Origin of the sequence: Actinobacillus capsulatus DSM 19761 (assembly GCF_000374285.1) — a bacterium.
Lineage (GTDB): Bacteria > Pseudomonadota > Gammaproteobacteria > Enterobacterales > Pasteurellaceae > Actinobacillus > Actinobacillus capsulatus.
On record NZ_KB893945.1, the window covers coordinates 1 to 56,707 of the forward strand.

58 protein-coding genes, 3 tRNA genes, 1 rRNA gene, 2 pseudogenes and 1 other annotated feature are annotated in these 56,707 nt (G+C 40.9%); of the genes and pseudogenes, 41 read left to right on the plus strand and 23 right to left on the minus strand.

The features are described 5' to 3' along the window. Nucleotides 1-105: 105 nt before the first annotated feature. The 14 genes from rrf (at nt 106) to C228_RS14365 (ending at nt 10,132) form a co-directional block, all read left to right on the plus strand. A 5S ribosomal RNA gene (gene rrf / locus C228_RS0110405) occupies nt 106-221 on the plus strand. A 259-nt stretch (nt 222-480) separates the two neighbouring features. Beyond that, nucleotides 481-1,191 carry a DnaA regulatory inactivator Hda gene (gene hda / locus C228_RS0110410; RefSeq protein ID WP_018652561.1) on the plus strand — a complete coding sequence of 237 codons (711 nt, stop codon included), beginning with the start codon at nt 481-483 and terminating at the stop codon, nt 1,189-1,191. 138 nt (nt 1,192-1,329) lie between these two features. Further along, the gene (gene ccmA, locus C228_RS0110415; RefSeq protein ID WP_018652562.1) at nt 1,330-1,965 is read left to right on the plus strand and encodes a cytochrome c biogenesis heme-transporting ATPase CcmA; all 636 of its coding nucleotides are present in this window, start codon (nt 1,330-1,332) and stop codon (nt 1,963-1,965) included. A 9-nt stretch (nt 1,966-1,974) separates the two neighbouring features. After that, on the plus strand, nt 1,975-2,637 hold the full coding sequence (gene ccmB, locus C228_RS0110420; protein ID WP_018652563.1) for a heme exporter protein CcmB: 663 nt from the start codon (nt 1,975-1,977) through the stop codon (nt 2,635-2,637). Nucleotides 2,638-2,709: 72 nt separating this feature from the next. Further along, nucleotides 2,710-3,444, plus strand: a complete 735-nt coding sequence (locus C228_RS0110425; RefSeq protein WP_018652564.1) for a heme ABC transporter permease — start codon at nt 2,710-2,712, stop codon at nt 3,442-3,444. Between the two features lie 22 nt (nt 3,445-3,466). Further along, nucleotides 3,467-3,658: a heme exporter protein CcmD gene (gene ccmD, locus C228_RS0110430; protein WP_018652565.1), complete on the plus strand. Its 192-nt coding sequence runs from the start codon at nt 3,467-3,469 to the stop codon at nt 3,656-3,658. Between the two features lie 221 nt (nt 3,659-3,879). Further along, nucleotides 3,880-4,425, plus strand: coding sequence for a cytochrome c maturation protein CcmE (ccmE, locus tag C228_RS0110435; RefSeq protein ID WP_018652566.1), 546 nt, complete (start codon nt 3,880-3,882; stop codon nt 4,423-4,425). Further along, nucleotides 4,425-6,365, plus strand: coding sequence for a heme lyase CcmF/NrfE family subunit (locus tag C228_RS0110440; RefSeq protein ID WP_018652567.1), 1,941 nt, complete (start codon nt 4,425-4,427; stop codon nt 6,363-6,365). The genes ccmE and C228_RS0110440 overlap by 1 nt, the downstream gene beginning before the upstream one ends. Before the next feature lie 249 nt (nt 6,366-6,614). After that, nucleotides 6,615-6,709, plus strand: a tRNA-Ser gene (locus C228_RS0110445). A gap of 13 nt (nt 6,710-6,722) precedes the next feature. Further along, a tRNA-Arg gene (locus tag C228_RS0110450) sits at nt 6,723-6,799 on the plus strand. 71 nt (nt 6,800-6,870) lie between these two features. Further along, a tRNA-Arg gene (locus tag C228_RS0110455) sits at nt 6,871-6,947 on the plus strand. A gap of 95 nt (nt 6,948-7,042) precedes the next feature. Next, a complete protein-coding gene (locus C228_RS0110460; protein WP_026313283.1) occupies nt 7,043-8,341 on the plus strand; it encodes an NAD(P)/FAD-dependent oxidoreductase in 1,299 nt (432 codons plus the stop codon). A gap of 140 nt (nt 8,342-8,481) precedes the next feature. Then, nucleotides 8,482-9,885, plus strand: a complete 1,404-nt coding sequence (mltF, locus tag C228_RS0110465; protein WP_018652569.1) for a membrane-bound lytic murein transglycosylase MltF — start codon at nt 8,482-8,484, stop codon at nt 9,883-9,885. 106 nt (nt 9,886-9,991) lie between these two features. Further along, a complete protein-coding gene (locus C228_RS14365) occupies nt 9,992-10,132 on the plus strand; it encodes a hypothetical protein (RefSeq protein ID WP_018652570.1) in 141 nt (46 codons plus the stop codon). A 47-nt stretch (nt 10,133-10,179) separates the two neighbouring features. Here the strand turns inward: C228_RS14365 and dolP are convergent, their stop codons facing one another. The 4 genes from dolP to C228_RS0110490 are packed head-to-tail and all read right to left on the minus strand — an operon-like array spanning nt 10,180 to nt 13,471. Beyond that, nucleotides 10,180-10,770, minus strand: a complete 591-nt coding sequence (gene dolP, locus C228_RS0110475; RefSeq protein ID WP_018652571.1) for a division/outer membrane stress-associated lipid-binding lipoprotein — start codon at nt 10,768-10,770, stop codon at nt 10,180-10,182. A 19-nt stretch (nt 10,771-10,789) separates the two neighbouring features. Then, nucleotides 10,790-11,368 (minus strand): D-sedoheptulose-7-phosphate isomerase, encoded by a 579-nt coding sequence (locus C228_RS0110480; RefSeq protein WP_018652572.1) that lies wholly within the window; start codon nt 11,366-11,368, stop codon nt 10,790-10,792. Between the two features lie 8 nt (nt 11,369-11,376). Further along, nucleotides 11,377-11,748 carry a YraN family protein gene (locus C228_RS0110485; RefSeq protein WP_018652573.1) on the minus strand — a complete coding sequence of 124 codons (372 nt, stop codon included), beginning with the start codon at nt 11,746-11,748 and terminating at the stop codon, nt 11,377-11,379. Next, nucleotides 11,723-13,471, minus strand: coding sequence for a penicillin-binding protein activator (locus tag C228_RS0110490; protein WP_018652574.1), 1,749 nt, complete (start codon nt 13,469-13,471; stop codon nt 11,723-11,725). The genes C228_RS0110485 and C228_RS0110490 overlap by 26 nt, the downstream gene beginning before the upstream one ends. Nucleotides 13,472-13,543: 72 nt before the next feature. Between C228_RS0110490 and rsmI the strand changes: the two genes are divergently transcribed. Beyond that, nucleotides 13,544-14,398 carry a 16S rRNA (cytidine(1402)-2'-O)-methyltransferase gene (gene rsmI / locus C228_RS0110495; protein WP_018652575.1) on the plus strand — a complete coding sequence of 285 codons (855 nt, stop codon included), beginning with the start codon at nt 13,544-13,546 and terminating at the stop codon, nt 14,396-14,398. 43 nt (nt 14,399-14,441) lie between these two features. Here the strand turns inward: rsmI and C228_RS13655 are convergent. Both C228_RS13655 and C228_RS0110505 read right to left on the minus strand, forming a co-directional pair. Further along, nucleotides 14,442-15,019: pseudogene (locus tag C228_RS13655) on the minus strand (elongation factor P hydroxylase). Between the two features lie 58 nt (nt 15,020-15,077). Then, the gene (locus C228_RS0110505) at nt 15,078-16,826 is read right to left on the minus strand and encodes a protein-disulfide reductase DsbD (protein ID WP_018652576.1); all 1,749 of its coding nucleotides are present in this window, start codon (nt 16,824-16,826) and stop codon (nt 15,078-15,080) included. A gap of 217 nt (nt 16,827-17,043) precedes the next feature. On the opposite strand from C228_RS0110505, the gene C228_RS0110510 reads away from it, so the two are divergent. Then, the gene (locus tag C228_RS0110510) at nt 17,044-17,415 is read left to right on the plus strand and encodes a type II toxin-antitoxin system RelE/ParE family toxin (RefSeq protein WP_018652577.1); all 372 of its coding nucleotides are present in this window, start codon (nt 17,044-17,046) and stop codon (nt 17,413-17,415) included. Next, nucleotides 17,396-17,686 carry a helix-turn-helix domain-containing protein gene (locus tag C228_RS0110515; RefSeq protein WP_018652578.1) on the plus strand — a complete coding sequence of 97 codons (291 nt, stop codon included), beginning with the start codon at nt 17,396-17,398 and terminating at the stop codon, nt 17,684-17,686. The genes C228_RS0110510 and C228_RS0110515 overlap by 20 nt, the downstream gene beginning before the upstream one ends. 67 nt (nt 17,687-17,753) lie before the next feature. On the opposite strand, the gene C228_RS0110520 is transcribed toward C228_RS0110515, so the two are convergent. Next, complete coding sequence (locus tag C228_RS0110520; RefSeq protein ID WP_018652579.1) at nt 17,754-18,716, minus strand: calcium/sodium antiporter; 963 nt, start codon at nt 18,714-18,716, stop codon at nt 17,754-17,756. A 72-nt stretch (nt 18,717-18,788) separates the two neighbouring features. On the opposite strand from C228_RS0110520, the gene C228_RS0110525 reads away from it, so the two are divergent. From C228_RS0110525 to artM, 5 genes are all read left to right on the plus strand, one after another. After that, a complete protein-coding gene (locus C228_RS0110525) occupies nt 18,789-19,286 on the plus strand; it encodes a YbhB/YbcL family Raf kinase inhibitor-like protein (protein ID WP_018652580.1) in 498 nt (165 codons plus the stop codon). Between the two features lie 200 nt (nt 19,287-19,486). Further along, the gene (artP, locus tag C228_RS0110530; protein WP_018652581.1) at nt 19,487-20,221 is read left to right on the plus strand and encodes an arginine ABC transporter ATP-binding protein ArtP; all 735 of its coding nucleotides are present in this window, start codon (nt 19,487-19,489) and stop codon (nt 20,219-20,221) included. A 20-nt stretch (nt 20,222-20,241) separates the two neighbouring features. Next, nucleotides 20,242-20,961, plus strand: coding sequence for a transporter substrate-binding domain-containing protein (locus C228_RS0110535; protein WP_018652582.1), 720 nt, complete (start codon nt 20,242-20,244; stop codon nt 20,959-20,961). A gap of 5 nt (nt 20,962-20,966) precedes the next feature. Continuing rightward, nucleotides 20,967-21,638 carry an arginine ABC transporter permease ArtQ gene (gene artQ, locus C228_RS0110540; RefSeq protein WP_018652583.1) on the plus strand — a complete coding sequence of 224 codons (672 nt, stop codon included), beginning with the start codon at nt 20,967-20,969 and terminating at the stop codon, nt 21,636-21,638. Next, nucleotides 21,638-22,321, plus strand: coding sequence for an arginine ABC transporter permease ArtM (gene artM / locus C228_RS0110545; protein ID WP_018652584.1), 684 nt, complete (start codon nt 21,638-21,640; stop codon nt 22,319-22,321). The genes artQ and artM overlap by 1 nt, the downstream gene beginning before the upstream one ends. Nucleotides 22,322-22,457: 136 nt before the next feature. On the opposite strand, the gene tehB is transcribed toward artM, so the two are convergent. From tehB to rsmD, 4 genes are all read right to left on the minus strand, one after another. Further along, the gene (gene tehB / locus C228_RS0110550; RefSeq protein ID WP_018652585.1) at nt 22,458-23,330 is read right to left on the minus strand and encodes an SAM-dependent methyltransferase TehB; all 873 of its coding nucleotides are present in this window, start codon (nt 23,328-23,330) and stop codon (nt 22,458-22,460) included. Nucleotides 23,331-23,443: 113 nt separating this feature from the next. Beyond that, nucleotides 23,444-23,956: a 4-hydroxyphenylacetate 3-monooxygenase, reductase component gene (gene hpaC, locus C228_RS0110555; protein ID WP_018652586.1), complete on the minus strand. Its 513-nt coding sequence runs from the start codon at nt 23,954-23,956 to the stop codon at nt 23,444-23,446. A 15-nt stretch (nt 23,957-23,971) separates the two neighbouring features. Beyond that, complete coding sequence (locus tag C228_RS0110560; protein ID WP_005598462.1) at nt 23,972-24,283, minus strand: HI1450 family dsDNA-mimic protein; 312 nt, start codon at nt 24,281-24,283, stop codon at nt 23,972-23,974. 64 nt (nt 24,284-24,347) lie between these two features. After that, nucleotides 24,348-24,941, minus strand: coding sequence for a 16S rRNA (guanine(966)-N(2))-methyltransferase RsmD (gene rsmD, locus C228_RS0110565; protein ID WP_018652587.1), 594 nt, complete (start codon nt 24,939-24,941; stop codon nt 24,348-24,350). A 77-nt stretch (nt 24,942-25,018) separates the two neighbouring features. On the opposite strand from rsmD, the gene ftsY reads away from it, so the two are divergent. The 3 genes from ftsY (at nt 25,019) to ftsX (ending at nt 28,422) form a co-directional block, all read left to right on the plus strand. Next, on the plus strand, nt 25,019-26,719 hold the full coding sequence (gene ftsY, locus C228_RS0110570) for a signal recognition particle-docking protein FtsY (protein WP_018652588.1): 1,701 nt from the start codon (nt 25,019-25,021) through the stop codon (nt 26,717-26,719). 101 nt (nt 26,720-26,820) lie between these two features. Then, complete coding sequence (gene ftsE / locus C228_RS0110575) at nt 26,821-27,474, plus strand: cell division ATP-binding protein FtsE (RefSeq protein WP_018652589.1); 654 nt, start codon at nt 26,821-26,823, stop codon at nt 27,472-27,474. 9 nt (nt 27,475-27,483) lie between these two features. Further along, entirely contained in the window at nt 27,484-28,422 is a 939-nt protein-coding gene (gene ftsX, locus C228_RS0110580) for a permease-like cell division protein FtsX (RefSeq protein ID WP_018652590.1), read from the plus strand. Nucleotides 28,423-28,479: 57 nt separating this feature from the next. Here the strand turns inward: ftsX and C228_RS0110585 are convergent, their stop codons facing one another. The 5 genes from C228_RS0110585 to C228_RS0110605 form a co-directional block, all read right to left on the minus strand. Then, nucleotides 28,480-29,076, minus strand: coding sequence for an autotransporter domain-containing protein (locus C228_RS0110585; RefSeq protein WP_018652591.1), 597 nt, complete (start codon nt 29,074-29,076; stop codon nt 28,480-28,482). 179 nt (nt 29,077-29,255) lie between these two features. Beyond that, the gene (locus tag C228_RS0110590; protein ID WP_018652592.1) at nt 29,256-29,477 is read right to left on the minus strand and encodes a hypothetical protein; all 222 of its coding nucleotides are present in this window, start codon (nt 29,475-29,477) and stop codon (nt 29,256-29,258) included. An 83-nt stretch (nt 29,478-29,560) separates the two neighbouring features. Then, entirely contained in the window at nt 29,561-29,803 is a 243-nt protein-coding gene (locus tag C228_RS0110595; protein WP_018652593.1) for a hypothetical protein, read from the minus strand. Nucleotides 29,804-30,007: 204 nt separating this feature from the next. Beyond that, nucleotides 30,008-31,471, minus strand: coding sequence for a porin family protein (locus C228_RS0110600; RefSeq protein ID WP_018652594.1), 1,464 nt, complete (start codon nt 31,469-31,471; stop codon nt 30,008-30,010). A 107-nt stretch (nt 31,472-31,578) separates the two neighbouring features. After that, complete coding sequence (locus C228_RS0110605; protein WP_018652595.1) at nt 31,579-32,388, minus strand: Cof-type HAD-IIB family hydrolase; 810 nt, start codon at nt 32,386-32,388, stop codon at nt 31,579-31,581. Between the two features lie 129 nt (nt 32,389-32,517). Between C228_RS0110605 and C228_RS0110610 the strand changes: the two genes are divergently transcribed. Further along, on the plus strand, nt 32,518-33,195 hold the full coding sequence (locus C228_RS0110610) for a DNA utilization protein GntX (RefSeq protein WP_018652596.1): 678 nt from the start codon (nt 32,518-32,520) through the stop codon (nt 33,193-33,195). A 76-nt stretch (nt 33,196-33,271) separates the two neighbouring features. On the opposite strand, the gene C228_RS0110615 is transcribed toward C228_RS0110610, so the two are convergent. Then, nucleotides 33,272-34,162 carry a LysR family transcriptional regulator gene (locus C228_RS0110615; protein ID WP_018652597.1) on the minus strand — a complete coding sequence of 297 codons (891 nt, stop codon included), beginning with the start codon at nt 34,160-34,162 and terminating at the stop codon, nt 33,272-33,274. Between the two features lie 447 nt (nt 34,163-34,609). After that, nucleotides 34,610-35,599: a 16S rRNA (guanine(1207)-N(2))-methyltransferase RsmC gene (gene rsmC / locus C228_RS0110620; protein WP_018652598.1), complete on the minus strand. Its 990-nt coding sequence runs from the start codon at nt 35,597-35,599 to the stop codon at nt 34,610-34,612. Nucleotides 35,600-35,703: 104 nt separating this feature from the next. On the opposite strand from rsmC, the gene C228_RS0110625 reads away from it, so the two are divergent. The 4 genes from C228_RS0110625 to pdxH all read left to right on the plus strand — a co-directional run bounded on the left by C228_RS0110625 (nt 35,704) and on the right by pdxH (nt 38,621). Beyond that, entirely contained in the window at nt 35,704-36,126 is a 423-nt protein-coding gene (locus C228_RS0110625; protein ID WP_018652599.1) for a DNA polymerase III subunit psi, read from the plus strand. Then, complete coding sequence (gene rimI, locus C228_RS0110630) at nt 36,119-36,556, plus strand: ribosomal protein S18-alanine N-acetyltransferase (protein WP_018652600.1); 438 nt, start codon at nt 36,119-36,121, stop codon at nt 36,554-36,556. Before C228_RS0110625 ends, rimI begins: the two co-directional genes overlap by 8 nt. A gap of 22 nt (nt 36,557-36,578) precedes the next feature. Continuing rightward, entirely contained in the window at nt 36,579-37,916 is a 1,338-nt protein-coding gene (gene srmB, locus C228_RS0110635; RefSeq protein ID WP_018652601.1) for an ATP-dependent RNA helicase SrmB, read from the plus strand. 75 nt (nt 37,917-37,991) lie between these two features. Next, a complete protein-coding gene (gene pdxH / locus C228_RS0110640) occupies nt 37,992-38,621 on the plus strand; it encodes a pyridoxamine 5'-phosphate oxidase (RefSeq protein ID WP_018652602.1) in 630 nt (209 codons plus the stop codon). 72 nt (nt 38,622-38,693) lie between these two features. On the opposite strand, the gene C228_RS0110645 is transcribed toward pdxH, so the two are convergent. The 4 genes from C228_RS0110645 to C228_RS0110660 form a co-directional block, all read right to left on the minus strand. Continuing rightward, the gene (locus C228_RS0110645; protein ID WP_018652603.1) at nt 38,694-40,331 is read right to left on the minus strand and encodes an ABC transporter substrate-binding protein; all 1,638 of its coding nucleotides are present in this window, start codon (nt 40,329-40,331) and stop codon (nt 38,694-38,696) included. Between the two features lie 196 nt (nt 40,332-40,527). Next, entirely contained in the window at nt 40,528-42,009 is a 1,482-nt protein-coding gene (locus C228_RS0110650) for an aldehyde dehydrogenase family protein (RefSeq protein ID WP_018652604.1), read from the minus strand. A 189-nt stretch (nt 42,010-42,198) separates the two neighbouring features. Continuing rightward, nucleotides 42,199-42,768: an acetate uptake transporter gene (locus tag C228_RS0110655; protein WP_018652605.1), complete on the minus strand. Its 570-nt coding sequence runs from the start codon at nt 42,766-42,768 to the stop codon at nt 42,199-42,201. Between the two features lie 113 nt (nt 42,769-42,881). Further along, the gene (locus C228_RS0110660; RefSeq protein ID WP_018652606.1) at nt 42,882-43,931 is read right to left on the minus strand and encodes an extracellular solute-binding protein; all 1,050 of its coding nucleotides are present in this window, start codon (nt 43,929-43,931) and stop codon (nt 42,882-42,884) included. 240 nt (nt 43,932-44,171) lie between these two features. On the opposite strand from C228_RS0110660, the gene C228_RS0110665 reads away from it, so the two are divergent. The 5 genes from C228_RS0110665 (at nt 44,172) to C228_RS0110685 (ending at nt 50,350) form a co-directional block, all read left to right on the plus strand. Then, on the plus strand, nt 44,172-44,936 hold the full coding sequence (locus tag C228_RS0110665; RefSeq protein WP_018652607.1) for an ABC transporter ATP-binding protein: 765 nt from the start codon (nt 44,172-44,174) through the stop codon (nt 44,934-44,936). Beyond that, complete coding sequence (locus C228_RS0110670) at nt 44,936-45,892, plus strand: iron-siderophore ABC transporter substrate-binding protein (protein WP_018652608.1); 957 nt, start codon at nt 44,936-44,938, stop codon at nt 45,890-45,892. The genes C228_RS0110665 and C228_RS0110670 overlap by 1 nt, the downstream gene beginning before the upstream one ends. Continuing rightward, nucleotides 45,886-47,838, plus strand: coding sequence for a Fe(3+)-hydroxamate ABC transporter permease FhuB (gene fhuB, locus C228_RS0110675; protein ID WP_018652609.1), 1,953 nt, complete (start codon nt 45,886-45,888; stop codon nt 47,836-47,838). The genes C228_RS0110670 and fhuB overlap by 7 nt, the downstream gene beginning before the upstream one ends. Before the next feature lie 40 nt (nt 47,839-47,878). Beyond that, a complete protein-coding gene (locus C228_RS0110680; RefSeq protein ID WP_018652610.1) occupies nt 47,879-49,966 on the plus strand; it encodes a TonB-dependent siderophore receptor in 2,088 nt (695 codons plus the stop codon). 66 nt (nt 49,967-50,032) lie between these two features. After that, entirely contained in the window at nt 50,033-50,350 is a 318-nt protein-coding gene (locus tag C228_RS0110685) for a DUF2322 family protein (RefSeq protein ID WP_018652611.1), read from the plus strand. Nucleotides 50,351-50,440: 90 nt separating this feature from the next. Here the strand turns inward: C228_RS0110685 and C228_RS0110690 are convergent, their stop codons facing one another. Then, nucleotides 50,441-51,298, minus strand: a complete 858-nt coding sequence (locus C228_RS0110690) for a phosphoribosylaminoimidazolesuccinocarboxamide synthase (RefSeq protein ID WP_018652612.1) — start codon at nt 51,296-51,298, stop codon at nt 50,441-50,443. A gap of 189 nt (nt 51,299-51,487) precedes the next feature. Next, nucleotides 51,488-51,632: a sequence feature (His leader region), on the plus strand. A 35-nt stretch (nt 51,633-51,667) separates the two neighbouring features. Between C228_RS0110690 and hisG the strand changes: the two genes are divergently transcribed. From hisG to hisB, 6 genes and pseudogenes are all read left to right on the plus strand, one after another. Next, nucleotides 51,668-52,567 carry an ATP phosphoribosyltransferase gene (hisG, locus tag C228_RS0110695; protein WP_018652613.1) on the plus strand — a complete coding sequence of 300 codons (900 nt, stop codon included), beginning with the start codon at nt 51,668-51,670 and terminating at the stop codon, nt 52,565-52,567. A gap of 62 nt (nt 52,568-52,629) precedes the next feature. Next, nucleotides 52,630-53,928, plus strand: a complete 1,299-nt coding sequence (hisD, locus tag C228_RS0110700) for a histidinol dehydrogenase (RefSeq protein ID WP_018652614.1) — start codon at nt 52,630-52,632, stop codon at nt 53,926-53,928. Between the two features lie 15 nt (nt 53,929-53,943). After that, a complete protein-coding gene (locus tag C228_RS14490; RefSeq protein ID WP_018652615.1) occupies nt 53,944-54,102 on the plus strand; it encodes a hypothetical protein in 159 nt (52 codons plus the stop codon). Nucleotides 54,103-54,123: 21 nt separating this feature from the next. Further along, nucleotides 54,124-55,176 (plus strand): histidinol-phosphate transaminase, encoded by a 1,053-nt coding sequence (hisC, locus tag C228_RS0110710; RefSeq protein WP_018652616.1) that lies wholly within the window; start codon nt 54,124-54,126, stop codon nt 55,174-55,176. A 134-nt stretch (nt 55,177-55,310) separates the two neighbouring features. Then, a pseudogene (locus C228_RS0110715) lies at nt 55,311-55,472 on the plus strand (transposase); the annotation flags it as partial. Between the two features lie 100 nt (nt 55,473-55,572). Beyond that, complete coding sequence (gene hisB, locus C228_RS0110720) at nt 55,573-56,658, plus strand: bifunctional histidinol-phosphatase/imidazoleglycerol-phosphate dehydratase HisB (RefSeq protein ID WP_018652618.1); 1,086 nt, start codon at nt 55,573-55,575, stop codon at nt 56,656-56,658. Nucleotides 56,659-56,707 lie beyond the last annotated feature (49 nt).

A 56,707-nucleotide genomic window follows, 5' to 3' on the forward strand; every position in this document is an offset into this window, starting at 1 on the left:
ATGTTTTTGAAGAAACAGAGCGAAAGACTAAACGAATCAGTGACAGCTTGTTGAAGATTAAATTTTAAAGAAAACATAAAAAAAGACAAAACATCGACAGAATATTCTGGCGACCAGAGTGCAGTAGTTCTACCTGAATCCATCCCGAACTCAGAAGTAAAATGCTGTAACGCCGATGGTAGTGTGGGGTTTCCCCATGTGAGAGTAGGGCATCGCCAGATTGAATTAAAGGGAACCCTGTGGTTAGTGATAATCACAGGGTTTTTGTTTTATTGAGGATTTGAAGGCTAAAGGGTATAGTTCATTCGAAAGGCTGAAAATCCAAAAATCAAAGTGTCTACAAGCGAAGTAAAAGTGAGCTAACGCTTTTGTTTTCTTTTAATGTGAAGGAGAGTATTTTCTGGTTTGACTACTTCTCAAAATTATTCTTTTCCGTTATTCTTCTACTATTGATTATATCTATAGGATTTAAATATTTCTTTGCAATTACCATTACCTATTCATCAAGTTGATGATGAGACTTTCGATAATTTTTATGCAGTAAACAGCCTTGTGCTGTTGGATTCTTTGCGTCAAAATTTTGTTGATGTGCAGCAGCCATTTTTTTATATTTGGGGCGGGAAAAGTAGTGGTAAGAGTCATCTCCTAAAAGCGGTAAGTAATCATTATTTACTGAATCAGCAAACATCTAGTTATATTCCTTTAGAAAAATCGCAATACTTTTCTCCAATGGTTTTGGATAATGCAGAACAATTAGATGTTATCTGTTTGGATGATCTCCAAGTAGTTGCCGGTGATGGAGCTTGGGAACTCGCTATTTTTAATCTCTTTAATCAGATCCGTGAGCAGCAAGGTTTATTTGGCTGTGGTCATAAGACTTTGTTGCTGATAAGCGCGGATTGCCCTCCTCATCAGTTAAAGATTAATTTACCGGACCTTCGTTCTCGCCTTACTTGGGGAGAGGTGTATCAGTTAAATGATTTAAATGATGAGCAAAAGCGGATTATTTTGCAACGCAATGCATACCAAAAAGGAATGGAGCTGTCCGATGAAGTTGCTAATTTCTTACTAAAACGTTTGGATAGAGATTTACAAACGCTTTCTACTGAATTAGATCGTCTCGATAGGGCCTCTTTACAGGCGCAGCGGAAATTAACAGTGCCTTTTGTAAAAGAAATTTTAGGGCTCTGATACGATTTGATTCCTATCAATATTTGCAAAAAAATTATCGAATTTGACCGTTTGTTACCTCTAAAGAGGTAATGGCTTTGCTACGCTAAAATCTAGGCTTATGTTAAACTTCGCTAACTTTACTACCAATAAATTATTATGTCTTATATGCATCAACTTTCAGTGATTAATTTAGCTTGTGAGCGGGGAGAAAACCGTCTTTTTGAAGGCTGTCAGTTTTCTGTGAAAAGTGGAGATTGGCTACAAATTGAAGGACATAACGGTATTGGTAAAACAAGCTTATTGCGAATTCTTGCCGGGCTATCGACACCTGCCGAAGGTGATGTCCTTTGGAATCATGAGCCTATTCAGAAATGCCGTGAAGAATATTACACAGAATTATTTTATTTGGGGCATCATGCCGGAGTGAAACCGGAACTCAGTCCGTGGGAAAATCTACGCTTTTTCCAAAAAATGCAAAAGTTGCCGTTAAGTAATGATGCACTTTGGAATGCTTTGGATAAAGTGGGGTTAGTTGGGCGAGAAGATTTACCTTGTTCACACCTCTCAGCAGGCCAACAACGTCGTGTTGCCTTAGCAAAATTGTGGCTGACTAAGCAGAAACTTTGGATCTTAGATGAACCTTTTACCGCAATTGATAAAAAAGGTGTAGCTGATTTGAGCTCTCACATTGAACGCCATTGTGAGGACGGTGGGATAGTAATATTCACTAGCCATCAGACAGCAGAAAGTAGTAAGGTCAACATTATTTTATTAGATAAATTTAAAATATAAAGAATTAATATGATTTTATTTAATATTATTCAGCGAGAACTGACAATTGCTTTTCGCAAGCCGGCGGAGATTTTAAATCCCTTATGGTTCTTTCTGATTGTTATTACCCTTTTCCCATTATTAATGGGGCCAAATCCTGAATTATTAGGCAAAATTGCACCGGGAGTGGCATGGGTTGCCGCATTATTATCGGCGTTATTGTCGTTTGAACGTTTATTTCGGGATGACTATTTGGACGGCTCTTTGGAACAGCTTATGCTTTTGCCGATTGGTTTGCCACAAGTTGCGTTAGCAAAAGTGATTGCACACTGGTTATTAACCGGATTGCCCCTGATTTTATTGTCACCGGTTGCAGCGATTCTGCTATCGTTAGAAACACAGGTTTGGTGGGCGCTCGTTCTTACTTTATTACTGGGAACTCCGATTCTTAGCTGTTTAGGTGCGATAGGTGTTGCGCTTACGGTCGGTTTACGCAAAGGCGGGACATTATTAAGTTTACTTATTTTGCCACTATTTTTACCGGTATTGATTTTTGCCGCTGCAGTATTAGAATCCGCAACCTTGAATATGGGATATAGCGGTCAGCTTGCGATAATAGGTGCTATTTTAGCTCTAACCTTAACTTTCTCACCTTTTGCAATTGCTGGGGCGTTAAGAATAAGTATTCAATAGCGAACACTTTTGAAGATCGCATAGGTCAATAAGCGGTTAAATTTTTATTATTTTTTGTAATTTGGAGATGTTATGTGGAAATGGCTTCACCCCTACGCTAAATCGGAAACACAATATCGATTGCTTGGGAAAATTCAGCCGGTGTTAGGTTGGTTAAGTTTTATGATGTTGGCGGTAGCCTTTGTATGGGGGCTTGGCTTCGCACCTAAGGATTATCAGCAAGGCGATAGTTATCGCATTATCTTTATCCATGTGCCGGCAGCAATTTGGTCGATGGGAGTATACGGTTCAATGGCGGTTGCCGCATTGGTGGCATTAGTGTGGCAGATTCGTCAAGCAAGCCTTGCGATGATTTCAATGGCGCCAATCGGGTTAGTGTTTGCCTTTATTTCGCTTGCAACCGGTGCTATTTGGGGTAAACCGATGTGGGGAACTTGGTGGGTTTGGGACGCTCGCTTGACGTCTGCTTTAGTTTTATTCTTCCTATATATTGGGGTAATGGCACTTTATTCCGCTTTCCAAGATAAGCAAACCGGTGCGAAAGCAGCCGGTGTGTTAGCGGTAGTTGGTGTGATTAATCTTCCGATTATTCACTTTTCAGTGGAGTGGTGGAACACCTTACATCAAGGCGCGACCATTACGAAATTAGATAAGCCGTCTATGGCTGTAGAAATGTTGATTCCGTTATTATTGGCAATTTTCGGCAGCTTAATTTTTACTGCTTGGTTTAGTATTTGGCGTTATCGTATCGTGCTCTTAAATGATGAGCGTAAGCGTCCTTGGGTAAAAGCCCTTGTAACAGAATAAGCGGTTAAATTAGGAGAAAAAGATGCAATTTCAATTTGGATCATTAAGTGATTTCCTTTCAATGGGAAATTACGGTTTCTATGTTTGGCTTTCTTATGCGGTTTCTATTATTGCGATGGGTGGCTTAATTTGGTTTTCTCGTCGAGAAGAAAAGCAAATTATGCAACAAGTCAAAAAAGAGTTAGCACGAGAAGCACAACTCAATAAGAAGTAGTTATAGCTATGGAATTAAGCGGTCATTTTTATATAACTTTTTGCAAGTTAGTTAGAAAAAATGACCGCTTACTTATTTTGAGGTATAGGGTTTGAGAAAAAGCAAAGATTCTATCTAGAGATTAAAGTAATAGCGGAATCTTAAATGATTTTTTGCTATTCTACACAGCGTTTTTATTTAAATTTTTTTGTGCAATCAGCACATTTTGAAAGGTGATTACTATGAATCCAAGACGTAAATCGCGATTGAAAGTGGTGGTTTCAATCTTATTCGGTGTGGCGGTTGCCACCGGTCTGACGCTTTATGCGCTAAGTCAGAATATCGATTTATTTTATACGCCATCGGAAATTGTAAATGGTAAGAATGATGATCCGAACCAAAAACCGGAAGTGGGTCAACGTATTCGTGTTGGCGGAATGGTTGTGGAAGACACAGTAAAACGTGATGAGAAAACCTTAAAAGTTGAATTTGATGTGAATGATGTTGGACCTTCGATTACGATTGAATACGAAGGTATTTTGCCGGATTTATTCCGTGAAGGGCAAGGCATTGTGGCACAAGGCGTATTAATTGAGCCGACTCGTTTAAGAGCAACGGAAGTATTGGCGAAGCATGATGAGAATTATATGCCGCCGGAGTTAGGTGACAAATTAAAACAAAAACACAATAAGATGGGTGTTTCAGAATCTGATTTAAAAGGTGAATCAGAGCGTGATAGAGCGGAAATAGAAGAGACCCTGAAGACTTTGCAAGGGGAGTCTAAATAATGATTGCGGAATTAGGCAATTATGGCTTAGCACTTGCGCTAGGATTGTCAATTTTCTTGGCAATCTTACCGCTTATCGGTGCACAGAAAGGTAATATCACCTTAATGTCGTTAGCTCGCCCGATGACATGGGGAATGTTTCTTGCGTTGACGATTTCATTCGGTTCACTTTTCTATTTATTTGCCGTAAATGATTTTAGTGTGCAGTATGTGGTGAATAACTCGAATTCAACCTTACCGCTACAATACCGTTTATCGGCGGTATGGGGCTCTCATGAGGGCTCTCTATTGCTTTGGATTTGGCTATTATCACTTTGGGCGGTTGCTGTAGCAGCCTTTAGTCGTCAGATGCCGGAAGAAGCGGTGGCACGTGTATTGAGTATTATGGGCTTGATTAGTATCGGCTTCTTATTATTTATTATTTTTAGTTCGAATCCGTTTGCGCGTACTTTCCCTAATTTCCCCGCTGATGGTCGAGAATTAAATCCGATGTTGCAAGATGTCGGCTTAATTTTCCATCCGCCGTTATTATATATGGGATATGTCGGGTTCTCGGTGGCATTTGCGTTTGCAATTGCTTCTCTAATGACCGGCAGATTGGATACCGCTTGGGCACGCTGGTCTCGTCCTTGGACCATGGCTGCTTGGGTATTTTTAACGCTAGGTATCGTGTTAGGCTCTTGGTGGGCTTATTATGAATTGGGTTGGGGCGGCTGGTGGTTCTGGGATCCGGTTGAGAATGCCTCTTTAATGCCTTGGATTGCCGGAACAGCGTTGATTCACTCTTTAGCGGTAACGGAAAAGCGTAGTACATTTAAAGCTTGGACAGTGTTACTTGCGATATTAGCATTTTCGCTTTGCTTGCTAGGTACGTTTTTGGTGCGTTCAGGCATATTGGTTTCGGTGCATGCGTTTGCTTCGGATCCAACGCGTGGTTTATATATCTTAGCTTATTTAGTGCTGGTTATTGGCGGCTCATTATTACTTTATGCTTTCCAAGGTTCAAAAATTAAAAGCTTAGATAATTATGAAAGATATTCACGTGAGTCAATGTTTTTAATTAATAATATTTTATTAATGGCATTTTTATCCGTGGTATTTTTAGGTACGATTTTACCGCTAATTCATAAGCAGATCGGTTTAGGCTCAATCTCTATTGGTGCGCCGTTTTTTGATCAAATGTTTGTCATATTGATGGTACCGTTTGCCTTTATTTTGGGTATCGGCCCATTAGTGAAATGGCGTAGAGATCAAATTTCGGCGATTCGTACGCCGGTACTTATCTCATTAGTGTTAATGACGGTGCTTGGTTTTGCGTTACCATACTTGTTTGCTGATCGTATTACCGCGACTTCGGTGTTAGGGGTAATGATGGCGGCAATTATCATTATTTTGAGCTTATATGAATTACATCAACGCGCGACACATCGCCATACCTTCTTTAGCGGCATTTTTAAATTATCTCGTTCGCATTGGGGAATGGTATTAGCGCACGTTGGGGTAGCGATGACAGTGTTTGGTATTGCATTTAGTCAAAATTTCAGTATTGAGAAAGATGTTCGTATGAACGTGGGCGATCAAGTACAAATTCTGGATTACAATTTTGAATTTAAAGGAATCAAGATTACTGACGGAGCGAACTACCAAGGTGGCACAGCAGAAATTGCAATTACTAAAAACGGCGAATATGAGGCAACCTTAAATGCAGAAAAGCGTTTTTATAACGTGAGTAAAATGGGTATGACCGAAGCGGCGATTGATTGGGGTTTTAGCCGAGATCTTTATGCTGCTTTAGGTGAAAAGCTTGAAGACGGCTCATGGGGCGTTCGTTTATATTACAAACCGTTTATTCGCTGGATCTGGATTGGCGGATTATTTATGGCATTAGGCGGTCTATTGTGTATGATGGATAAACGCTATCGCGTTCGTATTCATGCTTAAATTTGATTAAGTGTTTCGTTACACACTTAGGTAAGCGGTCAAATTTTCGGATTTTTTTGCAAATTTTCGAAAAATTCGACCGCTCGTTTTATAACTCTATGAAAAGGTTGAGAATTATTCATAAAATTGCTGAAAATCACTCTTTTTGTTTGTAATCTAGGCAAACGTCTAATTTTTTCGAATTTTTAAGAAAAAGGGTTTGACATATTTCTAAATTCTAGTAATATGTGCGCCACAGATACAGTGAGTGGTGAGATGGCCGAGCAGGCTGAAGGCGCTCCCCTGCTAAGGGAGTATAGGGTTCAAAAGCTCTATCGAGGGTTCGAATCCCTCTCTCACCGCCATTTACTTTATCACGCACCCGTAGCTCAGCTGGATAGAGTACTCGGCTACGAACCGAGCGGTCAGAGGTTCGAATCCTCTCGGGTGCGCCATTTTCATTTTACTCTATTCAAATGAAAATGGTCGATGATAAAACTAAATAATTCGCCATTCAAAATACAATGCACCCGTAGCTCAGCTGGATAGAGTACTCGGCTACGAACCGAGCGGTCAGAGGTTCGAATCCTCTCGGGTGCGCCATTTCAAATATTCAAATCTTTTTCGTAATTCAGCAAATTTTCCAATAATTTTAAAATTTATCCTTTACGGATTAGATGCATTTTATTGATGATTTTATGCTTAAATTTGCTTATCAAGAACATTTTAAATCTTACTATTACGATTCTCGTAACTTATTGCTTCAATTTCCTTCTATTAGCGCGAATCAAGATGCTGATGTTTGTATTATTGGTGCCGGTTTTCTCGGCTTATCCACAGCACTTGAGTTAGCGGAAAAAGGTAAAAAAGTTATTATCTTAGAAGGTGCAAGAGTTGGCTTTGGTGCGTCTGGCCGTTCCGGTGGCCAAGCGATTAATGGTTTCGAAGACGGGATTGATGAATATATTGAACAGGTCGGTTTAGAGAAAGCGCAGAAATTATGGCAAATGTCATTGGAAGCGATCGATATCATTGATGAGCGTGTAAAGAAACATCATATCCAATGTGATTGGAAAAAGGGATATGCGACGCTTGCGCTCAATCATCGCCGCATGGATGATTTGATTGCGATGGAACAAGCAAGCCGAGAGACCTTTGGCTATCAGCAGATGCAACTTTGGGATAAAGTAAAACTGAAACAGCATTTAGGTAGTGATATTTATGTCGGCGCTTTATTTGATAGCAATTCTGGGCATTTGCATCCGTTAAATTATTGTTTAGGGCTTGCGCAAGCTTGTGTTAATGCCGGAGTGGTCATTTATGAACATTCACCGGCGACCGAAATTCACAGTATAAGTGAAAGTAAAGCGGTCGTTTTTACGGAAAATTTTACTATTTCGTGTGAATCAGTGGTTTTAGCAACCAATGCTTATATTGATGCGCTTTCTAAAAAGCTGACGTTTGGGATTGAGAAAAAAATTCTACCGGTCGAAAGCTTTATTATTGCTACGGAGCCTCTGTCTCAAGCAATGGCGGATAGCCTTATCAACAATGGGATGTCAGTTTGCGACAATAATTTATTGTTGGATTATTACCGTCTATCGGCGGATAACCGTTTGTTGTTTGGATCGGATTCTAGTACCAATGTGGATATGGTGGCAAAAATGCGTTCGGAAATGTTAACTGTGTTTCCACAGTTAGAAGATGCCAAAATTGATTATGGTTGGGGCGGGCCGATAGATATGACGCTGAACTCGACTCCACATTTTGGGCGGATCAAACCGAATATCTATTTTGCTCAAGGTTTTTCAGGGCACGGCGTTGCCTTAACCGGATTAGCCGGACGTATTATCCAAGAGGCAATTTTAGGCAATGACGAACGATTAGCGCTTTTTGAGAGTTTAAACGTACCTAGCCTTTATGGCGGTAAATGGGTAAAAAGAATGGCATTGAAGGTTGGTATTCCTTATTATCGTTTTTTAGATAAATATAAATAATACTAATAAAATCAAGGATGTAAGTGTTAGCTTATGTCTTTTTAAATTTTTACGCTGCATAAATCTGAAGGCGGATTATTTCGCAATGTACAAAATTCAGCTAGACTTGCGAACTAAAGGGAAATAGTGAGGATTTCATATTGAAAGGATTACTAGCACGATTATTTGTTGGTATGGCATTGTTGTTATGGGCATGGGATATGGTTTACCCTTGGCAGCAACTCATGCAAGCGGAAGAGAATCGTTATGGGCAAATTCAGCAGCGACAAGTATTAAAAGTAGGAATGATCAATCATCCGCTTTCTTATTTTGTCGGAGCGGATGGTACAGCTGGCATTGAGTATGAATTGGCAAAATCGTTTTCTGAGTACTTAGGTGTAGGCTTAGAAGTTAAATCATTTGAACACAGTGAACAGCTTTTTAAGGCATTAAAAGAGAATAAAATTGATATTGCCGCTGCCGGTTTATTGTATCAGCCTGAGCTAGGTGAACAATTTCAAATTGGTGCGGCCTATTATTCGGCTTCATGGCAAGTAGCATATAAAAAAGGTAAGACAAGACCGTATAAATTAGCGGATCTGCAAGATGAGTTAGTAGTGCCGTCTGGTTCTGCAGTGTTGCCTATTTTACAGAAGCTAAAAGAAGAGTATCCTAAGCTACGTTGGCATACGACTGATCAATTCACTCAAGAAGAATTGTTATTGCAAGTGGCGGAAGGGAAAATCCCTTATACCGTTGCCGTTTCTGTCGATATTTCTGCCGCTCAACATATTAGCCCGAATATTGCGGTTGGATTTGATTTAACGGATGAAATGCCAGTGCTTTGGTATTTACCAAGCAGTTCATATAGTGAATTACAGGCGGCAGTGCTGGATTTTATGGATAATGCAAATGAAACGGGCTTGATTTCACGTATTGAGGAAAAATATTTTAATCATTTATCCCGCTTTGATTATGTTGATACGCAAAGTTATTTAAATGCAATTAAATCGGTATTACCTAAATATCAACCGTTATTCGAAAAGTATCAAGGTGATTTGGAATGGCAAATGTTAGCTGCCATTGCTTATCAAGAATCGCATTGGGATCCGAATGCAACCTCACCGACCGGTGTGCGTGGTATGATGATGTTGACGCGAGATACGGCTGATAGAATGAAAATTACCGATCGAACGAATGCGGAACAAAGTATTCGCGCCGGTTCGGAATATTTGCATCTGTTAATGGGGCAAATTCCAGAAACAGTAGCCAAGGAAGACAGAATTTGGTTTGGTTTAGCTGCTTATAATATGGGGCTTGGACATCTTCTTGATGTTAGACGCTTGACCAAACAACTGGGTGGAGATCCAGATAATTGGTTGGATGTGAAGAAAAATCTACCGCTTTTAGCGGAGAAACGCCACTATAGTGGCTTAAAATATGGATATGCAAGAGGTTTTGAGGCCTTTCAGTATGTTGAAAATATTCGCCGTTATCATAGTAGTATAATGAATCACCAACGTGTTGAGGAGCAGAAAGTACAGGCGTTACAGCTTTCGAAGTAACAAGCTCAAGAAAGTCAGTTATTGGAAGCTTCTCTAATAGCGTCTTTTACGGATAAAATGCTTACTTAACCTGAACAATCCAACGAAGTCATTAAGGAATAGTTTTATGAGAAAACGTAAACTGAAAAGCAGAAAGACCTTGGCGCGTAACGATAAATCTCGTCGAATTTTGCAAATTCTAAAGAGAAAGCGTCGGATTGCAGCTCGTCATAGTTTGGCTTTTATGATGTTGCAGAATGAAGTTTAATAATTTAAATCGTAAAAAACCGTCCTTTAAGGACGGTTTTTTACGTTCTATTGTGCATAGCTAATCACTTTGATGACCTTATTCACACCACTTACTGTGCGTGCTGCTTCAGCAGCGGCATCTGCTTGATTAGGTGAAAGTTTTCCAACTAAGAATACTTCTCCGTTTTCAGTAATAACTTTTACTTCTGTTGATTTTACTTCCGAATTAATCAGTAATTTTGATTTCACTGCGGTAGTAATCCAGCTATCAATAGAGATTTGACCAACACCAATTTTTGAACCGGTACGAATTTCATTATATATCTCAGTAACACCTTCTGCGCCGGCGGCAAGATTCTTAGCATTTTCAACTGCATCAAAACTAGGTGCTTGACCAACTAGCAATACTTTACCATTGTAAGCGACCACATTAATGCGAGCTTCTTGTTTCAGTTGTTCATCTTTATTGATGTTGTAAGCAACACGTTCTTCCAAGATCTCATCATCTACTTGCGTACCGGTAGAGCGAGGATCAGTTGCGACTTTAGTTGCAATAGCGGCTGAGGCCACAACAGTTGTTGCAATACAACCCTGTAATGATAAGAGGCTTACAGCGAATAAACTCGCTAAACTGATTCGTTTGGCTAAAGTAAGCATAACAATATCCTTCTAAATGTTAAGAAAAGAGTAACTGGTCAACTAATTCACAGAGTAAGTTTACACAGAATTGGTGGCCTTCAATGATTCGTAATTCATTACTGGAAGGCATTGAAATTTCAAGGTCGTGATCATCAAGTAAACCTTGCGTATGGTCATTACGACTACTGGTAAATGCTAAAACTTCTAAACCTTCATTTTTTGCAGAATGTAGCGCGTTTAAGACCGCTTCTTCGTCACCTAGAGGCGAAAAACTAATAAATAAATCTCCCTCTTTTGCAATTGCTTGTAACTGTTTACGGTAGATTTGCGCAAGGTCGTTATCTTGTGCAATTACTCCAGCCAATATACCGTCAAATTGCAATAATTGAGCTGCAAAGCTTGGTCGAGCAAGATCGTATTTATGTAATAAGTGGCTGACTAAAAGCTGTGCGTTCGCATATGAACGCCCATGTCCGCATACGATAATTTTATTACCTCTCAATAAACAGGCAACAATGCGATTAGCGGCCTCGCTAAGCGTTTTAGGCAGTAATTCCGCCGCAGCAATTTGGATCTGGATGCTTTCGGTAAAACGATCTTGTATTTTTTCTAGCATGAAAAGAACTATCCTAAAAAATTGGGGATCCAAAGAGGCGGATCATTTCCTTCAAAGGCAACAACATCAAAACGACAATTTGCAGTGTCTAAGCTCTGTTTACGTTGCGTAAACAGCCACATATTTGCGGCATCCAACCATTTTTGTTGTTTTCGATAATCAATACTTTCGACTGCAGAGCCGAAGCGCTTACTTTTGCGTTGACGAACTTCTACAAAAACCAAGGTTTCATCTTGTTGCATAATAAGATCCAGCTCACCACATTTAAAAGTCTGATTAGCCGCAATGAATTTAAGCCCTTGCTCTTCTAAAAAGGCACGGGCTTTATCTTCAAAACAAGCACCTTGAGAACGCTTAGTTAGCGCTTTGAACAGCACCATTACGATATTGCAACCAAGTCATTTCACGTTCGATATTACAGTTAGGGCCTGCAGTTAAGTTTCCGGTTAAACCGGACACGCTGTAACCCGGAATTTGGCGGAACTCATTAAATTTATTTGCAAGTGCCCAAGCATCAGAACCCATTGCATATAAGCGCATCATTGAGAAATCGCTTGCCGCTAGGCTATCTGCTTTTTTGTACTCATCCGAATCTGTGTCGGATAATAATGGAATTTCGCTGAATTTTACGCCTTCCATTGAAGTACGGAACTCAATACCGTTATTTGGTGAGTTACTACGTGAGGAAGTATAAATTGCAAGTTGTCCAGCGAGTGCAGAGTTATCTACACCCTGTTTTAATTCAAGTAATTGTTCAGCTGTACCTAATGCGTATAATGCAGCGCCTTGAATATTTCCTGAGTTTTGAATAGCCATAATAGAATCTTGCGGGATGTTATAATAACGAACATCTGCATCTGTATTGGTTAATTGTCTCCAGCGTTGGGCGAATGCATCCGCAGAACGTTGTCCGAAATCGTCTTGCGGTGCTGCAACAATCGCACGAGAGTAACCGTCACGATATAAACGATCTGCTCCAGCCCTTGCCTCAGCTTCCGGTGATAAACCGTAGTAACATACGCTCGGAATCGCTTTAACATTTGGGGTTGAGTTTAGCGCTAACACGTTAACACCTTTAATTTCAGGGCTAATGAGCATTTCATCAACACGAGATTTAAGTAACGGTCCGATAATCGTTTGCGCGCCTTGTTGCTTTGCTTGCGCTAAAATACTTTCAACAGAACTGCTGTCAGTATCGTAGGTTTGTACTGCAATTGAGTCGCTACCTTTGGCGTCATTAAAACCTTTTTTAATGATATCACCCAAAATTTTAGCATTACCGCTTAATGGTAAAAGTAACGCCACACCATTTAATTGAGTTTGTTGGAAGTTTGATACATTTTGTAGTTCAGCCGGCATAAAAGAAACCGCACTGTGATTAGGATACAGTTGCTTCCAGTTATTGATACCTTGTGGCATTTGTGCCGGTGTTGAAACATTCTGGTTATATACCGTAATAAGTGCTAGCCAACCTGCAAATTCCGTTTCACCCGGGCCTGCGCTTGCGACTGATAGCACACCTTTATTGGCATTACGTAATAATGCCCAAATTTGGTCATTATTTTCTTGGCGTAAACGATTTTCAGAGAATTGTGCGCTCATTAAAGAACGGGCACGTACCGCTTCGATAACATCTTTTTTATTTTCGGCAATACGCGCTTGAGTTTGGTGATAACGTAATAATTGTGATTTGCTTAGTAATGCCATTGGCACAAGTTTAAGTTGCGCTGCTGCCTGAGCATTGTTGGTTTGTAAAGCGGAAAGCTGTGCTGCAACTAAGTTATATTCGACTTTTTGAATTTCATTTTTTTGAATTTCAGCAAGCGAAGCATTTAATTCATCAAACATATTCTGTGCTTCGAACGCTTTATTTTCATCAATCAATTTACGAATGGCGAGTAAGCGATAAGTGATTTTATCTTCTTTATCCGTCGCTTGCTCCGCTTTATTGATATAAAACTCAGAAGTTGCGTACGCTTCATTTTTTACCGTTTTCGTTAACGGGTTTTCAAAAAAACTTGTACCGGTACAAGCAGAAAGAAAAAGTGCCATTGCCGTTGGGACAAAGACAGTTTTTAGTTTCTGTTTTAAAATAGTCGCCATTGTATTGCTCCTAATAAACTATAATAGGCAGAATAATGTTGAAATCTTACTTATCAAACGAGTGAAAAGCAAATGAAAAACGAACAAAACGGCACTTTGTATATTGTCGCAACGCCAATCGGTAACCTTGGAGATATAACTCAGCGAGCATTGGATACTTTTGCCCAAGTCGATTTAATTGCTGCGGAAGATACCCGTCATAGCGGTTTATTACTTAGCCATTACGGTATCAAAAAACCATTTTTTGCCTTACATGATCATAATGAACAACAGAAAGCTGCCGTATTAGTCGAAAAATTACAACAAGGGCTGAATATTGCCCTGATTTCCGATGCTGGTACGCCATTAATTAGTGATCCGGGCTTTCACTTGGTGCGCCATTGCCGCCAAGCCGAAGTCAAAGTCGTGCCGTTACCCGGCGCTTGTGCGGCGATTACCGCACTTTGCGCATCCGGTATTGCCTCAGACCGCTTTTGTTTTGAAGGGTTCTTACCGGCTAAGACAAAATCACGTTGCGATAAATTAGCAGAAGTGGCTGATGAAGCACGTACACTGATTTTTTATGAATCAACTCACCGTATTTGGGATACACTTAAGGATATGCAGAAAATATTGGGCGCTGATCGTTATGTGGTGATAGCACGTGAAATTACCAAAACGTGGGAAACCATTTATGGCGATACGTTAACCAATTTAATTGAGTGGTTAAATGAAGATAGCAACCGCATTAAAGGTGAGATTGTGTTAGTCGTGGAAGGAAAACCGGAACAGGTAGATGAAGAATTTTCCACCCAAGCGGTTAAATTACTCGGTTTACTTTGCCAAGAATTACCGCTGAAAAAAGCGGCGGCAATTGTGGCGGAGACTTTCGGCTATAAAAAGAATGCGCTTTATCAATACGGTTTAGAACATCTTTCCGATAACTAAAATACAAGCGGTTAAATTTCCTAAAAATTTAACCGCTTGTTTGTTAGATTCTCGCCAAATCAAAATTTACTAAATCAATTTTATCCTCTGTGCCGTAGAATTTGGCTAACGCTTTGCGTAGCGTTTCGGCACGTTTCGGTAGATAACCTCGTTCGGCGTAAATTTTGACTTGGTTAAAAACCGCTTGTTTAAATGCGTAAATGCGGAATTATCGCCCGGATTACCGGAAAGATTATCTGCACTGGCAAAATAACGGAAGCCGGCAGCGGTTGCCAACACCCATTCAATCGCTTGCGGTTTCACTTCCACCGATTCAAATTCACGCTGACGTTCCGCTGAGCGTCCGTCCGGTTCGTACCAATAACCGAAATCTTCTAATTTGCGGCGTTCGGTTCCTGCCACAAGCCAATGGGCAATCTCATGTAATGCACTGCTGTAATAGCCGTGCGCAAATAAAATCACGTTATATGGACGCTCGGATTTCACGCCGTCTTCATCTAAAAATGCGGGTAAGTAAATCGGGTAGTCTTCGCCCTTTTCTAAGCGGGTATTGTATTCTTCGGCGAAACATTCATCGAAAATACGAATAATGTCTTCAATTTTATGATTGTCTTGGTTCATAGCAAACTTATTGTGATTAATAAAAAAATGGCACAAGCGATCAACTTATGCCATAAGATTATAACTGATTTAGCCAACTTAAAAATTGATTTGCTTCTAAGAAGCCGGTAACTCTTGATTGTGTCAGCTCATTACCGTTCTCATCAAAGAATAAAATGGTTGGTAAACCTAATACATTAAAGTGTTTCATTAACTCATCGTTTTGTGCCGAGTTATTGGTCATATCCACCTGCAGCACCACCATTTCCGCCAATTTTTGCTGTACGGCTTGATCAGTAAAGGTGTATTTCTCAAACTCCTTACACGCCACACACCAATCGGCATATAGATCCAACATCACTTTTTTGCCTTGTGAAGCGGTCAATTTTGCTTGTAATTCTGCAAGTGATTGCACGCGTTCAAACGCTAAGTGATTGCTTACTTGCACCGAATGAGCGTTACCTTGATTCCAGACTAAATTTGCCCAAGGGTAAGCGGACAAGGCAAATGCAAAAAATAGTAGAGTTCTGACCGCTTGTTTGAGTAAGCCTTGAGTTGGAATCACGCTAATTAACCAACCGACAAATACCATCGCCAGTATCGACCAGATAAATGACTCGTAATGGCTCGGTAAAATACGGCTAAGTAAAAAGACCGGTAATGCTAACATCACAAAACCGAATGCGGTTTTGACTTTTAATAACCAATCGCCCGATTTCGGTAGGATACGATTCCCAAATAAGGTAATCAGAATTAACGGAATCCCCATCCCTAAGGCTAATAAATAGAGTGCTAATCCGCCGGTGAGCAAGTCTCCACTTTGTGCCACATACAGCAACGCACCGGATAACGGTGCCGAAGTACAAGGTGAAGCGACTAAACCGGCAATCGTACCCATTACAAAAACGCTACCAAATGCACCGCCTTGCTGTTTTTGGCTCATCGCATTCAGTTTTTGTTGCCATGAATTCGGTAAACGGATTTCAAATAAGCCGAACATTGAAGCGGCTAAAATAGTGAATAAAATCGCAAGCGAAATCAGCACCGGCGGGCTTTGTAACGCTACTTGGAACGGTAAGCCGATTGCTGCCACCACTAAACCTAATAGCGTATAAGTGAGTGCCATACCTTGTACATAAGCAAAGCTGAGTAATAAAGCTTTGAACGTATTAGGGCGTTGCTTATTACCAATCACAATCGCAGATAATAACGGCAACATTGGTAATACGCATGGGGTAAAGGCTAAACCGATACCCAGCACAAAGAACCAAAAAATCGATAAGCGATTGTTCGCTAAGTTCTCGGCAAGCTGATCCTGTTCTGCTTTCGGTGCATTCGCTAACGGCTGAGAAGCGGTTGAATTTTCACTATTTTTTGCAAAATTTTGTGCGGAATCGACCGCTTGTTGTTTGCCTAATGCAATGGTGACCGTTTCAGGCGGATAGCAAAAGCCTTTGGTACAACCTTGGTAACGAACCGAAAGACTAGCGTTCGCTTGTGCTGCAGAGAATGTTACCGGCAGCGTAAGCTGATCACGGAAAATTTCCACATCACCAAAAAATTCATCATGATAATTTTCCGCAGTAGGGAAAGCTAATGGTTGGATTTCGGCGTTTTGCGGCGTGACTTGTATTTCTTTTTTATATAGATAATAGCCGTCCGCAATTTGCCAATTCAGCTCAATTTGATTATCGGATTTCGGTGTCGCCGAGAAAGTAAAAGCCTCTGCGCCGCTTAAATATTTTGGCTGATTATTGCCAAACAAGCCGGCTTGTACGGGAAGTGTTAGCGCCAAGCTAACAAATAAGAGAATGAAATGTTTCAACATACGAGTTAATACAAATAATAAAGGTGCGATATTTTACCTAAAAGGTGCGATATTGTAATGCAAATAGGTAAAGTCGGGAAAAGTTGTGATTTCTTACCAAAATATAGTCTTTAATTGATAATGGTAAAGATTGACAAAAAATTACCTTAAATATTGAGAAAGTTGTTCGATAAAGCCATAATAAATTTACGCGTTTTAATTCAGAGGAGAAAAAACGATGTATGAAATAGTCTTTTATCGAGACCGACGTGGGCGAGAACCCGTCAAGGAATTCCTGCAGGAATTTATTAATGAACAACAAGACGAAAATCGAGAGCGTTTGCACAAAATTAGTCATCATTTGACAATTTTACATTTGCACGGCACTCGAGCAGGCGAAAGCTATATTAAACATTTAGAAGATCGTATTTGGCAGTTACGTCCAATTAGCGATTGTTTACTCTTCGCCGGTATTGTGCGAGGTCAGTTTGTATTGTTGCATCATTTCGCCAAAAGCAGTAGTCGGCTTCCTAAGCGTGAGCTGGAGCGAGCAAAAAGTCGTTTGGCAGATCTACAGGAGAGGATAAAAGATGAGCCCTATTGGTTCTAGTTGGACATCATTTGAACGAGAAGTATTTAACGAGTTAGAAATGGAAGAAAACCATTTTCGTGTTAAATTAATTCTTGAAATCATTGAAACTCGACAAGCACTAGGCATTTCACAGCGTAAATTAGAAAAATTAAGTGGTGTTAAACAATCTATGATAGCCCGAGTTGAAAAGGGAAGTTCCAATCCTTCTCTTGGTACGTTACTGAAGTTACTGGTGCCTTTGGGGAAAACATTACAAATTGTTTCTTTAGACGAAACTCATTCTAAATAAAGGCAAACAAGCGGTCGAATTTGTAAAAAATTTTGCAAATCCGGCCGCTTGTTCTATTTAGATATGATTATAGTGCGGTTTTCAGTAAGTAAAGGGTGTAACCGATATAACATAATAGGAAAATACCGCCTTCTAGACGTGTAATCTTAGCTTGTTTTTTCTTAAAGCTGTAAGCGAAGAAGAACAGTAATAAGGTTAAGGCAAACATTACTAACATATCACGAGAGAACACTGCCGCTTCTACTTGCATCGGTTCAATTGCACCGGCAATACCGACAACCGCAAGTGAATTAAATAGGTTTGAACCAACGATATTTCCTACCGCTAAATCCGATTCACCCTTACGAGCAGCGATGATTGAAGATGCTAGCTCCGGTAATGACGTACCAACTGCTACGATGGTTAAACCAATCACCAAATCACTTACTCCAAAGTATTTCGCTACTTCAACCGCACCCCATACGAGAAGCTGTGAACTTGCCATTAAAAATGCCAAACCAATCACAACCCAAAATAGAGCTTTTTTTAGCGGTAGCTGTTCCGTTTGCAGCGATTCGGTTTGTGCTAACGCATCATCTTTATTGCGTAAGCCAACCCAAATTGTCCAGCTCATATATAGCGTAAAAATCACTAATAAAATCACCGCTTCTAACTGGGTGACTTGTGCATCAAACAACATATAAGCGGAGATTACCGTTACTAAAATCAGGACAGGTAATTCAAGCTTAATCACTTCTGAAGCCACCATAATGGGCTTAATTAATGCGGTAACCCCTAAGATAAGGGCGATATTAGTAATATTAGAGCCGTAAGCATTACCAAGCGCAATACCCGATGCGCCTTTGAGTGCTGAAGACGCCGAAACAATCATCTCCGGTGCGGACGTACCAAAACCGACAATCACAATACCGATTAACAGTGGCGACATACCAAAATGACGAGCGGATGAAGCTGCGCCTTCTACAAATTTATCTGCACTCCAAACGAGTAAAATTAAGCCGATTACAATGGCAAGAGAAGCGTATAACATTATGTTTCCTACGAGTAAAAATGGGCGTATAGTATAGGTTGAATTTTAACTATTGACTATAAGGGACCTGCGATGAAAGTGATTAGTTCAGCGATTAAAAATGGGGTATTTGAAGACCAATACGGCAAACGTGGCAGCCAATTTAGTCCGAATGGAATGCCAAGTTATTCCATTCCGTTTGAAATTAGCGATGCGCCGCAAGACACGAAATCTTTTGCTGTCGTCTTGGAAGATAAAGATGCTATTACCGCAAGCGGTTTTGTCTGGATTCATTGGTTAATTGCCGATTTAGAGCGTACCAAAATTGCCGAAAACGAAAGTCTAACCGCCACCGATTTTGTACAAGGTGCAAATTCGTGGGCAAGTAAATTAGGTAACTTCTCGATTGAAGAGGCTTCAAATTATGGCGGTATGGCACCACCGAATTGCAAACACCGTTATGAACTTATTGTTTATGCGTTGGATACTAAATTGAATTTAACTTCCGGTTTCCGTTTTAATGATCTGCATTTTGCAATGCAAGGGCATATTTTAGCCAGCGCAAGTGTTATGGGAACTTACGACGTTTAAGCGTTAAGCTAATTGCTGATGTGAGTATTAGACAGACGGCATGGTAAAACTTTTGAGAAAAATGACCGCTTGTTATATTTACTGGCAAGCGGTCGTTTTTTATAAAAATTTTACAAAATCATAATAAAAATATCTTGCATAATTATGCAATAAAAATTAGTATTCATTCAGTTATTTGAAATGTACAGGATTTTAAACGAATGGCAATTCGCATTCACAACGTCAACTTTTTTTACGGTTCAAGCCAAGCATTATTCGATATTAATTTAGATATTGAAAAAGGCGATACAGTGGTGCTGTTGGGCCCTAGCGGTGCGGGTAAAAGTACCCTGATTCGTACGCTAAACTTAATGGAAATCCCACAATCGGGTATGCTTGAAATTGCCCAACATAAATTTAATCTTTCTGCAAAAGCCGATGCCAAAGAAATTGCATTATTACGCCGTGAAGTCGGTATGGTGTTTCAGCAATACCATTTATGGCCACATTTAAGTGTGATGCAAAACCTGATCGAAGCGCCGATGAAGGTATTCGGTTTAGCTAAAGAAGAAGCGATTCAACGCGCTAAGTCGCATTTAGAACGTTTACGTTTAGGCGAGTTTGCTGATCGTTTTCCGTTACAGCTATCCGGTGGGCAGCAACAACGTGTAGCAATTGCCCGTGCATTAATGATGCAGCCACAGGTGTTATTATTTGACGAGCCGACTGCCGCACTTGACCCGGAAATTACCGCACAAGTGGTTGATATTATTAAAGAGCTGCAAGAAACTGGTATTACCCAAGTTATCGTTACCCACGAGGTTGGTGTAGCTCGTAAAGTGGCAACCAAAGTGGTGTATATGGAAAAAGGCAAAATTATTGAGCAAGGCGGATCGGACTGCTTTGAACATCCGAAAACTGCTGAATTTAAAAATTATCTTTCTCACTCAGAATAAATTATATGCAAGGACACATTATGAAAAAATTATTATTAGCATCAGCCATCGCATTTAGCGCATTTTCAGTACAAGCAAAAGATTTAACCTTTGCCATGGAACCTAGCTATCCGCCGTTTGAATCGACCAATGAAAAAGGCGAAATCATTGGTTTTGATGTAGATATTGCCAATGCAATCTGTAAAGAAATCCAAGCGAATTGCTCATTCAAAAGCCAATCTTTCGATGGTTTGATTCAAGCGGTAAAACAAAAACGTATTGATGCGGCAATCTCGGCGATTGATATTACTGAAGCACGTGCCAAACAAGTTACTTTTACAGATGCTTATTATGACAGTTCAGCAAGTTTTATTGCGGTGAAAGGTAAAGCGGATTTAAATACGGCTAAAAATGTTGGTGTACAAAACGGCACAACGTTCCAACAATATGTTGTTGCAGAAGCAAAACAATATGCGCCAAAATCTTATAACTCGTTACAAGATGCGATTTTGGATTTAAAAAATGGTCGTATTGATATTATCTTCGGTGATACTGCAGTATTAGCGGATATGCTATCAAAAGAAGCAGAACTTTCATTTGTGGGCGAAAAAGTAACCAATCAAAAATATTTCGGTAACGGATTAGGTATTGCGGTTAATAAATCAAATAGCGAATTAGTTGCAGAGTTAAACAAAGGTTTAGCGACAATTAAAGCGAACGGCGAATACCAAAAAATTTACGATAAATGGATGATTAAATAATTTTTATGTTTTCAGAATATCTTCCGCTTATTTATAGTGCAACCCTAATGACCTTAGGGGTGGCACTCGCCTCTCTGGTAGTCGGCTTATTACTTTCAATGTTGTTTGTGGTGCTTGAGGCCAGTAAACAGCCTTGTATTAGTAAACCGACTTCTGTTTTTTTAGCCTTATTACGTGGTTTACCTGAGATTTTAGTGGTTTTACTGATTTTCTTTGGCTCTACTGAATTGCTTGAGAAAATTACCGGTGAATATGTTGAATTTAGTGCATTTAGCTGCGGGGTATTGGCACTCTCATTAATTTTTGCTGCCTATGCTTCGCAATCATTGCGTGGGGCGATTCAAGCCGTACCAAACGGGCAATGGGAAAGTGGTGCGGCATTAGGGCTAAGTCGTGCGCATACATTTTTAAGAATTATTATGCCGCAGGTTTGGCGTCACGCGTTACCGGGCTTAAGCAATCAATGGTTAGTATTGTTAAAAGATACAGCGTTGATTTCCTTAATCGGAGTGGACGATTTAATGCGCCAAACGGATTTAATTAATACCAATGAGCATCAGCCTTTTACATGGTACGGTTTGGCGGCATTAATTTATTTAGCGATTACCTTAATCAGCCAAGTGATTATTGCCAGACTTGAAAAACGTTTCACACGCTTTGAAAGAGGGGGGAAATAATGTTTCAAGATTATTTAGCCGTCATTGCGCAAGGGATTCCGACCAGTCTGAGTTTAACCGCCGTATCGTTGCTGATTGCTTTTGTGTTGGCAGTGGTTTTTACTTTCTTGCTATCAATGGAAAACAAGCTGATTAAAGTAATGGTAAACGGTTATTTAATGTTATTTACCGGTACGCCGTTATTAGTCCAGTTCTTTTTGATTTATCACGGACCAGGACAATTCCAATGGATTGTCGATAGCTTTGCTTGGCAGTTTTTATCGGATGCGTGGTTCTGTGCAGCGTTAGCGTTGGCATTGAATAGTACGGCATATTCAACCCAATTATTCCACGGGGCGGTAAAAGCAATTCCGAAAGGACAATGGGAAACTTGTACGGCACTTGGTTTAAGCCGTTTAGATACTTTGAAAATCTTAATTCCATACGCATTACGCCGTGCGTTACCGTCGTATAGCAATGAGATTATCTTAGTTTTTAAAGGTACATCGTTAGCTTCGACTATTACGCTGTTGGATATTATGGGCTATGCTCGCCAGCTATACGGTACGGAATACGATGCGATTACTATTTACGGTATTGCCGGAGCGATTTACTTAGTAATTACCGGTATTATGACGATTCTGTTACGCAGAGTTGAAGCGAAAGTGCTGGCATTTGAACGTCCGGCAATGGATAAAGCGTAAATTTCTTCTATGGTACTCGTCTCTGATGAGTACTTTTTTATATACGGACAAGCGGTCTGATTTTGGGAGAAATTTGCAAATTTCCCGATAAATCAGACCGCTTGTTTTTCTGGGAAAGCTCGCTAATTAAGGGTAATTAGGCGACTTTCTTCGCTAATATGGTTGCGAAGCGCATTTTAATGCGGTTGCCGTTCGCATCGGTTTTATGCAATTCACCTAAATCTTCGTTGTACTTCACTAATTCCCAGCCTTGGTAATAGTTTGCCAATTCTCCCTCGCCAAAGGTAAATGAGAACGGCATCGGACACGGATATTCTTCGGTACTCATCGCACACACAATCAAATTATAACCGCCGACTTTGGTGTTTTTCTGCATATTTTCAATAATTGCTGGAATGCGTTCACGATTTAAGAACATCATCACAACCGTAGACACAATCAGATCATATTCACCGTCTTGACTGCCGATAGTGGCTTGATTGATATCATAAATACCGGTTGCAATATTTGATAAGTTCTCTTTCTCAATCATATAGTTTAAGAATTCGATACTCTCAGCATTATGATCCACCGCGGTCACATCAAACCCTAGTAAATTCAGATAGAGTGAATTGCGCCCGCGTCCGCAACCTAAATCCAACACTTTACCGGCTTTCACATAATTAACCGCATTTAACACTTCGGAGTGTGTGGTGGTCAGGTTATATTTTTTCGCATAGTAATCTTTTGCTTCGCAATAGAATGCTAACTGACATTCCAAATCATCGGAAAGCGCTTCAACTTTATGCCAAAGTTGCGGTTCAACCAACGGGGGCTGATTTTCAGGGGTAAAAATCAGGCTATTAACTTCTTCACCTTGTTCAGTCAATTCATAAAATTTTAATTCGCCTTTAAGAATGGTCAATTTTGCCCAAGTCCCTTGTTTAGTGTTGTGTTTTTCTTGAAACATTTGTGGCAGGCTGTCTTTGGTCCAAACCGGCATCTGTTTGTAGCAAATTAAGTTTTGCATGATTGCTCCTCTCTAACAAAATAAGATAATGCTGAATTTTACTCCTCTGATTTCTCTAGGCAATAAAAAAACCGACTAAAATAGTCGGTTATATCAAAAATACCTAAAATTTATTAGATCTCTAAGCCTTTAAATTGGCGACCGAAATAGACTAAACCGATATTGGGGGTGACATCAATATGTTTCAGTTCAACCATAAAAATAGTATGTGTGCCAACCGAATGGGTATCAACAATGTCACCTTGTAAAGACGAGATTGAACCGCGTAACACCGGTTGTCCGTCAATCCCTTCATCCCAAATATCCCAAGTGAAACGCTCTTCCATGCTGCTATTCAGCATACAAGCAAAATGCTTCGCCATTTCTTCTTGTTCATGACTTAATACGTTAATGCACACTTTACCGTTTTGCTTGATGATATCGTGTACGGAGCTGTTTTGATTAATACAGAAGAGCAAAGTCGGTGGCGTATCGGTAACCGAGCAAACTGATGATACAGTGATCCCGATTTTGCCGGCGGCGCCATTGGTAGTAACAATGCTTACCGCAGCAGATAAATGCGCCATCGCATTGCGGAATTGTTGTGAAAATTCAGGTACCTCTTGAGGTTTTGGAATACAAGACATAAATCTCCTTTTAAATTATTCTTTCCAGATAACGTGATATTCTCGATTATCCGCATCGTGAGAAATCAAGAAACGCGCGAATACATCGTCCATTTCATCTTTATCGTTTACTAAGCCAACCCATACTTCGGCAAATGCGTCAGGATCGATTAATGTGCCTATTTCTTGATCCCAATTTTCTGAGGTTTCGACCATTTCAACGGCGCCACGCTCTTCAAATTGTAAATTGAATAATAAAATATCCGCGGGATCTAAATTCTCACCCGCCATTTCAAGGAAAATATCATAAGCGAGATCAATCGCTTCATCTGGAGTTAATTTGTTCATAATTTGTTTCTTTTATGTAAAAAATAGCGACCTAATTTGCCAATAAAGGTTAAAAAAGTCAAATTTATAGACATTGGATCAAGCGACTTATTACTTGTCCGGCGGTTTTTTCTTTAATAATTTGCCAATTGCTCGGTAATTCAAGCGGCGGATGGTTCTTTTCCGTTTCCACATAAATCAGCGCATTTTCGGCAAGCCACTGGTTATCGGCTAAGAGCTTTAACACTTTCGGCACAAAGCCGTGATTAAAAGGCGGATCGACAAATACCACTTCAAATCCTTGCTGCGAATTCTTTTGAGCTAAATATTGCAGAGTATCGGTATTAATTACGGTGCCGTTTGTAGTTTTAAGTGAGGTTAAATTGTTTTTCAGCAGATTTGCCGCATTTGCAAATTTTTCAAGAAAAACAACCGCTTGTGCTTGGCGAGAGAGTGCTTCGATACCAAGTGAACCACTACCCGCAAAACAATCTAAACAACGACCGCCTGTTACGTCATTCATTAGCCAATTAAACAGGGTTTCTTTTACTCGGTCGGTGGTCGGGCGTAAACCTTCCGCATTTAACACCGGTAACTTTCGCCCTCGCCAAAGCCCGGCAATGACACGCACTTCTCCGGTCGGCTTATTTTGTAAAGTGGAATTACGATTTTTTTTCATACTAACTAAAGGAAAAATAAGGATTATTTGATAAACTACACAAGTTTAGTCCATTTTAAAGGAAAAGTGAGAAAAATATGGCAGAAAAGAAAAAAGGTTTTTGGTCTTGGTTAGGTCTCGGCAAAAAAGATGAGCCGAAACAAGACGATATTCCGGCGGAACAAAATGTTGAATCTACAACAGAAATGCTAGAACAGAAAGTTGAGCAAGCGGAGCAAAAAAACGAGCAGCTGCAAGAGACGGTAGAACAGAAATTAGAAGATCTCGAAGATAAAGTTGAAGATAAGTTTGAGCAAATTACCTCGCAGCCGGAAATCAAAGAATTTGTTGATTCAGTTGAGCAAAAAGCGGAACAAGTTGAGGATTTTGTTGAGCGCATTGAAGATGCGATTGAACAAAAGTTTGAACAAATCGAAGAATTCGTTGAACAGAAATCAGAGCAAATTGAGCAATTTGTTGAAGATAAAGTTGAAGAAGCCAAAAGCTTTTTACATGATACCGCGGACAAGATAGAGCAATCTTTTGAGCAAGAGAAAGAACAGTCCGTTTCAATTATTGATACGGCTAAAGCTGAAGTGGTACAAGATGTTAAGGAAGCTACAGTACAAGCGGTCGAATTTAGCGAAAATCTTGCAAATGAAACGACAACTGAGCCGGAGCCGGTAAACCACCATCAGCAAATCGAAGAACGCGTTGAAAAAGTTGTAGAAGCGGAACTTGTGGGTGAAGTTAAAACAAAATCGGATGCGGAAGAAAATTTTGAAGAGCTGGAAGAATTAGTTGAGCTTGAGGTGGAAAAAGCCGAACACGAGCAAGCTGCACAAAAGGTGGATGATTACCAAGAAAAACCGAGTGAAGGTGGCTTTTTCAGCCGTTTGTTAAAAGGACTCGTTAAAACAAAACAAAGTATCGGTTCCGGCTTCCGTAATTTCTTTAGCGGCAAAAAAATTGATGATGATTTATTCGAAGAACTGGAAGAGCAGTTATTGGTTGCCGATTTAGGCATGCCGACTACGACCAAGATTATTAACAGCCTCATGCAACATGCAACTAAACAGCAGTTAAAAGATGCAGATTTACTTTATCAGCAACTTAAAGTTGAGTTGAGTGAAGTATTAAAACCGGTTAGCCAACCGCTTGAAATCGATACAAGTAAAAAGCCTTATGTCATTTTAATGGTTGGGGTGAACGGGGTGGGTAAAACCACCACTATCGGTAAATTAGCACGCAAATTCCAAGCAGAAGGTAAATCTGTAATGCTTGCAGCTGGTGATACTTTCCGTGCCGCAGCAGTAGAACAATTACAAGTTTGGGGTGAACGGAATAATATTCCGGTGGTCGCACAATCTACCGGTTCGGACTCGGCTTCGGTGATTTTTGATGCGATGCAATCAGCGGCGTCAAAAGGGATTGATATCTTAATCGCAGATACCGCCGGTCGTTTGCAGAATAAAAACAACTTAATGGATGAGCTGAAAAAAATCGTACGTGTGATGAAAAAATATGATGAAAGCGCACCGCACGAAATTATGCTTACCTTAGATGCCGGTACAGGACAAAATGCGATTAGCCAAGCGAAATTATTTAACGAAGCGGTCGGCTTAACCGGTATTACATTAACTAAATTAGACGGTACGGCAAAAGGCGGTGTGATCTTTGCGATTGCCGACCAATTTAATATTCCGATTCGCTTTATCGGAGTTGGTGAAAAAATAGAAGATCTCCGCCCATTTAGTGCGGAAGAATTTATCGAAGCATTATTTGAACACGAAGAATAACAACAATTATTACGAGCAGGCGGAGAAAGATATTTTTGCAAAAAATAAGCGAAATTAGACCGCTATTTCTGAGTGTATCGTGATAGAAAAAGGTAAACACAATGATTAAATTCACAAATGTAAGTAAAGCCTATAAAGGCGGCAAGCCGGCATTACAAGGTATTAATTTCCATTTGCCGGTTGGCGGTATGGCGTATTTAACCGGTCACTCTGGTGCCGGTAAAAGTACCTTGCTTAAGCTGATTATGGGCATTGAGCGTGCAAACGGCGGACAAGTGATGTTTAACGGACATGATATTACTCGCCTTGAAGCACACGAATTACCGTTTTTACGCCGCCAAATCGGTATGGTTCACCAAGATTACCGTTTACTTACCGATCGCACCATTTTGGATAATGTTGCTTTGCCGTTGATTATTCAAGGTATGAATCAGCAAATTGTTGAGCGTGAAGCTCGTATTGCGTTGGAACGTGTCGGTTTAGCGAATAAAGCGAATTATTTGCCGTTACACCTTTCAGGTGGTGAACAACAACGTGTTGATATTGCCCGTGCGATTGTACATCGCCCAATTTTATTATTGGCCGATGAACCGACCGGTAACTTAGACGAAAAATTATCGTTTGAGATTTTCCGCTTATTTGAAGAATTTAATCAATCTGGCACAACAGTATTGGTGGCGACTCACGATACCAATATTATTTCAAAACGTCCGAAACCATGCTTAGTATTAGAGCAAGGTTATCTCAGAAACTAAGGAAACAATATGGCTCGTTCATTTAATACCAGCTTTGGTGCGCAAACACGTTATACCTTACGTTCTGTATGGCAAGATCTCCTAAAACGTAAGTTTGGCACTTTTTTAACCGTATTAGTGATTGCGGTATCACTCACTATTCCGACCGTAAGTTATTTACTTTGGAAAAATACGCATCAGGCAGCGACAGAGTTTTATCCGGAGCCGGAGCTCACGATTTATTTGCATAAAAATCTTGCTGAACATGATGTGAATGCCGTGGTAGAACGTATTCGTCACTTTGATGCGGATAAAATTGAATCATTGAACTATATTTCTCGCCAGCAGAGTTTAGATGAATTTCGCTCATGGTCTGGCTTTGGTGAAGCTTTAGATATTATTGACGATAATCCGCTACCGGCGGTGGTTACTCTCAAACCGAAAAAGCAGTTTACCGCTAATGATGCGATGCTTGAATTGCGTAACGGCTTACAAGCGATTAAAGGTGTACAAGAGGTTCGTCTAGATAACGGTTGGCTAGAAAAATTAACCGCTTTAACTTGGCTGATTGCTCGAATCGCAATGGTTTGTACGGTATTGATGCTAATTGCGGTGTTTTTAGTGGTGGGTAATGCGGTGCGTACCGATGTGGCAAATAGCAAGGCTTCAATTGAAGTGCAGCAATTATTAGGCGCAACGGATCACTTTATTGCTCGCCCGTTCCTATATACTGGTATGATTTATGGCTTTTTCGGCAGTTTGCTGGCTATTCTGTTTAGTGCGGTTTTAATCAGCTACTTTACCGGTATAGTGAAATATGTCACCGATATGTTTACGGTTAAATTTGAGTTAAATGGCCTGGATTTTAGTGAAATGTTCTTCCTGATTGTGGCGTGTATCTTTATCGGTTGGTTATCAGCAAAAATTGCAACCAATCGCCATATATACCGAATTGGTTCTTGTTATTAAAAGAATTTGAATAAAGAAAAAACGGATATTCAAATGAATATCCGTTTTTTTATATGGTTAGAATTGGTAGTTCAGATTTAATTTTGCGACATTTTGCTTCGCGACTTTTGAACCGTCAGTAACACCGCCTGAAAGGCTGAGTTTGAGATTTTGATATTCCATTTCCACACCTGCCGCTAAATGTTGGCGATTGCCGGTTTCTAAGCTGAATTGGCGATCGGCTACTTTCATTTCCGTATCGCCGTTATGTACCCAATACTCTGCAGAGATCAATGGTTTTATGCTAAATTGAGTACCTAACGCAAATTTATAACCTAACTCAAGGTCTGCAAAATAGCTGACAAAATCGACCGCTTGTTCTTGCACATTTAGTCCGTCCAATTGGTAATTGGCGTGCCCTAAATGATTATAGCGAATACCTGTTTTCGCGGTGGCTTCAAGCTGATTCCAAGTTAGTTCCTGTCCTAAAGTTAAGCCGGTTTGTACAAGTTTACGGCTAAAGCCATCGGTTTGATTTGCCGATTTTAGCTTATTCTTAATTCGTCCTGCACCTAGATCAAATGCAGCAAATGTACCGTTATTTGTTTGATATTTCACAAATGCGGAGGTAATTTGCAAATGATGTTTATAAGCAAAATCATTGCCATTACGCACATCGGTTAATTACGATAAGCAGAGCTATTCGTAACAGTGTTATTAGACCATACACGGAACTGATTACCATCGGTTGGGAATTTTTCAATCACTTGCTAAGCTTTTTGCTGTTGCTGCAGCAATAATTCCGCTTGGTGCAATGCGGCAATTAATGCTTCAGTATCGGCTTCAGGTTTTTCTTAGGCTGTAACGGCAGTTCCTTTTTGAGTTGTTTCCGGCACATCCGTAGCTATTTTTTCTACTTCTGTCACGCTTGATTTTTGAGTAATTTCAGGTATGTCTGCAGCCGGCTTTTCATCTGCTTTTAGGCTTGAACCTTCTTGTTGAACTACAGCTGGTGTAGCTGATGGTGTAACTGTAGAGGGTGTGACAGTTTTAAATGAATTACCCTCTCTTATCACATTTACGCTACTATCTTGTGTGGCAGCTACGGTTAAACCGTCAGCATTATTACTACACTTACATAGGTTTCATTAGGATCTAACTAACCTCTAATATCTAAATCCTGCCTATTTTGATTCACTTTGGATAATAAAGTGAAGTTATTTGTAAGGCGTATGGTGAGGTTAGTGGTTGATTTTGCTAGCGCTAAAGCACGTTCAAAATCACTTTGTGAAGAGACCTCAGCTACATTGGTTTGAGCGTAAGCAATAGGACTAATTGTTGTTATTATCGTTGGCACACTACATAAAATAGCAATTGCAATACGATTTTTAATAAATTTCATATAAACTATATCCTTAGGTGAAAACTAATATGGTTTATGGTATATTTTGACTTTTCTTGGTATTTTTTTGCAAGATTTTATATGTCTTTATCATTTGTAAAATGTTAGTTAAGTGTAAGTTCTTTTTGCAGATTTTTTATAAAAAAAGACCGCTTGCCTTTATTTGGTAAGCGGTCTAGTTTTATTGATGATTTATTAAGTTATCTAGAAGCGTTTGCTAAACTCCACAAAAATACGGTGTTTATCGTAGCTATAGAATGCGTGATTACTTTTTACTTTATTAAAGCTATACGTTAGGCGAGGTGTAATACCCCAATAATGTATGGCACGATGCCATAGACTTAATGATACACCGTATTCTTTATTACGTTGTGTAATGCCAAAGATTGGCATTGGTGCTTTGTAATTTTTTTGTGCATAGTTAACACTTAATCGTGTTGATAGACCGAATGGCCATTCTTGTCCCCAGCCAAGCGCGATTCCGCGGCGGATATAACTGTCATCCTTATCTCGAGTTGCTGTGCGGTTGTAGTTTATATTAGTAAACCAATATTGTTTTGCACTGGCAAGATAAGTTAAGCCACTTGAAACGAAATGGTAGCTACCATTTAAATGTTTACGATCCATATAACGTTGTTCGGCATATTCATAGTTTGATTCCCATTGCCATTTCGGTGAGATCCAGTAACTGGTTTCTAATGTTGCGCCGCTTGTTTTTGAGAATCGTTTTAAACTGTTGCTACTGTTCGAACCGCCAGCATAAAGTGTTTGTTCCATAAAAGGAAGAATAGCCATATTAAAGCGAGCGGTTTGATAGCCTAAACCAAGGCTTCCTCTTGCGCTGACTTCATTATATTTTTTGTTATTCCAATAATATTTTCCGTTACTGCTTAGACGGAATTCATTATAGAAATTATTTCCCCAAGACCATTTCTTGCCAGCATAGAAGTTAAAGCCGATCCCTTGTGCGGATTCGGATTTCGGTGCGCTCCATTGTCCGTAAGTGGTGCCAGATTTCGGGGCGTTATTAATATTCGGATCGTTTAAATAAGTGAATCCACCGGAAAATACCCATCGATCTTTATTTACGATTGCGGCAATATATTGATCGATAACATCTTTAATCTGGGCAGGCGGATTTTCTGCGCGTATTTTTTGGAATTGATCTTCGGCGGCTTCTAATTCATTGTTCTCAAATAATGCTACAGCAAGCTGTAAACGAGCAGAGCCTAAGCCTGAATGTTCGGCTAATATTTCTCGATAGAGAGCAATGGCGGTACTGTAGTCGCCTTTTTGACGGGCTAAAATAGCTTCCGACCACTTAACCATAATCGGGTCTTGGTATTGTGCTGGCAGTTTGCTATAAAACGAATAAAGAAAATTAACCGTATCAGAATTAGATTGATGTAATGCTAAAACAAGCGCATTTGAAATTAAATCTGGTCGCTTAGCGAACTCCTCTTTGCTCATACTTGGAAGCTTTTTTTGCTGAACGGTTGATTGAGGAAGTGAACGAGCAACCGGCTTTTGAATACGAGATTCAATCGCTACTTCCGTTTGGCTTCGTAAATCGTTTAAATGGTCGGAAATTTTTTGTTCTGTAGTATCAGCAAGCGCTGAGAATGTGGTAGATACTGCAACTGCAGAGATAAGTAATTTTAATTTCATCTGACAATATTTTAAGTAAAGAATGTAAATTTTAATTATATATGAGAATTATTATTATTAAAATGATTTTTACATAAAAAAGCTATCCTCTAGGATAGCTTCAATGTTTAAAGAATCTTAAACTCTTTTAATGCATAAAGTATACCGTCTTCTTCAATATGCTTCGTCACATAATCAGCGTGTTGTTTTAGTTCTTCTTCAGCATTTCCCATTGCTACGCTAAAACCGACAGTATCAAACATTTCAATATCATTAAATCCATCTCCAAATGCCATCGTATGTTCAATATTTAAACCAAAATGGCGGATAACATCTTCGATACCACGGGCTTTAGAATTTTCGATACATAGAATATCAACCGCATTTGGATTCCAGCGTACGGCTTTAAGTTCATCTAGCAGCAGGTCTGACGCACGAATTTCTTCATCACGACTTTCCGGATAAAACGCAAGCATCTGTACCGCAGTGCTTTTTAAATAGAATTTTGGGTCAACCACGTAATCTGATTTTATTGGTGTGGTAGCTGCTCGTACGATAGGGTTTTCTTCTGACACGGCAATCTCTTCCGGTGTGACAAATGCATAAGCAATATCTAATGCATTAAGTTTTTCAATACAACGCTCAATTTGCTCAATAGTTAAACCATATTGGCTAATTATTTGATCTTTATAGAAATTATACTGACCGTTAATCGTAACAAATAGCTCAAAGCCGTGTTCGCCCATTAATGGTTTTAAGGCTTGAGGAAAACCACCAAGATTACGTCCGGTCGCAATAGCTGGGATAATACCTTTTTCTTTTAGTTTAGGTAGGACTTGTTGAGTGATTGAATCTGGAATATAAGCTTTGGATTTTACATAGAGTGTGTCATCAATATCAAAAAAGATGACTTTAATTGGCTGACTTGGTTGGGTCATTCGTTAGTTTGTCCTTAATAAAAAGTGAGTTATTAAGTAAAGATTTTACTCTTTTTTCGATCTATATCGCAAAAAATCTCCAATTTTTCTGATGAAAGTTTGATACAACCAAAATAAAAAGGAGCAAGTATGAATTATTGGGGATTTAGATGTATTCATTGCCGTAAACCATTAGCAATAGCACAGCATACTATTTGTAGTAGCTGTTATCGCAAAATAGAAAAAAGCTGCTATTGTGGATGTTGTGGTGCGTTATTGCCAGAAAATCAGTTATATTGCGGTAATTGTTTACGTAATGAGCCAAAATGGCATCGTATCGTACAGATCGCATATTATAAGCCACCGCTTTCCGATTGGATTCATCGCTTTAAGTTTCAGGATCAATTTTGGTTGGATCAAGGTCTTGCCAGATTGTTGCTATTAGCGATAAAGCAAGCGCAAAGAACACATCAATTAGAATTGCCGGAGGTGATTTTTCCGGTACCGCTTTTTTGGCATAGGGAATGGAAGAGAGGTTTTAATCAAGCGCAACTGCTGGCGGAACATTTATCAAATTGGCTAAATATTCCTTTAGATAACGTTAGCTTAAAGCGAGTGCGAGCGACATATTCTCAACGGCAGCTTACAGCCTATGAACGTAAGCGTAATTTAAAAGGCGCATTTCGTTATACACCAAATCGAGCATATCAACGTGTTGCGATTATTGATGATGTGGTGACAACCGGCTCAACGTTAAATGCAATTTGTGCCGAGTTACTTAAGCAAGGTGTACAGCATATTCAAGTTTGGACATTGGCTCGAGCTTAATTTAGCTTTGACAAGCGGTCATTTTTACAGATTTTTTGCAAAAATAACCGCTTGTATGGATTTGTATATGAAGGAATTAGGTTAAATTTTTAAAATAATCGATGATTAATTGGCTTGCTACTCTCACCTTTTCTGATTGAATACGCTGTGGCGTAACTAAATATAGTGGTGTTTTAGGTAATTTCCAATCTGAACAAAGTGAGATTAATTCGCCGGACTCAAGCTGCTCTCGAATATATTTAATCGGGAGTTTAGTAATACCTAATCCATTTAACAGTAAACCTTTAGCCGCATTGAGTGAATTGCAAGTAATACGATAATAGGGCATAAATGTTGCTGTATCTCGCTCTTGGCTTAGCAGCATCGGGGATTTTTTCTTCTCTTTATCTGGATAACTAATCCAGTCCAATTTCTCTAGTTCGGATAAATTTTTGGGCAATCCATGGCGCTTAATATAGTCGTGATGCGCCACAATTGCCCATTCGAAATTATATAGATGACGAGCGATAGTGCGGTCATCTGTGATATTGCCCGAACGCAATAAAATATCAAATTTTTGCTCAGAAAGATCGATTGGAGTATCTTCAAAAGTGATGTTCAGCCGAATTTCCGGATGATTATCAAGAATTTCTTTAAACGTTCTGATTAAAAAACTATCAATTAGACCACTCACTGAAGCAATTTTTAATTCACCAACAGGCTCAGAACGAAGGGCCTCAATACTACGAACCGCATTTTCTGCACTGTGCTGAATATGTGCAATATGTTGATAGAAAATATTACCCGCATCTGTTAAAGAAAGCTTCCTTGTTGTTCTATTTAACAGCTTGATTTTTAACTGGTTTTCTAACTTTTTAATCGTTTGCGTTACCGCCGAGGGTGTCATGGACAACTTCTCGGCCGCCGCTTGCATCGCACCTTGTTCAACGATTGTTACAAAGACCAGCATTGCCTTGTAATCATACATACAAAATCCTTTTATTAAGTTGTGCTTAATAGTGTATTAAGTAAAATGGGGTTGTTAAGGTATTTTAAATCATTACAATTAATTTGAAATTTTTACTATTTCATTATTTTCAGCAATGACATATATGAACTAGTTATGCCTTAGAATTATGACGAGATTCTACGGCTTTTAGTGTCTTTGCTTAGCGAGCCTTTATATAAAAATAGAAAATTTTCTATTTTAAATGTAAAGCGTTTGTTGAATTAATGAAGTAGGGAAAATTTCTATTATCTCCATTATGAATAAGTATTATTTGTAATAAGTGAATAATACATCGGAGTAATAAGCATAGTGATAACCACACTAAACAATTTTGATAGTAATTTATGAATTATTATTAGAAGTATTTTGTGACTGGTTTTTTTTCAAAGACGGCTGAAAAGGATTTTCTGGCCGTCTTTTTTCGCTTTAAGCTTTAGCGGAATACACTTTAAATTTATTGGATTTGGCAATAACGGTATGTGAACCGAAAGCTTTATCCAATAAATCCGGATAAGGTAAGAAAGCGTTCGCTACAATACGCAGTTCTCCGCCACGATTTAAACGATTTTTCGCTTGTGCAATTAAATCTTCTACTGCTCGATAAGCAGTATCAATGCCATCGTGAAACGGCGGGTTAGACACAATCAAATCAAAACGTTCCTCAATATGCGAAAACACATCGCTTGCCACTACAGCTCCTTCTAAAGCATTTTCCGCCAGTGTACGACGCGATGATTCAAGTGCCATCGCATGAATATCGGACATAGTTAATGTAATCTTTTCAAATTGCTGTTTTAGACTTGCCCCAATCACACCAGCACCACAGCCAAGATCCAGCACTTTACCTTTTAAGCGGTCCGTTTTATTAAAACTCGAGAGCAATAATTGCGTGCCACCATCTAATTCTGCCGAACTAAATACAGCCGGTAAAGCGAAAATGGTCAGATCTGGTAACTGGTAAGATTTCCAGAATTTTTTACTGTTAAATTCAGGCATACTTTGCAACTCAAAATGATATAAACCGCAGCGGCGAGCAGAATCAATTTTGGCGATATTACCGCAAGGCTCAAGTAGCTTTTCCACCGAACGCACACCGGCACGGTTTTCACCGATAATCAATATTTCTTGACCAATGTTTGCTTGTGAAAGCCATTGTAGTAATTGATATTGGCATTCTTGTTTGTTTTTTGTCCAGAAAAATATCGCCAGTTCGGCTCTGATTTCGCAATCTAAACCGAAGCTTACATCGCTATATTGGCGTGCATAATCGAAATAGCTACTAAAAATCGCCACACTTTTAGCCGTTGATTTGATGTGATCGGCAAAACGATCTCGAACATCACCAAACAGTAAAATTGATTTATTTGCAAACAAAGGCAAATGACGATTTAACACTTCACTTTCAAGAGAGAGCATAAATATCCTTTTATTTCTGTATATTATGGGGCTTAATCATAAAAATATTTCCGCATTTTACCGACTTTTGATACTATTCCCTACTTGTTTTTGCGAGGTATGAGATGAATCGGCGAGATTTGCTATTAAATGAGATGAATATTCCTCAATGGGTGCTGATAAAACCGCAAGTATTAAAGGGCGATGCGCAAATTCGCTTGGATAAAGCGGTGAAACTGGTTGTGGTATGTGAAGAGAATCATCAAACAAGCGGTCTGTTTTCGGACATTTTATGCGCCTTGCAGTTGCAGCCTAACCAATATCAATGGTTGGATGCAGAACAAGCCTTGCGTTTATTTTTTGAACATCATCCTATTTTTTGGCTAATCCAATCGGAAAGACAAGCGGTTGAAATTGCAAAAAAATTTGCAAATCAGACCGCTTGGCAACATCGTTCGTGGCAAGATTTAACGAGTGTCGCTACAAAACGCCAACTTTGGCAACAAATGGCGGCATTTTGTCAGCATTTTGAGGATAATTATGATTGAAATCATTAATGAATCGGATTTTGACCATTTGTTTGAGATTGAGCAAGCTGCACACCTCGTACCTTGGAGCAAAGGTACATTACTCAATAATCAAGGCGATAAATATTTAAATCTCAAACTGACCGAACAAAATCAAATCGTGGCTTTTGCCATTTGCCAAACCGTATTGGACGAAGCAACTTTATTTAATATCGCTGTTGATCCGAGTTTCCAAGCAAAAGGTTACGGTAAACGCTTATTATCCGCCTTAATTGAAAGACTGCGTGAACAAGGTATCTTAACGCTTTGGTTGGAAGTGCGAGAATCCAATCTCGCCGCACAAAAATTATATGGCGCACTCGGTTTTAATGAAGTCACTATTCGTAAAAATTATTATCCGACCCCGAGTGGCGCAAGAGAAAATGCCGTTGTGATGGCTCTGTATTTATAAATGATTAGGAACATTAAACATAATGACCACTGAAACCCCATTAATGACCTTTGAGGAATTGGATTTAGCTCCTCAACTGTTAAAAGCGCTCAATAAAAAAGGTTACAAACGCCCGACCGCCGTACAAGCGGAAACCATTCCACACGCCCTTGATGGTCGTGATTTACTTGGCTCGGCACCGACTGGTACCGGCAAAACCGCCGCATTTTTATTGCCGGCTATTCAACATTTATTGGATTACCCACGCCGTAAACCGGGGGCGCCACGTATTTTAATTTTAACCCCAACCCGTGAATTGGCGATGCAAGTGGCGGAAGAAGCAGAAGTCTTTGCTGAATTTACCAAACTCAGCATTGCCACCATTACTGGCGGCGTGGCGTATCAAAACCACGGCGAAGTGTTTAACAGCAACCAAGATATTGTAGTCGCGACACCGGGGCGTTTAATGCAATATATCAAAGAAGAAAATTTTGACTGCCGTGCGGTAGAGATTTTGATCTTTGATGAAGCAGACCGTATGTTACAAATGGGTTTTGGGCAAGATGCGGAAAAAATTGCGGCGGAAACCCGTTGGCGTAAACACACGTGGTTATTCTCGGCAACGCTGGAAGGCGAGTTATTGGTGGATTTTACCGACCGTATTTTGGATAACCCGTTAAAAATTGATGCGGAACCAAGCCGCCGTGAGCGTAAAAAAATCCAACAATGGTATTACCATGCGGATAATGTGGAACACAAGACCAAATTACTTGCCCGTTTGATTGCTACGCTGGAAATGGAAAAAGCGATTGTATTCGTTCGCCGCCGTGAAGATGTGCGTGAGTTAAGTGATACGTTACGCAAACGTGGCTTACGTTCAACTTATTTGGAAGGCGATATGGCGCAAACTCAGCGCAACCAAGCGATCACCCGTTTAAAAGACGGTGTAGTGAATGTGTTGGTCGCGACGGATGTTGCTGCCCGTGGTATTGATATTGATGATGTTGATTATGTGATTAACTTCGACTTACCGTACAGTGCAGATACCTATTTGCACCGTATCGGTCGTACTGCGCGTGCTGGTAAAAAAGGATCGGCAATCTCATTGGTGGAAGCGCATGATTACAAACTGTTAGGCAAAATCAAACGCTATACCGAAGAGCAGTTAAAGCCAAGAGTGATTGAAGGTTTAGAGCCTCGCACCAAAGCACCGAAAGACGGTGAGTTAAACACTACGACCAAAAAAGAAAAAGCACGTATTAAAAAACGTAAAGAAGCGAAGAAAGAAGCGGCAAAAGCCAAAGTAAAAGTGCGTCATAAAGATACTAAAAATATTGGTAAACGTCGTAAACCGGCTGCGGAAGCGACAAAATCTGCGTAATACAAGCGGTTGAATTTTTGCAAAATTTTGCGGAAATTCGACCGCTTTTGTTTTCCAGTTTGTAGAGGAAAAGAAATGGATCTATACAACATCCGAGAAGATTATAGTAAACAAGAATTGTCCCAGGCTCATTGCCATGCGGATCCAATTCAGCAATTCGAGCAATGGTTACAGGAAGCGATTACCGCTAAAGCGAATGAGCCGACAGCGATGAACGTTGCCACCGTTCTTGACGGCAAACCGACCAGCCGTATTGTGCTATTAAAAGAGGTGAATTCAAATGGCTTTGTGTTTTTTACCAATTATCAAAGCCGTAAGGGGCAAGCGATTGAGCAAAATCCTTATGCTGCATTAACCTTTTTCTGGGCGGAGTTAGAGCGTTCGGTACGGATTGAAGGACAGATTGAGAAAATTTCAGCTGAGGAATCGGATCGCTATTTTGCCAGCCGTCCTTATACCAGCCGAGTCGGTGCTTGGGCGAGTAATCAGAGTCAAGTGTTAGCCAGTAAAAGCGAGTTGGTGGTAAAGGCGGCATTGATTGCGGCGAAACATCCGTTACAAGTGCCTCGCCCACCACATTGGGGCGGTTATATCGTATTACCGGAACGAATTGAATTTTGGCAGGGCAGACCAAGTCGTTTGCACGATCGCATTTGTTATCGCCTTGTTGAAGGAAAGTGGCATAAAGAAAGGTTATCGCCATAAGGTGGCAGAAATAAAAAATGGTGGGAAATCCCACCATTTTTTGTTGATTTGCCTGAATCAGTCGAAAGACTTTTAGTCAGCAAGTTTTGTACCGTACAGATAAGTGTAACCGAACGGACTTTGTTGGTAGTCTTGTACACGTTTGCTGGTCGGTGCAAAGTTAATTGAGTGTGCCACGTTAATCCACGGTGCTTGTTCTCTTAACAATACTTGTGCCTGTTCGTAGAGTTTAGTACGTTCCGCTTTATCCGATAAGCCGAGTGCTTTATCTAATAACGCATCTAGCTCTGGGCTGTTAAAACGAGCATAGTTACTGTTACCGATGTTTACCGAACCGAATAACGGCGATAAGAAGTTATCCGGATCACCGTTATCGCCCGACCAACCGTAAGTACCGGCAGTGAATTCGCCTGCTTTTGAACGTTTAATATAATCACCCCATTCATAAGTGACTAGTTTCGCTTTTACCCCGATTTTTGCCCAGTCTGCCTGAATAATTTCAGACATACGGCGTGGGTTCGGATTTGATGCACGCACGACCGGTTGTACCCAAAGTTCAGTTTCAAAACCGTTCGGATAGCCTGCTTCTGCGAGTAATTGTTTCGCTTTTTCAATATTAAATTCCGATTCCGCTAAGCTGTCGTTGTAGCCCCAAATGGTTGGCGGTAACGGATTTTTTGCCGCAATACCGGCACCTTGGTAAACCACATCAATAATTGCTTTTTTATCAACCGCAAGATTTAACGCTTGACGTACTTTCACATTATCAAACGGTGCTTTTTCGGTGTTAAATGCAACATAAGCGATATTTAAACCCGGTTGTGAAAGTAATTGCACTTTCGGATCGGTTTTCATTTTTTCAATATCGGTTGCATTCGGGAAGTCGATTAAATCGCACTGACCTGCTTGTAATTTTGCATAACGAGCGGTTGCATCCGGTACAATTTCAAAAATTAAGCGGTCAAAATCTGCTTTGCCATTCCAATAATCTTTATGTGCAACATAGCGGCTTGCCTGATCTAACACGTAACCGGTAAAGGCGAATGGACCGGTACCAATCGGTGTACTGTCAATTACTTCTGGCGTACCCGCTTTTAACATTTTGTCGGCGTATTCCGCAGAATAGATTGAAGTGAAGTCCATACCTAAACTTGAAACGAAGGTCGCATCACGTTTGGTTAAGGTAAATTTCACCGTATGATCATCCACTTTCTCAACCGATTTTAATAAGGTTGGGAATTTCATCGCTTTAAAGTACGGATAAGTTGCTTTTGAAACCGTATGATAAGGATGATTCGGATCTAACTGACGGTTAAATGAAAATACCACGTCATCCGCATTGAAATCACGGCTTGGTGTGAATGCTTTATTTGAATGGAATTTCACGCCTTTACGTAGGTGGAAAGTGTAAGTTAAACCGTCTTCGGATACATCCCAAGATTCAGCTAACGCCGGCTCGATCTCAGTTGAACCGCGTTTAAATTCAACTAAACGGTTATAAACTTGTTGGGAACTCGCATTGTACGAAATGCCGTCCATTGCCAGTGCCGGGCTGAAATATTGTGGTGAACGGCTAACGCAGTTCACGAAAGTTTTTTCGGCTACCGGTTTCGCAGTTGTTTTAGTATCAGTATTTTTGTCATCACAAGCGGTTAAGGCAAGTGCTACTAATACACCTGCACTTACTTTAGTTAAAGTCGCTAATTTCATAAGTGCGTCTCCAAGTAGGATTTTAAATAAATCGCAAAATAAAAAGTTGCGAGAGATTACCCTTTCTGAACAATGGAGTAAAGAACAAAAGGCATTTCGTTATAACGAAAAGATATAAAAAGCAGTCTGATTCCTCTCGAATTTTGCAAAAAAGTGAGAAATCAGACCGCTTGTTCACGGAGATTCAATCAGAGAATTAGTACATACCTTCACGCTCTTCACGGGTACTGATGTAGATATTTTTCACTTGTGTGTAAGCGTCCAACATCATTTGGTGGGTTTCACGCCCAATACCTGAGGATTTATAACCGCCAAATGGCGCGCCTGCCAGCAGAATATTGTAGCAATTTACCCAAACACGACCGGTTTCAATCGCTTGTGCAACACGTAATGCACGGTTAATGTCTTTGGTCCAAACGCCGCCACCTAAGCCGTATTCCGAATCGTTCGCCATTCGAATAACATCTTCTTCGGTTTTAAATTTAATCACGGTTGCCACCGGCCCGAAGATTTCCTCTTGAGCAATTCGGTTGTTATTATCTTTCGATTCAATTAAAGTCGGCTCGACAAATTCGCCATTGGCTAGGTTATCGGCTAAGACTTTTTTACCGCCGGTAATGATGCGGCAGCCTTCTTCTTCACCAATTTTCACATATTTTAAAATGGTGTTAAGTTGTCCTGCATTGACCTGTGCGCCCATTTGCGTGTCGTCTTCCCATGGTAAGCCGACTTTGACTTTCTTAAATTCTTCGGCTAGAGCTGCGATAAATTTATCATAAATGCCTTCTTGCACGAAGATGCGTGAACCGGCACAACATACTTGCCCTTGATTGAATAAAATCCCTTTTTGTGCACCTTCCAATGCTTTGTCGAACGGCATATCGTCAAAGAAAATATTGGCTGATTTACCACCTAATTCTAGGGTTGCCGGAATGAGTAATTCAGCAGCGGAAACCGCAATATGACGACCCACTTCGGTTGAACCGGTAAATGCCAATTTATTAAAGCCTTTGTGTTTAAGCATGTATTCGCCGGATTTTGAACCTTTGCCGGTAATCACATTTAATACGCCTTTCGGTAGTAAATGATTAATTTTTTGTGCAAAAGATAACAGGCTTAACGAAGTGGTGCTGGAAGGGTGAATGACTACAGTACAGCCGGCAGCAAGAGCCGGTGCGATTTTCCACGCCGCCATTAGGAACGGGAAATTCCACGGAATAATTTGTCCGACTACGCCGATGGGCTCGCGTAGTACGAGAGAAAGTTCTTCTTGATTGATTTGATTTAAGCTACCCTCACCAGCACGAATGGCACTGGCGAAATAACGGAAATGGTCGGATGCTAACGGAATATCCGCCGCTCGGGTTTCACGAATCGGTTTACCGTTATCCAGCGTTTCTTGCAAAGCGAATAATTCACCGTGTTCATCAATCACATCAGCAATTTTATTTAAGATTGCGGCACGTTCCGCAGCGGTGGTTTTTCGCCAAGATTTAAATGCTTGTTGCGCTGCCGTAACTGCTGCATCAACGTCAGCATTGGTCGCATCAACAAAGTGTGCCAATACATCACCGTTTGCCGGATTGTAAGAAGCAAGTAAATCCTTACCACTGCCTTGAGTCCATTCGCCATTGATTAATAAGCCATACGTTTTATCAAAAACATTGAGATTTTTCATCGCTTTGCTCCTAGGTTTATTACGGGAAATAAACTATTACTGAGCGAATAATATGCGCTTAGAATTTAATCTGGCAATGTTTTTGTTAAAAAAATGTGAAAAGTGTGAAGTGGTTCGCAAAATTTGAAGAGCATTAATTGGAGGTAAAAAATAAGGACGCTGTAGCGTCCTTATCAAGAGAATTAACTCTTATTGTTTTGGTACACCGATTGGTAATACTGTGCGACCGAAGCTTTCATTGATGATTTCTGCCGCCGCTAAGTAGAACGCTAATAATGCAGTTAATAAACCGAAGTTACCACCGATGTGAGTAAGTGAGTGATCACCGGTGAAATCGCCTGCCGCTAATAAGTAGAAGGTGATGGTTAATGCTAAGAAGATTGCTTGTAATGCACGTGCTTTTGCTAATGTACCGATAAACATCATGAATGTGAATGTACCCCAAGCCACTAAGTACCAGCCGATGAACGGTGCAGTTACGCCTTCAGCGAAGAATACTTTGAATAATGCGAATGACCACCAGAAAGCACCGTAACTAGTGAATGCAGTGAAACCAAAAGTGTTACCTTTTGAAAATTCAAACATACCTGCGATCATTTGTGCAGTACCACCGAAAGCGAAACCCATTGCAAGCACTAAGCCTACGTTTTCGCCACCAAATGTACCGTTGTTGATTAAGCTAAGTAACCAAGTTGTTAATGCAAAGCCGCATAAACCTAATGGACCCGGATTCGCAGTTAAAGAGTTATGATTTGACATTTAAGACCTCAAGTCGTTGTTTAATGTTTAAAGTATTCGTCCTTCCGATTGGAAGGACGTTTGAGTTGCAAGAAATAACAAGCGGTTGTTATTTCTTCAAATTTTGCAAATAACTATTTGCCCGTTTTTAGCAAATTCCAGTATTTTTCGTAGATTTCAACGGCTTTGCCTACGTCTGCTTGCAAGATGCCTTTATTAATTTCCTCTTTCGGCGGGAAAATTAACGGGTCATTGACAAGCTCTGGAGAAAGCAGACTTTTTACACCCTCATTCGGCATAGAAAAGCCCATGGTTTCGATTACTTCTTTCGCACTTTCAGGGCGTAATAAGAAATCGATAAATTTATGTGCCGCGTCTTTATTTACCGCACTTTTGGGAATCACATAGTTATCCATCCAAATCACGGCTCCTTCTTTCGGGAACACAAATTTTAAATCCGGATTTTCACTTTTAGCACGGTGCGCCGAACCGCTCCATTGCATCCCTACGGAAACTTCACCTTGTAAATAAGGCATCTCCGGTGAATCCGAATTAAAAACTAACACATTCGGTACTAATTTTTGTAAACGCTGATAAGCGCTTTGAATTTCTTGTTCGTTTTCGCTATTCGGTGATTTACCATCAAGTAATAAGGCAATATGAAACACTTCACGCGGATCGTTCATCATCAGCAATTTGCCTTTATACTCATCACGCCATAAATCCCCCCAGCTTGAAATGGTACTTGGATCAAAATCTTGTGAATTCACCCCGATACCGGTTAAACCATACACATAAGGCAGAGAGTATTTATTTTCCGGGTCGAACGGCTTTGCCATCAGTTCCGGCGTAACATAATTTAAGTTAGTTAATTTGCTTTTATCTAACTCGGCAAGCATTCCTTCTCTTGCCATTTTGCCAACATAGTAGCTGGAAGGAAATACGATGTCATAACCTTTTGAATTTGAAAGTTTTAACTTCGAATACATTTCTTCATTACTTTCAAATGTCGAATAAATGACTTCAATTCCCGTTTCTTTGGTGAATTTTTCTAGGAGTGATGAAGGTACGTATTCCGTCCAGTTATAAACGTATAATTTCTCAGCAGCTTGTGCGGTGAGTGCAGAAAACGCAAGGCTTAATACAGCAAGTTTTGCTAAAAATGCACGACCGAATTTAATCAATTTTTTTATCCTCTGAAAAAGGTCAATAAAAAACTAGGCGTAATACCTAGTCCAAAAGCATGAAATTATAGCGATAACTGTGCATAGTTTCTATAAATTGTCGTTAAAATTGTAAAATTTTTTGTTTATTTGACCGCTTGTATTGACTGAATATATTAAAATACATAAATCTATTTTAATGCTAATAATTTTTAATTAGAATGGTTAGAATGGTCTTCCTTTTATTTAGTTGGAGCTATTGTGTTTTTAATTGAAAATGCGACTTTTACTATTCCTACTCGAACTTTACTCCATTCAATCTCTTTGCAATTCGAGCAAGGTAAAGTGTACGGTTTAATTGGACATAATGGCTCAGGTAAATCTACACTCATCAAATTATTGGCAAAACAAGAACAAGTATCGGCAGGTAAAATTCTATTTAATCAGCAAGAGCTTAGCCGATGGTCATCACGAGATTTTGCCAAACAAGTCGCTTATCTTCCTCAACATCTTCCGCAAGCTACCAATCTGCCCGCCAGAGAGCTTATCGCCATGGGGCGCTATGCGTGGAACGGCTTATTCGGTTCTAATAAACAAAAAGATCATGAAGCCATCGAGAGAGCTTTAGCCTTAACCCATACCGAACAGTTTGCCGAGCAGTTGGTGGATACGCTTTCTGGCGGTGAGCGTTCTCGCATTTGGCTGGCAATGTTATTGGCGCAACAAAGCAAATTCTTGTTGTTAGACGAACCGCTCGCCGCCTTGGACATCGCTCATCAAGTAGAAGTGATGGAATTGGTCAAAAAATTGGCACATGAGCTGAATTTAGGTGTGATTATTGTGATTCACGATATTAATTTGGCAGCACGTTATTGTGATCAGCTTGTGGCGTTGCATAGCGGCAAATTATTGGCGCAGGGGGATGCGTTTGAGATTGTAAACAGCCAGAAATTAAAACAAATTTACGGCATTGATCTGAATGTGATAAAACACCCTGAAACCAAACGACCGGTGAGTTTTTATTGATGAAACAACTTATTTTTTTACCACGGAACACACAGAAAAACACAGAAAATATTTATCGTATTTTCCGTGGGGTTCCGTGTAATTCTGTGGTTAAAACGCTACAAGCGGTCGTTTTTGTGCTTTTTTTTGCAATGTCTTTCGGGGTAAAGGCAAAATCTTTTGCGACCTTGGATTGGACGGTTGCCGAAACATTAATTGCGTTAGGTGAGAAACCGGTGGCGGTCGGTGATGTAAAAAGTTATCAGCAGTGGGTCAGTGAACCGGCGTTACCGCATGATACTTTAGATCTCGGCGTGCGAATGCAGCCGAATCCGGAACAGATTCTTGCCTTAAAACAGGGCGATCACGATTTGCATTTTATTAATAGCAGCTTTTACGCTCAAGCCTCCGCAACGCTCGAGCCGTTTTCGACTGTGACATTAGTCGATTTTTATACGGAAGGCAATGCTTGGCAAAATATTGTGAATGCCAGCCGTAAAGTAGCGTTGATTGCTGATAAACAAACGGAATTTGAGCAGCTCATGACCAACTATTGGCAAAAAATTGGTGAAATTCGACCGCTTGTTCAACCTTATTTGGAGCGCCCAATTGCCTTGGTACAGTTTATTGATACACGTCATTTACGCATTTATGCCGCAAACAGCCCGTTTGGTGCGGTGTTATCACAACTCGGCTTTCTCAATGCGTGGAACGGTTTGCAAAATGCGTGGGGCTTTGAGACGATTGATGTCACTCAGTTAGCCAAACTTGCGCCGAATAGCCGTTTAGTAGTGGTAAAACCGTATCCGGCGAACATCGGCTCCGCTTTGCGCTACAACACCTTATGGCAACGTTTAGCCATGGCGAAAGATCCGTTAATTTTACCGGCGGTTTGGACATTCGGCGGTATTCCTTCCGCCCAACGTTTTGCCGAAATGTTTGCTAACGGGTTATTGCATGGAGGCGAACAATGGTAAAAGCGAGCAAATTATTGTTCAGCGGATTAGCCGTGCTGTTTTTTGGACTGCTGCTGACCGTATTAATGCTACAACTGCCGGACGGAAGCGGGTTGGTTTCGTTATTTTTGCCAAGTGAAAATTTGGAACTATTGCTGATTCAAAGCTATAGCTTGCCTCGTATTGTAATGGCATTGTTGGCAGGCGGAATTTTAGGTTTAGCAAGCCTGTTATTACAACAAGTGATGGCGAATCCGTTAGCATCGGATAATACGCTTGGCATTAGTAGTGGCGCACAATTTGCTTTATTTTTAACTGCAATTTTTTTACCGGATTGGTTGGAATACGGCTCAAGTGCAGTGGCATTAATCGGTGCGGCACTTAGCCTGATTTTAGTGCTAAGTTTGGCAATGCGAAAAACAATGTCGCCGTTATTGCTGATTCTTGCCGGCTTAGTGGTAAATTTGTATTTCGGTTCGTTTTCCGCGTTGATGATGCTGTTTTATCCGGAAGAATCTCGAGGTTTGGCGCAATGGGGCGCCGGTTCTTTAGTGCAAGAGAGTTGGCGGGACTCGTTATTGCTGATTGCTCAAACCATACCGGCTTTATTATTGATCGGTTTATTGATTCGTCCGCTAACCATTTTGGTGTTAAATGATGCGAATGCGCAGAGCTTAGGTGTGCCGGTCGCAAAATTGCGGGTCATTGGCGTATTGATTGCGGCATTTTTAATTGCGGTTGTGGTGGCGAAAGTCGGTATGTTGGGTTTTATCGGCTTGGCTTCGGCAACCATCGTGCGCCAACTGCATATTCGCCGTTTTAGTCATCAACTATATGCTACTTTTGTGTTGGGGGCATTATTGTTGGCAAATACGGATTTGCTGTTACAGTTATTTGCCTTTTTTAGCGGTATGCATTTACCAACCGGTGCGGTGGTCGCTTTATTAGGTACACCATTGTTACTTTGGCTAATGTTTGGTGCTTTGCCGCATAGCGGACGTTTGCAAGAAGCGGATTCGCAAAAAATTCGCCAATTTAGACCGCTTGTACTTGGCTTGATTTTAGCCGGTTTAGTTTTGGCGATTTGCTTATCGTTATTTGTCGGTAAAGAGATTAGTGGCTGGCAGTGGACACAACAATGCGAGTTAATAGCATTGCGTTTGCCTCGCTTAATGACGGCAATTGCGGTCGGGATTTTATTGTCGGTTGCCGGTGTGATTTTACAGCGTTTAACACTAAATCCAATGGCAAGCCCCGAGTTATTAGGGGTATCTTCCGGCACTTCGATGGGGGTCTTAGCCGCTTTATTTCTGTTTGGTGTACAGCAAACCGAATGGTTTTGGCTGGCAGGGATTCTCGGCGCTTGTGTTGCATTATTGGTATTAACTGCAATCAATCAGCGTAGCGGTATGTTGCCGGAAAAAGTATTACTGACCGGTATTAGCTTATCGGCATTGTTTGATACCTTACAGCGTTTAGCGATTGCCAGCGGTAATCCTCGAGCGAATCAGTTGATTGCGTGGACATCTGGTTCAACTCAAAACGTGAGCAATGAATTGGCTATCGGCTTGCTAGCGGTCAGTTTTATGTTACTTTTTGCAAGTTTGATTTTTAGCCGTTGGCTCGCTTTACTGGCGTTACAAGCCCCCATGGCACAATCACTCGGTTTAAATCTTAAACAAGTTCGCTGGTGCTTAATTTTATTTAGTGCGTTATTAACTGCACTAGCAACCTTGGTTATCGGGCCATTAAGCTTTATCGGTTTACTGGTGCCGCAAATGGTGCGTTTTTTAGGGGTAAAAAAAGTTCCGCAACAGATTTTGATTTCAGCCTGTTTGGGTGGATTAATTATGTCACTTGCCGATTGGTTCGGCAGGCAGTTACTATTTCCGTATGAAATTCCAGCAGGGTTAGTTGCTACATTAGTCGGTGGAACTTATTTTTTATTAATGCTAAGAAGGGTTTAACCTTCATAAAAATTCTTAATAACATTTTAGGGTGAATAAAATGAAAAAAACGTTTTTCTATTCGACAGTTGCTTCGGCAGTTGCCTTAGCAATCTCACCGGCAATCGCACAAGAAACCGCAGTATTGGATGAGGTGTCGGTGGTTTCTTCCGGTTCAATGTACAAAATGGGCGAAGTGCCGGTACATCAAGCTAAATCAGCGGTCGCAATCAGCCGTGAAGATTTGGATAAACAAGATGTGAAAAAAGCGGACGAAATCGGGCGTTATCAGGCTGGTTTTGCTAACCAAGTATTTGGCAACGATACCAATACCAATTGGTTCCGAGTTCGTGGTACGGAAGTGTCGCAAGCTGTGGACGGCTTACCGACTTTTAGCTACGGCTTTTTTACACCTTACGTGGAAACGTTCGGTTTAGAAGCGGTAGAGGTGACTAAAGGCGCAGATTCAATGACGTTTGGTGCGGCAAATTCAGGCGGTTTAATTAACTATGTCACTAAGCGTGCGCACCGAGATCAAATCGGTCGTGGTGAATTTAAAACGAATTTCGGCAGCAATAATTTGTATGGCTTCGGTGCGGATTACACCGGCAAAATTACCGATGATGAAAATGTTCGCTATCGTGTCGTGGCTTCATTAAACCATGCGGATGGGGAATGGAAAGATACCGATAATAAAACGGTTTATATTGCGCCAAGTCTTGAATGGGATATTTCGGATCGTACTCGTTTAAGTATTTTAACTAGTTATCAAAAGGATAGCGGTACACCAAGTTCTAATTTCTATCCGCAAGAAGGGACGTTACGCGCATTGCCGGACGGTTCATACTATAGTCGAAACGTAAACTTTGGTGATCCTGTAAATGATCATGAAGAGAATAAACAATACGGTATCGGTTATGAATTAAATCATGATTTTGGCAATGGCTTGCGCGCAAACTCAAGCTATCGCTACAGCCATGTAGAAAATAATCACCGAGGCGGTTACATTTATCCGTCAGCGTATGCGGCGGATTGGTCGGCAATTGCACCAAGTGCAAATGGCTATAATGTATCGGGTCAAACCGTATTTAATCAGGGTAAAGCGATTTCACACTCAACGGATAACCGTATTAGTTGGGATTTCAAAAACGATTGGTTAAAAAATACGGTGGTAGTCGGTACGGATTATCGCCACAACAAAGTGGATGCTCAATATAGCCTATATGCGTTAGGTTATACGGCAAATTTACGTAATTATCGTGCAACCTGGAACCAAACAGGAACACCGGTTGGTACGGATACGCATATTAAATCTCGTCAGCTAGGTTTCTATTTACAAAATCAGGCTCGTATTGCGGATAAATATATCTTAGGTTTTGGCATTCGTCATGATCGTGCGCGTCAAAACGAATATACCTCTGATAAAACGGTTAAAAACAATCATACTTCATACTCCGGCTCATTAATGTATGAAGGCGCATACGGTTTAAATCCATACTTTAGTTATAGCGAATCGTTCCGCCTACCGGTCGGTTTAAGTGGTAATCAGTCGCTGTATGATCCGAATATCACTCGCCAATATGAGCTCGGGGTGAAATATCTGCCGACTTGGTTAGATGGGGTGATTACGCTTGCCGGATTCCGTGCGAAAGATACTGGTGCATTAGTGAATAATGGCACAGGTGCAACGATCAGCAGTGCCGATCCAATTTATCGCAAGGGCTTTGAGCTTCAAGCGGATGTGAACTTGACTGAAAATTGGAATGCAACCGTAGCTTACACTTATACGAAAGCGGAAAGTAAAGCGGCAACCGGTGAGAAAACTCGTCAGTCTCTGATTCCGACCAATACTTTAGCGGCTCGTACCGCTTATAACTTTACTGATGGCGTATTAAACGGCTTAATGGTAGGAGCGGGTGTACGTTATTTAGGGCATAGCGTAACTTCAAAAGGCTCGCTCTATTCACACGCTCGTGTGCCGAGTGCAACGGTGGTGGATTTAATGGCTCGTTATAATATCAATCAAAACTGGTCGGCACAGCTTAATGTGGATAACCTAGGCAATCGTAAGTATGTCGCTGCTTGTGACTACTACTGCTACTATGGTGCGGAACGTAAAGTAAATGCCACAGTAAGTTACAAATTCTAATTTGCAAAACCTATCAAAAGGGCTGATAATTTCAGCTCTTTTTTATCATAATCATAAGGAAACAATATGCAATTTAAAGACTATTTAGCAACCTTCTCAACGGTTGATCATCTTGCCGGTTTAAATGTGTGTAACGCACAAGGGAAGGTGATTCATCATATTCCAGCAGTGGAAGGTAAATTGGGTTCACTTAAACTGTACAATGCATTGGCGTCAAAATTTGACGGGAAATTAACCGCTTCAGCGGCACAACAAGGTATTGAATGGTTTGCCGAACAGGTGGAAGACGCAAAACAAAATGCCGGTAAACACCCGAATATCGACTTATTATTTAAAGTCATTAACGAAGATTTAGCATTAACGCTTGAGCCTGTCGCTAAGTAATTATCGTGAAGTAATTCACAAACAACAAGCGGTCGGAATTTGCAAAAAATTTGCAGAATCCGACCGCTTGCTTTTAGGGAAAGCTGAGTATTATTTAGTTAATAAATCCAATGCTTCTTGGTATTTTGCCACGGTTTTTTCAATCACGTCCGCCGGTACTTTCGGTGCCGGAGCTTGCTTATTCCAACCGCTGTTTTCCAGCCAATCACGCACAAATTGTTTGTCGAATGACGGCGGATTTGTACCTTCTTGATAAGTCTCTACCGACCAAAAACGGCTTGAATCAGGTGTTAAAACCTCGTCCATTAACGTTAGTGTACCATTCTCATCTAAACCGAATTCAAATTTGGTATCGCAGATAATCATGCCTTTAGTAAGCGCATATTCTGCAGCTTCGGTATAAAGCGCAATTGCCGCATCACGTACTTTTGCTGCTAATTCCGCACCGATTTGGCGTTCGCATTCTTCGTATGAGATGTTAATATCATGATCGCCTACTTCTGCTTTGCTTGACGGCGTGAAAATTGGTTGTGGCAATTTGCTTGCTTCTACCAAACCTGCCGGTAATTTTAAGCCGCAAATCGTGCCGGTTTGATTATAGTCTTTTAAACCCGAACCGGTTAAATAACCACGTACGATCGATTCGATTTTTACCGGTGTTAAGCGTTTACAAACTACGGCACGGTGCTGAATAGCTTCCGCTTCTTCTTTCGGTAAAACATCAAAAACGGAATCGCCAGTGAAATGATTCGGCATAATGTGAGCTAATTTTTGGAACCAGAAATTAGAAATTTGGGTAAGGATTTCGCCTTTACGAGGAATCGGATCATCTAAGATCACATCAAATGCGGATAAACGGTCGGTGGCGACCATCAACATACGTTTATCATCAATTTCATAAAGATCACGTACTTTTCCCGAATAGATTTTTTTTAAGCTAATTTGCATGGTTAAAAATTCCTTTAGAACAAAAAATTAAGCGAATTATACTCTTTTACGCAAACGATTGCGAATTTATTCTAAAAGAAGAAATTTTTATCAAAAAACAGCTTGCAATCTATAAATTTTGAGCGTATTCTAAAAAGCAATTCAACAAATTTATATTGGGAAACTTATTATGAACTTTATCCGTACTCATCATCACCATCATTCAACCTGATATCTTTCGGGCATTTGAGTGTGGTCGGAAGATAGCAAAGCTTCCGAGTACGTATAAATCGCAACCGCATATCGTAGCTAAATACATAACCTCTCGGAAGGCAACTTTCGAGAGGTTTTTTATATCCGAAATTTAAACACAACATGGGGAAAGACAAAATGACAACCACAAATCGCTTACGTATCGCCTTGCAAAAGAAAGGGCGTTTAAGCAAAGATTGCAACGAATTACTCAAACAATGCGGGGTAAAAATTAACTGGAACGAACAGCGCTTAATCGCTTATGCGGAAAATATGCCGATTGAAATTTTACGTGTGCGTGATGACGATATCCCAGGCTTGGTTTTTGAAGGCGTAGTGGATCTCGGCGTGATTGGTGAAAATGTATTGGAAGAAGAGGAACTAGGCCGTCTTGCCGCCGGCGAAAAAGTCGAATATAAAAAATTACGCACCTTGGATTTTGGCGGCTGCCGTTTGTCGCTGGCGATTGATTGTGACCGCACTTATAACGGTGTGCAGGATTTTGTTAATTCACGTATTGCCACCAGCTATCCGAACTTACTAAAACGCTATATGAACGAAAAGGGCGTTGCATTTAAAAGCACCTTACTTAACGGCTCTGTCGAAGTTGCCCCTTCCGCCGGTTTAGCCGATGCGATTTGCGATTTGGTTTCATCCGGCGCAACATTAGAGGCTAATGGCTTAAAAGAAGTGGAAGTGATTTATCAATCCAAAGCCTGCCTGATTCAACGTGCTGGACCGCTTTCAGCCGAAAAACAAGCGTTAGCCGATCGGCTACTCACCCGAATTCAAGGCGTACAACAAGCAGCGGAAAGTAAATACATTATGCTGCACGCCCCAAAAGATAAACTCAAAGAAATCACCGCACTTTTACCAGGAGTGGAGAACCCAACCATTCTCCCGCTCGCTAATGATTCAGCCCGTGTCGCAATGCACGTCGTCAGCCAAGAAAACCTATTCTGGGAAACCATGGAACAACTCAAAGCAATGGGCGCAAGTTCAGTGCTTGTGCTACCGATTGAGAAGATGTTGGCTTAAAAATCTTCCCTCTTTCGTAAAGAGGAGCTGGGGGAGATTTAAAAACGAAAATGGAGAACAATATGCAAACCCTAATTTGGAAAAACCTAACCGAACAACAACGCAAAGCGGCGCTGACTCGCCCTGCGATTAACTCTTCGCTCAATATTCAACAAGCGGTCGATTCTATTCGTGAAAATGTATTGGCAAATGGCGACAAGGCATTATTTGAGCTGTCGGAAAAATTCGATAAAGTCAAATTGTTTAGCCTTGTTGTTTCAAAAGCACAGATCCAAGCGGCAAGTGATCGTTTATCAGATGAGTTAAAACAGGCGATCCAAAATGCCAAAGCGAATATTGAAAAATTTCACACTGCTCAAATTCTGCAACCTGTGGACATCGAAACTCAATCGGGGGTGCGTTGCCAAGTGGTAACACGCCCGATCAACCGTGTCGGCTTGTACATTCCGGGCGGTTCTGCACCGCTGTTCTCAACCGTGTTAATGCTCGCCATTCCCGCCAAAATTGCGGGCTGTAAAAAAGTGGTACTTTGTTCACCACCACCGATTGCCGATGCGATTTTATATGCGGCGAATTTATGTGGTGTGGAAACCATTTACCAAGTGGGCGGTGCGCAGGCGATTGTAGCAATGGCGTTCGGTACGCAGACGGTCGCCAAAGTCGATAAAATTTTCGGGCCGGGCAACGCCTTTGTTACCGAGGCGAAACGCCAAGTGTCGCAGTCGGTCAATGGGGCGGCGATGGATATGCAGGCAGGGCCGTCCGAAGTGCTGGTGTTGGCGGACGAATTTGCCGATCCTGATTTTGTGGCAAGCGATTTACTCTCGCAAGCCGAACACGGGGCGGACAGCCAAGTAATTTTGGTTACGCCAAGCCAAGCCCTCGCCCAAGCGGTCGAACAGGCAATCGAACGTCAGCTTGCAAAATTACCGAGAAAAGAGACCGCTTGCAAAGCGTTGGAACACAGCCGAATTTTCATCGCCGAAAGCCTTGCACAAGCGGTCGAAATCAGCAACGAATATGCACCCGAACATTTGGTGGTGCAGGTCGAAAACGCTCGTGCATTACTCGATAAGCTTGACAACGCGGGCTCAATTTTCTTGGGGGCGTACAGCCCTGAAAGTATGGGCGACTATGCCAGTGGCACCAACCACGTTCTGCCGACCTACGGCTACACTCGCACTACGTCAAGTCTTGGTTTAGCCGATTTCAGCAAGCGAATGACCGTGCAAGAACTCACCCCGCAAGGCTTTCAAGATCTCGCCCCAACCGTGATCGCTATGGCAGAGGCGGAACAGTTAGAGGCACACAAACAGGCGGTGGCGGTGCGGTTGGCAAAAATACCTCAAAATCAACCATAAATTTAAGGAAACAAAATGCGAAAATTTATCTATATATTGATTGTAATTTTACTCTTAGTGCTATTTATCAAACCTACTATCCAAGAATTTTTTGCCAAAGATGATTGCTTGGATAGAGGTGGCAGTTATAACGCTCAAAGTCAAATTTGCGAAGGGGCAAGATCGCCCAATTAACCAGCTCAAATAAGGAAAAATATGCAAATCACAAAACTCTCTCGGAAAAATATCCAAGCCCTCACCCCTTATCAATCGGCGCGCCGTTTGGGGGGCAAGGGCGATGTGTGGCTGAACGCCAACGAATACCCGACTTCGCCCGATTTTGATCTCTCGGCTCGCCAATTTAACCGCTATCCAGAGGCTCAACCCACTGCCGTGATCAATGGCTATGCCCAATATGCTGGCGTAAAGCCCGAAAATGTGCTGGTTAGCCGTGGCGGTGATGAGAGCATTGAGCTGATTATCCGTGCTTTTTGCGAGGCGAATGATAGCGTGCTGTATTGTCCGCCGACCTACGGAATGTATGGCGTGAGTGCCGAAACTTGTGGCGTGGCGGTGAAAACCGTTCCTTTGACGGCGGATTTTCAGCTCAATTTGCCCGAAATCGCTCACCATCTGGACGGCGTGAAAGTGGTGTTTGTGTGCAGCCCGAACAACCCGACTGGGGGGCTAATCAAGCGGTCGGATTTGCTCGAACTTTTGCAAATGACGGCAGGGCGTGCGATTGTGGTGGTGGACGAGGCGTACATCGACTTCTGCCCAACTGCGACAATGGCGAATGAGCTGGCGAATTTTCCGCATTTGGCGATTATCCGCACCCTATCCAAAGCCTTTGCCCTAGCAGGCTTGCGGTGCGGTTTCACCCTTGCTAATCCTGAGCTGATCGGCGTGTTGCAAAAAGTGATCGCCCCTTATCCGTTGCCTGTGCCTGTGTCGGATATTGCCGCCCAAGCCTTAACCGAGCAGGGTTTAGCAGAGATGAAACAACGTGTGGCAAATGTGCTAGAAAACCGTATGTGGCTAATCGAACAGCTTAAAACCATTCCAAGTGTGGTGGAAATCTTTGACGCTGAAGCCAACTATGTTCTTGTCAAGTTCCAAGACGGACAAAAAGTGTTTAAAGCATTGTGGGAAAAAGGCATTATTTTGCGAGACCAACACAAAGCATTGGGATTGCAGAATTGTATTCGGATTAGTATTGGTACAAGATATGAGCTAGAGAAAGTAGTCGAAGGGATTAGAAATGCCTAGCACGAGCCGTGCTAGGCTAAATAAGCACAGCCACTCTGCGGCTGATAATAAAAATAAATAGAGCTACAAAGTAGCTCAGATTATCGAACCACACACGGCTCGTGTGTGGACACTTATATAGAAAAAGGAGAAATATGAGCTATACCAAACTTTTTTATCATATTGTTTTTCGTACCTTACAAAGTATTCCGGCAATTAACGAAGAAAATGAGAAAGAGTTGTACCAATATATTTGGGCATTTTGTCAGCAACAAAAATGCACTTTACATCGCATAAATGGAATGCCTGATCATTTAAGCCCAGCTCCTTTGGAGCTGATAAGATAGAAAAATAGAGCCGCAGTGGCTCAGATTAAGTAGCTCCATACGGCTCGTATGGGGTATAACAGGAGCAAACATGACACAACCAACCCTTTTTATCGACCGAGACGGCACGCTCATTGACGAGCCCAAAACCGATTTTCAAATTGATAGTTTAGAAAAATTACAATTTGAGCCGAATGTGATTCCTGCATTATTAAAATTAAAACCCTATTACCGTTTTGTGATGGTCAGCAATCAAGACGCCTTAGGCACGCCTAAATTTCCGCAAGAAAATTTTGATAAACCGCACAATGCGATGATGAAATTATTTAATTCACAAGGTATTTATTTTGATGAAGTGTTAATTTGTCCGCACGCCCCAGAGGATAATTGTGAATGTCGTAAACCTAAAACCAAATTATTAAAAAAATATATCGAACAAAATTTATTTGATCCTAAAACCAGTTTTGTTATTGGCGACCGTGAAACCGATTTAAAACTGGCCGAAAATTTAGAGATTCAAGGTTTACAATATCACCCAGAAAAATTAAATTGGGATCTAATTGTGGAAAAATTATTGCCAAAAACGACCGCTTGTGAACGCCAACCTCGCTATGCGGAAGTGGTTCGCACCACCAAAGAAACCGACATCAAAGTGCAGGTGTGGCTCGATGAGACTGGCGTGAGCGAAATCAGCACCGGCGTGGGCTTTTTCGACCATATGCTCGACCAAATCGCCACCCACGGCGGTTTTAGAATGAATGTGCAATGCAAAGGCGACTTGTGGATTGACGAACACCACACCGTTGAAGACACTGCCCTTGCCCTTGGCACTGCGTTAAAACAAGCCATCGGCGACAAACGAGGTATCGCCCGTTTTGGTTTCATGTTACCAATGGACGAATGCCAAGCCCAATGTGCAATGGATTTATCCGGCAGACCGTTTATTAAATTCAAAGCAGATTTCAAGCGTGAAAAAGTGGGTGATTTCAGCACCGAATTGACGGAGCATTTCTTCCAATCCATCGCTTTCACCATGCTCGCCACCTTGCACATCAAGGCCAAAGGCGACAATGATCATCACAAAATCGAAAGCCTGTTTAAAGTGTTCGGCAGAACCTTACGACAAGCGATTCGAATTGAAGGGAATGAATTGCCGAGTTCGAAGGGAGTGTTGTGATTTTCGGCAAAATGTCAATAATATGAACGGTAGGGACACACTGCGTGTG

Bases quoted from the DNA above. Each gene is read 5' to 3' on its own strand.
- ccmD (WP_018652565.1), top strand. From the start codon at position 3,467: ATGCAATTTCAATTTGGATCATTAAGTGATTTCCTTTCAATGGGAAAT.
- C228_RS0110490 (WP_018652574.1), bottom strand. From the start codon at position 13,471: ATGGCGACTATTTTAAAACAGAAACTAAAAACTGTCTTTGTCCCAACG.
- C228_RS0110610 (WP_018652596.1), top strand. From the start codon at position 32,518: ATGAATTATTGGGGATTTAGATGTATTCATTGCCGTAAACCATTAGCA.
- C228_RS0110645 (WP_018652603.1), bottom strand. From the start codon at position 40,331: ATGAAATTAGCGACTTTAACTAAAGTAAGTGCAGGTGTATTAGTAGCA.
- hisC (WP_018652616.1), top strand. From the start codon at position 54,124: ATGCAAATCACAAAACTCTCTCGGAAAAATATCCAAGCCCTCACCCCT.
- ccmA (WP_018652562.1), top strand. From the start codon at position 1,330: ATGTCTTATATGCATCAACTTTCAGTGATTAATTTAGCTTGTGAGCGG.
- C228_RS0110520 (WP_018652579.1), bottom strand. From the start codon at position 18,716: ATGTTATACGCTTCTCTTGCCATTGTAATCGGCTTAATTTTACTCGTT.
- ftsY (WP_018652588.1), top strand. From the start codon at position 25,019: ATGGCAGAAAAGAAAAAAGGTTTTTGGTCTTGGTTAGGTCTCGGCAAA.
- C228_RS0110505 (WP_018652576.1), bottom strand. From the start codon at position 16,826: ATGTTGAAACATTTCATTCTCTTATTTGTTAGCTTGGCGCTAACACTT.
- C228_RS0110525 (WP_018652580.1), top strand. From the start codon at position 18,789: ATGAAAGTGATTAGTTCAGCGATTAAAAATGGGGTATTTGAAGACCAA.
- C228_RS0110510 (WP_018652577.1), top strand. From the start codon at position 17,044: ATGTATGAAATAGTCTTTTATCGAGACCGACGTGGGCGAGAACCCGTC.
- C228_RS0110615 (WP_018652597.1), bottom strand. From the start codon at position 34,162: ATGTATGATTACAAGGCAATGCTGGTCTTTGTAACAATCGTTGAACAA.
- hisB (WP_018652618.1), top strand. From the start codon at position 55,573: ATGACACAACCAACCCTTTTTATCGACCGAGACGGCACGCTCATTGAC.
- C228_RS0110595 (WP_018652593.1), bottom strand. From the start codon at position 29,803: ATGAAATTTATTAAAAATCGTATTGCAATTGCTATTTTATGTAGTGTG.
- C228_RS0110650 (WP_018652604.1), bottom strand. From the start codon at position 42,009: ATGAAAAATCTCAATGTTTTTGATAAAACGTATGGCTTATTAATCAAT.
- C228_RS0110560 (WP_005598462.1), bottom strand. From the start codon at position 24,283: ATGAACAAATTAACTCCAGATGAAGCGATTGATCTCGCTTATGATATT.
- C228_RS0110535 (WP_018652582.1), top strand. From the start codon at position 20,242: ATGAAAAAATTATTATTAGCATCAGCCATCGCATTTAGCGCATTTTCA.
- C228_RS0110670 (WP_018652608.1), top strand. From the start codon at position 44,936: ATGAAACAACTTATTTTTTTACCACGGAACACACAGAAAAACACAGAA.
- C228_RS0110425 (WP_018652564.1), top strand. From the start codon at position 2,710: ATGTGGAAATGGCTTCACCCCTACGCTAAATCGGAAACACAATATCGA.
- fhuB (WP_018652609.1), top strand. From the start codon at position 45,886: ATGGTAAAAGCGAGCAAATTATTGTTCAGCGGATTAGCCGTGCTGTTT.
- rsmD (WP_018652587.1), bottom strand. From the start codon at position 24,941: ATGAAAAAAAATCGTAATTCCACTTTACAAAATAAGCCGACCGGAGAA.
- C228_RS0110460 (WP_026313283.1), top strand. From the start codon at position 7,043: ATGCTTAAATTTGCTTATCAAGAACATTTTAAATCTTACTATTACGAT.
- tehB (WP_018652585.1), bottom strand. From the start codon at position 23,330: ATGCAAAACTTAATTTGCTACAAACAGATGCCGGTTTGGACCAAAGAC.
- ccmB (WP_018652563.1), top strand. From the start codon at position 1,975: ATGATTTTATTTAATATTATTCAGCGAGAACTGACAATTGCTTTTCGC.
- C228_RS0110515 (WP_018652578.1), top strand. From the start codon at position 17,396: ATGAGCCCTATTGGTTCTAGTTGGACATCATTTGAACGAGAAGTATTT.
- C228_RS0110655 (WP_018652605.1), bottom strand. From the start codon at position 42,768: ATGTCAAATCATAACTCTTTAACTGCGAATCCGGGTCCATTAGGTTTA.
- artP (WP_018652581.1), top strand. From the start codon at position 19,487: ATGGCAATTCGCATTCACAACGTCAACTTTTTTTACGGTTCAAGCCAA.
- C228_RS0110600 (WP_018652594.1), bottom strand. From the start codon at position 31,471: ATGAAATTAAAATTACTTATCTCTGCAGTTGCAGTATCTACCACATTC.
- rsmI (WP_018652575.1), top strand. From the start codon at position 13,544: ATGAAAAACGAACAAAACGGCACTTTGTATATTGTCGCAACGCCAATC.
- C228_RS14365 (WP_018652570.1), top strand. From the start codon at position 9,992: ATGAGAAAACGTAAACTGAAAAGCAGAAAGACCTTGGCGCGTAACGAT.
- srmB (WP_018652601.1), top strand. From the start codon at position 36,579: ATGACCACTGAAACCCCATTAATGACCTTTGAGGAATTGGATTTAGCT.
- C228_RS0110685 (WP_018652611.1), top strand. From the start codon at position 50,033: ATGCAATTTAAAGACTATTTAGCAACCTTCTCAACGGTTGATCATCTT.
- C228_RS0110480 (WP_018652572.1), bottom strand. From the start codon at position 11,368: ATGCTAGAAAAAATACAAGATCGTTTTACCGAAAGCATCCAGATCCAA.
- hisG (WP_018652613.1), top strand. From the start codon at position 51,668: ATGACAACCACAAATCGCTTACGTATCGCCTTGCAAAAGAAAGGGCGT.
- C228_RS0110680 (WP_018652610.1), top strand. From the start codon at position 47,879: ATGAAAAAAACGTTTTTCTATTCGACAGTTGCTTCGGCAGTTGCCTTA.
- ccmE (WP_018652566.1), top strand. From the start codon at position 3,880: ATGAATCCAAGACGTAAATCGCGATTGAAAGTGGTGGTTTCAATCTTA.
- dolP (WP_018652571.1), bottom strand. From the start codon at position 10,770: ATGCTTACTTTAGCCAAACGAATCAGTTTAGCGAGTTTATTCGCTGTA.
- C228_RS14490 (WP_018652615.1), top strand. From the start codon at position 53,944: ATGCGAAAATTTATCTATATATTGATTGTAATTTTACTCTTAGTGCTA.
- artM (WP_018652584.1), top strand. From the start codon at position 21,638: ATGTTTCAAGATTATTTAGCCGTCATTGCGCAAGGGATTCCGACCAGT.
- C228_RS0110485 (WP_018652573.1), bottom strand. From the start codon at position 11,748: ATGGTGCTGTTCAAAGCGCTAACTAAGCGTTCTCAAGGTGCTTGTTTT.
- pdxH (WP_018652602.1), top strand. From the start codon at position 37,992: ATGGATCTATACAACATCCGAGAAGATTATAGTAAACAAGAATTGTCC.
- C228_RS0110625 (WP_018652599.1), top strand. From the start codon at position 35,704: ATGAATCGGCGAGATTTGCTATTAAATGAGATGAATATTCCTCAATGG.
- hpaC (WP_018652586.1), bottom strand. From the start codon at position 23,956: ATGTCTTGTATTCCAAAACCTCAAGAGGTACCTGAATTTTCACAACAA.
- C228_RS0110440 (WP_018652567.1), top strand. From the start codon at position 4,425: ATGATTGCGGAATTAGGCAATTATGGCTTAGCACTTGCGCTAGGATTG.
- C228_RS0110690 (WP_018652612.1), bottom strand. From the start codon at position 51,298: ATGCAAATTAGCTTAAAAAAAATCTATTCGGGAAAAGTACGTGATCTT.
- artQ (WP_018652583.1), top strand. From the start codon at position 20,967: ATGTTTTCAGAATATCTTCCGCTTATTTATAGTGCAACCCTAATGACC.
- ftsX (WP_018652590.1), top strand. From the start codon at position 27,484: ATGGCTCGTTCATTTAATACCAGCTTTGGTGCGCAAACACGTTATACC.
- rimI (WP_018652600.1), top strand. From the start codon at position 36,119: ATGATTGAAATCATTAATGAATCGGATTTTGACCATTTGTTTGAGATT.
- rsmC (WP_018652598.1), bottom strand. From the start codon at position 35,599: ATGCTCTCTCTTGAAAGTGAAGTGTTAAATCGTCATTTGCCTTTGTTT.
- C228_RS0110605 (WP_018652595.1), bottom strand. From the start codon at position 32,388: ATGACCCAACCAAGTCAGCCAATTAAAGTCATCTTTTTTGATATTGAT.
- hisD (WP_018652614.1), top strand. From the start codon at position 52,630: ATGCAAACCCTAATTTGGAAAAACCTAACCGAACAACAACGCAAAGCG.
- ftsE (WP_018652589.1), top strand. From the start codon at position 26,821: ATGATTAAATTCACAAATGTAAGTAAAGCCTATAAAGGCGGCAAGCCG.